At 64.4% G+C, this 57,671-nt stretch carries 56 protein-coding genes and 1 pseudogene (2 of these 57 running past the window's edge); 38 read left to right on the top strand and 19 right to left on the bottom strand.

Going from position 1 to position 57,671, the window contains the following annotated elements; all coding sequences use genetic code 11:
- Positions 1-1,050, bottom strand: the 5' portion of a protein-coding gene (locus CA951_RS03345) for a tyrosine-type recombinase/integrase (RefSeq protein ID WP_087555514.1). 12 nt of this gene lie to the left of the window's left edge; the window shows 1,050 of its 1,062 coding nt (coding positions 1-1,050); it begins with the start codon at positions 1,048-1,050; the stop codon falls past the left edge of the window.
- 140 nt (positions 1,051-1,190) lie between these two features.
- On the opposite strand from CA951_RS03345, the pseudogene CA951_RS03340 reads away from it, so the two are divergent.
- From CA951_RS03340 to CA951_RS03305, 7 genes and pseudogenes are all read left to right on the top strand, one after another.
- Positions 1,191-1,361 (top strand): annotated as a pseudogene (locus CA951_RS03340) (ATP-binding protein); the annotation flags it as partial.
- A gap of 777 nt (positions 1,362-2,138) precedes the next feature.
- Positions 2,139-2,927, top strand: a complete 789-nt coding sequence (locus tag CA951_RS03330) for a DUF6884 domain-containing protein (RefSeq protein WP_256973274.1) — start codon at positions 2,139-2,141, stop codon at positions 2,925-2,927.
- Positions 2,928-2,975: 48 nt separating this feature from the next.
- Positions 2,976-4,028, top strand: coding sequence for a DUF3560 domain-containing protein (locus tag CA951_RS03325; protein WP_087555511.1), 1,053 nt, complete (start codon positions 2,976-2,978; stop codon positions 4,026-4,028).
- Complete coding sequence (locus tag CA951_RS03320; protein WP_087555510.1) at positions 4,025-4,324, top strand: hypothetical protein; 300 nt, start codon at positions 4,025-4,027, stop codon at positions 4,322-4,324. The genes CA951_RS03325 and CA951_RS03320 overlap by 4 nt, the downstream gene beginning before the upstream one ends.
- 98 nt (positions 4,325-4,422) lie before the next feature.
- Positions 4,423-5,727, top strand: a complete 1,305-nt coding sequence (locus CA951_RS03315) for a WGR domain-containing protein (protein WP_087555509.1) — start codon at positions 4,423-4,425, stop codon at positions 5,725-5,727.
- Between the two features lie 313 nt (positions 5,728-6,040).
- On the top strand, positions 6,041-8,086 hold the full coding sequence (locus CA951_RS03310) for a DHH family phosphoesterase (RefSeq protein ID WP_087555508.1): 2,046 nt from the start codon (positions 6,041-6,043) through the stop codon (positions 8,084-8,086).
- Complete coding sequence (locus CA951_RS03305) at positions 8,083-8,910, top strand: CPBP family intramembrane glutamic endopeptidase (protein WP_087555507.1); 828 nt, start codon at positions 8,083-8,085, stop codon at positions 8,908-8,910. Before CA951_RS03310 ends, CA951_RS03305 begins: the two co-directional genes overlap by 4 nt.
- A 112-nt stretch (positions 8,911-9,022) precedes the next feature.
- Here CA951_RS03305 and CA951_RS03300 read toward each other — a convergent pair whose 3' ends face one another.
- Both CA951_RS03300 and CA951_RS03295 read right to left on the bottom strand, forming a co-directional pair.
- The gene (locus CA951_RS03300) at positions 9,023-9,988 is read right to left on the bottom strand and encodes a hypothetical protein (RefSeq protein ID WP_087555506.1); all 966 of its coding nucleotides are present in this window, start codon (positions 9,986-9,988) and stop codon (positions 9,023-9,025) included.
- 122 nt (positions 9,989-10,110) lie between these two features.
- The gene (locus CA951_RS03295; RefSeq protein ID WP_087555505.1) at positions 10,111-10,626 is read right to left on the bottom strand and encodes a hypothetical protein; all 516 of its coding nucleotides are present in this window, start codon (positions 10,624-10,626) and stop codon (positions 10,111-10,113) included.
- 314 nt (positions 10,627-10,940) lie between these two features.
- Here CA951_RS03295 and CA951_RS03290 point away from each other — a divergent pair, with 314 nt between their 5' ends.
- Positions 10,941-11,453: a hypothetical protein gene (locus CA951_RS03290; RefSeq protein WP_087555504.1), complete on the top strand. Its 513-nt coding sequence runs from the start codon at positions 10,941-10,943 to the stop codon at positions 11,451-11,453.
- A gap of 251 nt (positions 11,454-11,704) precedes the next feature.
- Here CA951_RS03290 and CA951_RS43290 read toward each other — a convergent pair whose 3' ends face one another.
- From CA951_RS43290 to CA951_RS03260, 7 genes are all read right to left on the bottom strand, one after another.
- Positions 11,705-11,881, bottom strand: coding sequence for a hypothetical protein (locus CA951_RS43290; protein ID WP_179220099.1), 177 nt, complete (start codon positions 11,879-11,881; stop codon positions 11,705-11,707).
- A gap of 85 nt (positions 11,882-11,966) precedes the next feature.
- A complete protein-coding gene (locus tag CA951_RS03285; protein ID WP_087555503.1) occupies positions 11,967-12,242 on the bottom strand; it encodes a hypothetical protein in 276 nt (91 codons plus the stop codon).
- The gene (locus tag CA951_RS03280; RefSeq protein ID WP_087555502.1) at positions 12,239-12,460 is read right to left on the bottom strand and encodes a hypothetical protein; all 222 of its coding nucleotides are present in this window, start codon (positions 12,458-12,460) and stop codon (positions 12,239-12,241) included. The genes CA951_RS03285 and CA951_RS03280 overlap by 4 nt, the downstream gene beginning before the upstream one ends.
- Positions 12,461-12,480: 20 nt before the next feature.
- Positions 12,481-12,762: a hypothetical protein gene (locus CA951_RS03275; RefSeq protein WP_087555501.1), complete on the bottom strand. Its 282-nt coding sequence runs from the start codon at positions 12,760-12,762 to the stop codon at positions 12,481-12,483.
- Positions 12,759-13,244, bottom strand: a complete 486-nt coding sequence (locus CA951_RS44000) for a hypothetical protein (protein WP_256973271.1) — start codon at positions 13,242-13,244, stop codon at positions 12,759-12,761. The genes CA951_RS03275 and CA951_RS44000 overlap by 4 nt, the downstream gene beginning before the upstream one ends.
- Complete coding sequence (locus CA951_RS03265) at positions 13,234-13,425, bottom strand: hypothetical protein (RefSeq protein ID WP_087555500.1); 192 nt, start codon at positions 13,423-13,425, stop codon at positions 13,234-13,236. The genes CA951_RS44000 and CA951_RS03265 overlap by 11 nt, the downstream gene beginning before the upstream one ends.
- A complete protein-coding gene (locus tag CA951_RS03260) occupies positions 13,422-13,994 on the bottom strand; it encodes a recombinase family protein (RefSeq protein ID WP_087555499.1) in 573 nt (190 codons plus the stop codon). The genes CA951_RS03265 and CA951_RS03260 overlap by 4 nt, the downstream gene beginning before the upstream one ends.
- Before the next feature lie 1,159 nt (positions 13,995-15,153).
- Here CA951_RS03260 and CA951_RS03255 point away from each other — a divergent pair.
- The 6 genes from CA951_RS03255 (at position 15,154) to CA951_RS03230 (ending at position 25,265) form a co-directional block, all read left to right on the top strand.
- Entirely contained in the window at positions 15,154-17,259 is a 2,106-nt protein-coding gene (locus CA951_RS03255) for a phage/plasmid primase, P4 family (protein ID WP_256973269.1), read from the top strand.
- Between the two features lie 56 nt (positions 17,260-17,315).
- Positions 17,316-21,224: a hypothetical protein gene (locus CA951_RS03250; protein WP_087555498.1), complete on the top strand. Its 3,909-nt coding sequence runs from the start codon at positions 17,316-17,318 to the stop codon at positions 21,222-21,224.
- A gap of 52 nt (positions 21,225-21,276) precedes the next feature.
- The gene (locus tag CA951_RS03245; RefSeq protein WP_087555497.1) at positions 21,277-21,981 is read left to right on the top strand and encodes a GNAT family N-acetyltransferase; all 705 of its coding nucleotides are present in this window, start codon (positions 21,277-21,279) and stop codon (positions 21,979-21,981) included.
- Complete coding sequence (locus CA951_RS03240) at positions 21,978-22,370, top strand: VRR-NUC domain-containing protein (protein WP_256973268.1); 393 nt, start codon at positions 21,978-21,980, stop codon at positions 22,368-22,370. Before CA951_RS03245 ends, CA951_RS03240 begins: the two co-directional genes overlap by 4 nt.
- A 63-nt stretch (positions 22,371-22,433) precedes the next feature.
- Positions 22,434-23,003 carry a glutaredoxin domain-containing protein gene (locus tag CA951_RS03235; RefSeq protein WP_087555496.1) on the top strand — a complete coding sequence of 190 codons (570 nt, stop codon included), beginning with the start codon at positions 22,434-22,436 and terminating at the stop codon, positions 23,001-23,003.
- Positions 23,004-23,030: 27 nt separating this feature from the next.
- Positions 23,031-25,265, top strand: a complete 2,235-nt coding sequence (locus tag CA951_RS03230; RefSeq protein ID WP_087555495.1) for an SNF2-related protein — start codon at positions 23,031-23,033, stop codon at positions 25,263-25,265.
- Positions 25,266-25,321: 56 nt separating this feature from the next.
- Here the strand turns inward: CA951_RS03230 and CA951_RS03225 are convergent, their stop codons facing one another.
- Complete coding sequence (locus CA951_RS03225; RefSeq protein ID WP_179220098.1) at positions 25,322-25,684, bottom strand: histone-like nucleoid-structuring protein Lsr2; 363 nt, start codon at positions 25,682-25,684, stop codon at positions 25,322-25,324.
- A gap of 690 nt (positions 25,685-26,374) precedes the next feature.
- Here CA951_RS03225 and CA951_RS03220 point away from each other — a divergent pair.
- From CA951_RS03220 to CA951_RS03175, 11 genes are all read left to right on the top strand, one after another.
- On the top strand, positions 26,375-27,367 hold the full coding sequence (locus tag CA951_RS03220) for a hypothetical protein (RefSeq protein WP_087555493.1): 993 nt from the start codon (positions 26,375-26,377) through the stop codon (positions 27,365-27,367).
- Positions 27,368-27,489: 122 nt separating this feature from the next.
- The gene (locus tag CA951_RS03215) at positions 27,490-28,584 is read left to right on the top strand and encodes a hypothetical protein (RefSeq protein WP_143542997.1); all 1,095 of its coding nucleotides are present in this window, start codon (positions 27,490-27,492) and stop codon (positions 28,582-28,584) included.
- Between the two features lie 186 nt (positions 28,585-28,770).
- The gene (locus CA951_RS03210; protein WP_087555491.1) at positions 28,771-30,069 is read left to right on the top strand and encodes an AAA family ATPase; all 1,299 of its coding nucleotides are present in this window, start codon (positions 28,771-28,773) and stop codon (positions 30,067-30,069) included.
- 120 nt (positions 30,070-30,189) lie between these two features.
- Positions 30,190-32,025, top strand: a complete 1,836-nt coding sequence (locus CA951_RS03205) for a hypothetical protein (RefSeq protein WP_143542996.1) — start codon at positions 30,190-30,192, stop codon at positions 32,023-32,025.
- 116 nt (positions 32,026-32,141) lie between these two features.
- Positions 32,142-34,118 (top strand): AAA family ATPase, encoded by a 1,977-nt coding sequence (locus CA951_RS03200; RefSeq protein ID WP_087555489.1) that lies wholly within the window; start codon positions 32,142-32,144, stop codon positions 34,116-34,118.
- A gap of 228 nt (positions 34,119-34,346) precedes the next feature.
- Positions 34,347-34,742: a hypothetical protein gene (locus CA951_RS03195; RefSeq protein ID WP_087555488.1), complete on the top strand. Its 396-nt coding sequence runs from the start codon at positions 34,347-34,349 to the stop codon at positions 34,740-34,742.
- 193 nt (positions 34,743-34,935) lie between these two features.
- Complete coding sequence (locus tag CA951_RS03190) at positions 34,936-38,106, top strand: ATP-dependent helicase (protein ID WP_087555487.1); 3,171 nt, start codon at positions 34,936-34,938, stop codon at positions 38,104-38,106.
- Positions 38,107-38,469: 363 nt separating this feature from the next.
- Positions 38,470-38,844: a type II toxin-antitoxin system Phd/YefM family antitoxin gene (locus tag CA951_RS03185; protein ID WP_087555486.1), complete on the top strand. Its 375-nt coding sequence runs from the start codon at positions 38,470-38,472 to the stop codon at positions 38,842-38,844.
- 5 nt (positions 38,845-38,849) lie between these two features.
- Positions 38,850-39,365 carry a hypothetical protein gene (locus CA951_RS03180; protein ID WP_087555485.1) on the top strand — a complete coding sequence of 172 codons (516 nt, stop codon included), beginning with the start codon at positions 38,850-38,852 and terminating at the stop codon, positions 39,363-39,365.
- Between the two features lie 64 nt (positions 39,366-39,429).
- On the top strand, positions 39,430-39,594 hold the full coding sequence (locus CA951_RS43285) for a hypothetical protein (RefSeq protein ID WP_179220097.1): 165 nt from the start codon (positions 39,430-39,432) through the stop codon (positions 39,592-39,594).
- A gap of 47 nt (positions 39,595-39,641) precedes the next feature.
- On the top strand, positions 39,642-40,079 hold the full coding sequence (locus CA951_RS03175; RefSeq protein WP_087555484.1) for a hypothetical protein: 438 nt from the start codon (positions 39,642-39,644) through the stop codon (positions 40,077-40,079).
- Between the two features lie 147 nt (positions 40,080-40,226).
- Here CA951_RS03175 and CA951_RS03170 read toward each other — a convergent pair whose 3' ends face one another.
- Positions 40,227-40,565, bottom strand: a complete 339-nt coding sequence (locus CA951_RS03170) for a hypothetical protein (protein WP_256973264.1) — start codon at positions 40,563-40,565, stop codon at positions 40,227-40,229.
- Positions 40,562-41,347, bottom strand: coding sequence for a hypothetical protein (locus CA951_RS03165; protein ID WP_256973263.1), 786 nt, complete (start codon positions 41,345-41,347; stop codon positions 40,562-40,564). The genes CA951_RS03170 and CA951_RS03165 overlap by 4 nt, the downstream gene beginning before the upstream one ends.
- A gap of 164 nt (positions 41,348-41,511) precedes the next feature.
- On the opposite strand from CA951_RS03165, the gene CA951_RS03160 reads away from it, so the two are divergent.
- The 4 genes from CA951_RS03160 (at position 41,512) to CA951_RS03145 (ending at position 43,527) form a co-directional block, all read left to right on the top strand.
- A complete protein-coding gene (locus CA951_RS03160; protein ID WP_087555483.1) occupies positions 41,512-41,727 on the top strand; it encodes a hypothetical protein in 216 nt (71 codons plus the stop codon).
- Positions 41,720-42,265, top strand: coding sequence for a DnaB-like helicase N-terminal domain-containing protein (locus CA951_RS03155; protein ID WP_143542995.1), 546 nt, complete (start codon positions 41,720-41,722; stop codon positions 42,263-42,265). Before CA951_RS03160 ends, CA951_RS03155 begins: the two co-directional genes overlap by 8 nt.
- Before the next feature lie 281 nt (positions 42,266-42,546).
- Entirely contained in the window at positions 42,547-42,891 is a 345-nt protein-coding gene (locus CA951_RS03150) for a hypothetical protein (RefSeq protein ID WP_087555481.1), read from the top strand.
- Between the two features lie 159 nt (positions 42,892-43,050).
- Positions 43,051-43,527: a hypothetical protein gene (locus CA951_RS03145; RefSeq protein ID WP_087555480.1), complete on the top strand. Its 477-nt coding sequence runs from the start codon at positions 43,051-43,053 to the stop codon at positions 43,525-43,527.
- 573 nt (positions 43,528-44,100) lie between these two features.
- Here CA951_RS03145 and CA951_RS03135 read toward each other — a convergent pair.
- Positions 44,101-45,048 (bottom strand): hypothetical protein, encoded by a 948-nt coding sequence (locus CA951_RS03135; RefSeq protein ID WP_179220096.1) that lies wholly within the window; start codon positions 45,046-45,048, stop codon positions 44,101-44,103.
- Between the two features lie 698 nt (positions 45,049-45,746).
- Here CA951_RS03135 and CA951_RS03130 point away from each other — a divergent pair.
- On the top strand, positions 45,747-46,157 hold the full coding sequence (locus CA951_RS03130) for a hypothetical protein (protein WP_087555477.1): 411 nt from the start codon (positions 45,747-45,749) through the stop codon (positions 46,155-46,157).
- A 229-nt stretch (positions 46,158-46,386) separates the two neighbouring features.
- Here CA951_RS03130 and CA951_RS03125 read toward each other — a convergent pair whose 3' ends face one another.
- Positions 46,387-46,941 (bottom strand): DUF1992 domain-containing protein, encoded by a 555-nt coding sequence (locus CA951_RS03125; RefSeq protein ID WP_087555476.1) that lies wholly within the window; start codon positions 46,939-46,941, stop codon positions 46,387-46,389.
- A gap of 75 nt (positions 46,942-47,016) precedes the next feature.
- Here CA951_RS03125 and CA951_RS03120 point away from each other — a divergent pair, with 75 nt between their 5' ends.
- Together CA951_RS03120 and CA951_RS03115 are read left to right on the top strand one after the other, a co-directional pair.
- The gene (locus CA951_RS03120; protein WP_087555574.1) at positions 47,017-47,619 is read left to right on the top strand and encodes a TetR/AcrR family transcriptional regulator; all 603 of its coding nucleotides are present in this window, start codon (positions 47,017-47,019) and stop codon (positions 47,617-47,619) included.
- A gap of 202 nt (positions 47,620-47,821) precedes the next feature.
- Positions 47,822-48,196, top strand: coding sequence for a YciI family protein (locus CA951_RS03115; protein ID WP_087555475.1), 375 nt, complete (start codon positions 47,822-47,824; stop codon positions 48,194-48,196).
- 358 nt (positions 48,197-48,554) lie between these two features.
- Here the strand turns inward: CA951_RS03115 and CA951_RS03110 are convergent, their stop codons facing one another.
- A complete protein-coding gene (locus tag CA951_RS03110; RefSeq protein ID WP_087555474.1) occupies positions 48,555-49,397 on the bottom strand; it encodes a MerR family transcriptional regulator in 843 nt (280 codons plus the stop codon).
- Positions 49,398-49,592: 195 nt separating this feature from the next.
- On the opposite strand from CA951_RS03110, the gene CA951_RS03105 reads away from it, so the two are divergent.
- From CA951_RS03105 to yidC, 3 genes are all read left to right on the top strand, one after another.
- On the top strand, positions 49,593-50,114 hold the full coding sequence (locus CA951_RS03105; RefSeq protein ID WP_179220095.1) for an AAA family ATPase: 522 nt from the start codon (positions 49,593-49,595) through the stop codon (positions 50,112-50,114).
- A 45-nt stretch (positions 50,115-50,159) separates the two neighbouring features.
- The gene (locus tag CA951_RS03100; RefSeq protein ID WP_087555472.1) at positions 50,160-50,483 is read left to right on the top strand and encodes a DUF6412 domain-containing protein; all 324 of its coding nucleotides are present in this window, start codon (positions 50,160-50,162) and stop codon (positions 50,481-50,483) included.
- A gap of 129 nt (positions 50,484-50,612) precedes the next feature.
- Positions 50,613-51,563, top strand: a complete 951-nt coding sequence (gene yidC, locus CA951_RS03095; protein WP_087555471.1) for a membrane protein insertase YidC — start codon at positions 50,613-50,615, stop codon at positions 51,561-51,563.
- Between the two features lie 256 nt (positions 51,564-51,819).
- Here the strand turns inward: yidC and CA951_RS03090 are convergent, their stop codons facing one another.
- The gene (locus tag CA951_RS03090; RefSeq protein WP_087555470.1) at positions 51,820-52,197 is read right to left on the bottom strand and encodes a hypothetical protein; all 378 of its coding nucleotides are present in this window, start codon (positions 52,195-52,197) and stop codon (positions 51,820-51,822) included.
- A gap of 1,637 nt (positions 52,198-53,834) precedes the next feature.
- Here CA951_RS03090 and CA951_RS03075 point away from each other — a divergent pair.
- Positions 53,835-54,851 carry a DUF4268 domain-containing protein gene (locus tag CA951_RS03075; RefSeq protein ID WP_087555468.1) on the top strand — a complete coding sequence of 339 codons (1,017 nt, stop codon included), beginning with the start codon at positions 53,835-53,837 and terminating at the stop codon, positions 54,849-54,851.
- 84 nt (positions 54,852-54,935) lie between these two features.
- Here the strand turns inward: CA951_RS03075 and CA951_RS03070 are convergent, their stop codons facing one another.
- A complete protein-coding gene (locus CA951_RS03070) occupies positions 54,936-55,835 on the bottom strand; it encodes a hypothetical protein (RefSeq protein ID WP_143542993.1) in 900 nt (299 codons plus the stop codon).
- A gap of 194 nt (positions 55,836-56,029) precedes the next feature.
- Between CA951_RS03070 and CA951_RS45035 the strand changes: the two genes are divergently transcribed.
- Both CA951_RS45035 and CA951_RS03060 read left to right on the top strand, forming a co-directional pair.
- Positions 56,030-56,347: a DUF2510 domain-containing protein gene (locus CA951_RS45035; protein WP_087555466.1), complete on the top strand. Its 318-nt coding sequence runs from the start codon at positions 56,030-56,032 to the stop codon at positions 56,345-56,347.
- Positions 56,348-56,409: 62 nt separating this feature from the next.
- A complete protein-coding gene (locus tag CA951_RS03060) occupies positions 56,410-56,958 on the top strand; it encodes a hypothetical protein (protein WP_143542992.1) in 549 nt (182 codons plus the stop codon).
- A gap of 141 nt (positions 56,959-57,099) precedes the next feature.
- On the opposite strand, the gene CA951_RS03055 is transcribed toward CA951_RS03060, so the two are convergent.
- A protein-coding gene (locus tag CA951_RS03055) for an SHOCT domain-containing protein (RefSeq protein WP_143542991.1) crosses the window boundary here: on the bottom strand, positions 57,100-57,671 show its 3' portion. The gene runs 547 nt beyond the window's last position; only the last 572 of its 1,119 coding nucleotides appear in the window; the start codon falls outside the window, past its right edge — the gene reads right to left on this strand; it ends in the stop codon at positions 57,100-57,102.

Below are 57,671 nucleotides of genomic sequence, written 5' to 3'. Positions count from 1 at the left end.
ATCATCTCCCTGCAGGAACGCGACAGTGTCGGACACCGCACTGCGGTAGGCGTCCTCGATGAACGTCTCCGACGGACGGACGTACCGCATCGTCGATCCCACCGTCCAGTGCCCTAACATCTGTTGTATCGCAACGAGATCCACGCCTCGTTCATAGTTGTGGGTGGCACATGCCCGGCGCAACGCGTGCGGGCTGAACCGGTCCGCCGGCGAGCAGTGCTCGAGATCCTGCAGATACCGCAGACGGTTGCGGATCGTGCCCCGGGCCATTGCACCACCACTCTGATCGCAGAACAACACCGCCGATTCCGGCAACTTCGGTCGGACATCCTCGAGATACCACCGCACCACCAGATCCAGGTGGTCAAGCATAGGAACCCACCGCGGCCGCGGCCCAGAGGTGCGGGCACCCTTGCCGAACCGCACATGCAACTTCCCGAACGGGCCGCGCCCGAAGTAGACGTCCGCGATCTCGAGTTTGGACGCCTCATCGGAGCGCAACCCGGCGTGATACAAGGTCCGGAACAGCGCATAATCCCGGGCCGCTGGCGCGTACTTGCGAGCCGAGCCGATCCGTTCCTTGAGGAAGTCGAAGAAGACGGCCACCCGACTCACGCTCGGAGGCGGAAGCAGCCTCGGTGAATCGTCACCGACATGACGGCTCGCATTGAACTCGTCGATCGGGTTCGTCAACCGCACCCCGAACAACGCCTCGATCTCCCCGGCACGCCGAGTGATCAGGAACCGGTGAAAACTGCTCAGCGCCTGCACATATCTGCGTCGAGTCGACGCCAGCAAGCCGTCCGCGGCCATCGCTCCGACCACCCGATCGACATCGTCGGCGGTGGCCTCCCACACCGGTTTGCCCAACGCCGCCAGCATCCGCTCGAGCTCACCCGTCTCGTTGTCGATGGTCACCGCACTGAAGCCTCGGACCACCCGCGAGGTCACGAACGCCTCGACGCATTCGAGTTGAAAGGTCAGCGGATCGGTCGACGCGTGGGCGACCTCGACCGTCCTGCCCTGCACCACACGAAATGTGTGACTCATACCACACAGGTTAAGGCCACCTTGCTCGTCAAGGTGGCACCGACACGAACGGAATTCCACCTCGAAAACCGTCGACTCCCCAAACCGGCGTGAATGGCCAGCTCGCAGGCAATTTCCGAGAGAATGAACCTATGCCACTTCCGGTTGAATGGCTGTCGATGACCACCGATGCCCTACTCGCCCAGTCGGCGATCGACCGGCTCACCTCCTCGGCACACACCCTCGTCATCGAGGGCCCGTCCTACCGGCAACGCACCCGTCCGGGACATGACGCGGTTGACAGCTCAGAAGGCGAGGTCGATGCTCGATGACACCTTCGGGTGGTCCCATGCTCGTGGCAACGAGGTGGTCCCATCACCCTGGCAAGCGACAGGTGTTCGCCGGCAGCGTTTCGGCTGGGCGGCGTGGGCTGTGGGCGTCCCTGGAATCGGGGTCGGTTGTGGGTGCAGTGGACACTCACGGAGTGAGCACCCGGAGGGTGCCGCGGGGCGAGCACGCCACCGCGTTGAGCCACCCCCTTCGACCCCGGGAGCCGAGTGTGAAGAATTGCGTCAACTGTGGATTTCAGATCGTGTACAGGGAGCGGGACTTCCGTTGGGTGCACACCGGCACCTCCAACCAGACATCCGGTCACCTCTGCTGGCCTGGTGTGAGCGAGGACGTCGCCACCGCCGAGTCGGACGAGTGATCCGAGCCTGCAAGGGGGCTCGACGCGGCAGTCCGCGATCTTCGGATGCCGGCCTGAACCCGTCCGTCGCATCCCGGTGCCCTGGAGACACCCTGCGCGTTACTTCGACGCAATTTCCGACCTCGGTAGGCGTCGGATTATTGAATGCTTTTTCTTTTCCTGTCGCCATTGTTTACCGCGTGACTCCAATTTTTCTTCGTACGGAATATGGGAGGCGGCGCAGGCGCTCGGAATTCCAATTCCCAGTGCATCGGTAACCCCCTATTCGGGCCTACGCCAGCCGCGAATACGAATTTCCTCTGGAAACTCTGAACCTCTCGATCGGCCGCTGGTACGCGGCCCGGGTGGAGTGCTGATCTCGGCTCACTCGCCGATGCTCTGCCCGTCGAAAGGAACGGCCATGCCGCCGATCTACACCCCCACTTACCGCTACGACGACGCGACGTTGACTCCCCCGGCGCCCGGCCGGGAGTTGATCATGAAGATCGGGCTTGTTCAGTCGCTGCCCGGTATCGGCCCGAAGATCGGCGGCCGGTACATCGGCGTCCCCCGCGCGATCGGTCCCCTGAACACCCGGCTGTGGCGCCCCGACGACGGAGTCGAGATGACACTGCCGAACGAACAGGTCATGCCGTGGACGAGTTCCTTCGGAACGTTCGCGATCACCGCACGCGGAATCCACCCGCTGTCGGCTGAGCCCGGCTGGGAATGGCTGAACTGGACCGTTGCCGACCACCTCGCCCACGATGCTGCTACGGCTGGCGCCTGCAACCCGCTGGTCGTCGTGCCGTGTGGGGCTGCCAAGGAGAGAACGCCAGCTCCTGCGGCGCGGCTCTACCGGAGCACGTACTTCCGGCTCGGTCTGAACGCCGCCAACGCGCTCACCGGCCCCGAGTCCGTTCGCATTTTGTCGGCCCGTCACGGGCTGCTGCCCTTGCACACCGTCATCGAGCCGTACAACCTGCGGCTGGGCCAGCCTGGGTCGGTCACAGCGGGTCAACTCCGGGTGCAGGCAGCTGGACAAGGTTTGCTCGATCGCCGCGACGTCGTCCTTTTCGGCGGTCGCGACTACGTCGATCTCGCGCGGCAGATCTGGCCGCACGCTCTCACCCCGCTCACCGGCTCCGCCGGCATCGGCGAGCAGCAGCAGCGCCTGGCCGCCATCGCTGCCGCCGGCCACCTGAACTGACCACCCACGCGCCTTGGGGTCACGCGCCCATCCGAAAGGACCACACCTGTGTCCGCATTGACAATCACGCATACCCACGCCGCCGGCAGTCTGATCGACGGCACGAGCCGCGGCGATGGCTCCGGAGAGATCCTGAAGGACCAGCGCTGGCGCTGGTCCCGGAACCTGCAGTCCTGGTACGTCCCGCAGTCGCGGGACCGCCGCGCGAAGCTCGCCCACATCAACGCCACCGCCGCCGCGCTGCGCGCCGCCGGTTTCACCGTCGAGATCGAGATCGACGACACCTACCGTCAGGTCGCCGACGTCGAGGCCGACAAAATCACGCGCCAGGAGGATCGGGTCGATGCGCTCAATGCGAAGGCCGACCGCAAGGCCAGCGACGCCGATGACGCATGGGACGCCGAGCGTGCCGCATACGCCGCGCTGCCTGAAGGTGGGGAGCCGATCAAGATCGGCCATCACAGCGAGAGGCGGCATCGCGCTGCGATCGACAAGGCGTGGAACACGCTCGGCAAGGCCGTGCACGCCGAGCGCGACGCCGCCACCGCGCGCGGCCGCGCGGACGCCGCCGCGAGGACGACCGACCACCGCTACGCCCCGCAGACCGTCGCTCGCCGCATCGACAAGCTCGCCGCCGAGCTGCGCGGCCTCGAGCGCAACCGCGACGGCTACTCCCGGACCCTGCACACCAACAAGCAGACCGGCGAGAAGTACACCGAGGACCACGCCCCGGCCAGTGGCGCGGACCGCGAGCGGGCCTTGGACGAGATCGAGCACACCTCCGAGAAGCTGGCCTACTGGCAGGGCGTACGCGCCCAGCAGATCGCCGACGGCACAGTCACCCTCTACAGCCGCGACGTCATCGCCAAGGGCGACCACGTGTTCTACGTCGGCCAGTGGAACGAGGTCGTGAAGGTCAACGCGAAGACCGTCACCATCCGCTCGATCGTCGGAGGCGGCTGGAACGACCGGATCGCCTACTCCGAGATCCGCAACCTGCGAGACGCCGAGGCCCGCCCGATTCGCATCGCCGACGGCCAGCGGGTCACCGCGCCCGTCGGCGAAACCACTACCGATCACCCCGCCGGGGTTGCGCGGTGACCGAGATCTACATCGGCGAACCCGACACCCACGAACCGAAAAGAGCGCACCTCATGCTGATCACCATCGAAATCCAGGACAGCTACGCCAACGGCGACGACTTCACTCGCACAGAGACGGTCACCGTCACCCCTCCCCTCGTCGGCGCCGACCTCGACGACTGGGCCACCAACTCCCTGTTCCCGTTCACCGGACAGGGCGAGCGTTACGCGGACGTCGACAGCATCCACGAGGTGACGGTTCTCGGCTGCGTCTCCCGGCCCGAGCTCGTCGGCGCGGCCTTCAATTTCGGCTGATCCCCCGACTCCGCCCTACCTCGACCGCATCCTCCACCTCGAATCTCGGCATCAGCCCACACCGAAGGCCGAGATTCGTCTCAAACGGAAATCAGGGAATGACCGAAATTCACATCGCTGAAGCGCAATACGTCGACCCGCGCGCGGGCAACGACAAGTTCTATCGAACCTTCGTCATCGGATCGTCCTGGGTCACCCAGTACGGCCGCAACGGCACCATCGGCACGTTCACCAAGCTGGTCGAGACCGCGTCGGAAATGGCTGCGGTCGAGGCCGCCGCTGCCAAGTTCACCTCGAAGGTGAAGAAGGGATACGCCCCCTCTCAGGCCGGGTCGCTGATTCTCGACCGGGTCGTCGACTTAGGCAGTCTCGATGTGCTCGACGAGCTGGCCGACAGGCTTCCCGCGTCCAGCGGCGCTGCCGCGTCCGCCGTGATGCACGAGCCTGCTGCGACGGTGGACCTGGGGCCCGAGGTGTTGCCCGACTGCACCAGACCCCTGAACTCGGCCTTGCTCGCCGCGGGCGTGGTGCCGACGATCAACTTCTTCACTACATCGTCGCTGCCCCCGCGACCCATGCTTGCCGCCGTTTTGCCGGCTGACGATGTCAGCGGTGTCCTGGAGTCCGAGGACTGGGTCACCCAGTTCAAGTACGACGGAGATCGGGTGCTTGTGGAGGTCGACGCCGGCCGTATCCGCGTCCTCAACCGGCAAGGTGAAGTCAAGACCCGCAACGTCGGTCGCGCCCAGCTGCTCCCCTTCACTGCGCTGCACGTCGGCAGGTGGGTGTTCGACGGTGAGGTCGTCGGCCGCACGCTGGTGTTGTTCGACCTGGTGTCCGCCTCCTCCGAAGCGTTGGCCTGGGTCACCGACGGCGACTCCTTCACCACGCGCTACATGGCCCTGTGCGTCATCGCTGAGTCACTGGGTGTTCCGACGGCAGAGCAGGACACATCGGCTCCGGTCGTGGTCGCACCCGTGGCCTTCGGTCCGGGGTCCAAGGCGCGGATGCTCACCGACGCGGTCATGGATCAGCGCGAAGGCGTCATCGCGCGCCGCCGTGCCGGGGTCTACGAGCAGGGTCGCCGGTCGATGGACCTGCTCAAGCACAAGTTGATCAAGGACGTCGACGTCGTGGTCACCGGCCTGCATGCCACCAAGGAGTCCGCGACCCTCTCGGTGCACAACGAATACGGGAACCTCGTCGAGGTCGGCTCTGTCTCGACCATCGGCAAGGGACCTGTGTCCGTGGGCGGTGTCTGGGTGGTGACCTTTCTCTACGTCACCGATCCGAATCATCCGCGCCTGGTCCAGCCTCGTCTGGTTCGCCGTCGCACGGACAAGACCCCGACGCAGTGTCTGCTCGATCAGTTCGCCGATGCCGGCACGAAGCGGATCGTCTGACCGGACCTGATCTTGACCGGGACCTCGAGGTGCGAGGGGTCATCTCGGGGTTCCGGTCATCCCCCGACGGTGGACGAGACGACAGCCGCACCGACCAACAGGATCGTCTGACAGCGTCCACGGCCCCGGAAGGTGAATCGCCTTCCGGGGTCTCAACTTCTTCGAAGACTATCCGATGAATATCGGAGATTGTGAGATATTCCCAGTTAAGAAGGCTAAAAGAGTATCTCATCAATAAATGATAATATAAGTTATATACAACCGACTTCCGTGCGACAATGCCCGCCGGATCGAGAGAACGGACCAACGAGCCATGTCCACTCCGGCTGAACAATCACACGTACTGGACAGTGTCATCTCTGTCGCGCTGGACTTGTCCACCCGGCGACCCTTCGACATCATTCGCGAGCGCAGGGGGTGGGACACAACCACCATCGATCAGCTCGAGGCCTCCACTGACGAAGCCCTCCCCGATCTCACCTGCGCCGTCGAACTCCTTCACACCGCGATCTCCGGGGGCCGCACCATCACCGTGCTCACCGACTACGACATGGACGGAGTCGCTGCCGGCATCCTCACCTACGCCGGCCTGGCCGAGATGGGTGCGAACGTCGAGTTGGTCGTCCCGCATTACGTAGGCCCCCGAGACGTGACTGCGGACAAGATCGACCAGGCCCTCACTCAGTACCCGACGACCTCGCTGATCATCACCTGTGACGTGGGGATCAACTCCAACGACGGGATCGACCGCGCCCACCAGCTCGGTATGCAGGTCATCGTGGCCGACCATCACATCCAGGACGTGGAGGTGTGCCGAGCCGACGCGGTGGTCAACCCGAACCGCACCGGCTCCACCTACCCGGAGCCGGACATCTGCGGATCTCAGGTCGCGCTGCACGTCCTCAGCGCCTACGCCCGGACCAACTGCCCGGACAAGTCCGGTGCGATCGCGATGCTCTCGGTCTTCGGTGGTATCGGGGGTCTCGCCGATGTGATGCCGCTGCGTGGGCAGACTCGCACGTTGGTGCGCCGGGCGATTGGCTTGCTGGTGCTGGCGCTCCCCGAGGTGCCGCTGTACACCAAGCAGGACACCCTGCGGGAAGAGGACCCGATCAAGCGGTATCAGATCGGGCAGTGGAACGTCGAAGACCCGGATCGCATCGACCCCGACACCTCGACCCTTATGAGGATCGTCAACGGGCAGTCGCACGATCGCCGATACCGGGAGGCTCTGCGTGGGCTCTCGATTCTGCTGTCCCGGCTGGTGGCCGGCGGTAAGGTTCGCTCCGTCGACGATCTCGACGTCTCGTTTCTCGGATTCACGCTGACGCCGATGTTCAATGCGACCCGCAGGGTCGAGGCCGATATGGCGGACTCGTTCATGGTGTTCGTTCCGGAGGCCGTTCACGCCTCCCGGCGTGACTACATGCCCGACGTGTTCGCCACGGCTGCGCATATCGCGCAGGCTCGTCGCGTGGCCGCGGACACGTTGGTGACCAACAACGAGACGCGCAAGGAGATCACCAAGGCGGCGATGGAAGAGCTCCGGGCGGCGGAGCAGCCCTATGCCCCCTACCTGTGGTTCTCCGAGGCCAAGCCGGGTGTCCTCGGTTTGCTCGCGTCCAACCTCCTCACCGAAACGGGGGTGCCGACGATGGTTGTCAGCCCGCACACCCTCGCCGGATCCGCGCGCACCCCGGCGTGGTTCGACATGCTCGGATTCGTCGCCGAGATGAACGATCCCCGGCTCCGGGCGGCTGGCCACCATCAGGCCTGCGGTGTCGGTGCCAGCGATCTCGATGCCGTGGCGAGGATCGTCTCGGCCATCGACGAGTACGTTCGCTCGTTGCCTGAGCCCGACCCCGAGGACTTGCGCGCTGACCTGCACATGATGGACATCGAGTCGCTCGCCGGACTAGGCCCGTCAGCAGCCGCCACGCTGGTGCATCTGCAACCCGACATTCCGCTGCCCCTGGCGCCACAGCTGGTGGGCCTTGCGCAGTCCTTGAGCGAGCTCGGGCCCTTCGGGCAGGGCTTCCCGTTCCCAGATATCCGGGTCACGTTCCAGCCGACGCACGCTGTGGTGCACCCGTTGAGCCGAAAGGAGGACGCCGGTGAGCTCGAAAAGGGAACGTGGCCGGATCCCGCCGATTACAAGCACCTGAAGATCACGACCGCGCACGGACTCGACCTGCTGTGGTGGAACAGCACCGACCATCACCAGGCCCTGACCGAGGCATCGCTGGTCACCGCAACGATCGATCTGTCGACCAACCAGTTCATGGGCAACGTGCGTCCGCAGGCGATCGTCTCGTCCCTGGTCATCCACGAGGAAGAGCAGGCTCGGGTCGACGGATGAGTACCCAGCGTGAGAACAACACCCGGACCAGCGCATTCGTCCGGGGGTTGTCGCCGTGGTGCGTGGTGGTCGGCGGGGTTGTCGTTGTCGGACTGTCGCTGGTCCTGCCCGCCCTGCTTCGCAGCGTCGGCATGGGGCCGGTGACCGCCACCTCCGTCTGCATGATCGTTCTCACCCTTCTCATCGGGCGCTACGCGCCTGTTCTCGGTCTCTATCCGACCCGGATGCCCGTGTCGGTGGGTGCGCCTGACGCGATGCTCGTATCCGCTGCGGTACTCGGCGGCGCATTCCTGTGGTGGGCCGGCGCCATCGTTGCCCGGCTCCTGGTGAGCGACGAACGCAACGCCACTCAGCCCGAGTCAACCGACCCCTACCTGCTCACACTGCTGTTCATCCTGGTCATCGCCCCGGTGACCGAGGAGATCCTCTATCGAGGTCTCCTTCAGGGTGCGCTGAACGGGATCTTCCCCGTAGTCATCTCGCTGACCCTGACGACCGTGATCTTCGCGGCCGTCCACCCACGGCCTCGAGACATGATCCTGGCCGGAGCCATCGGTCTGCTGGCCGGGGTGCTGCGTGAAGTGTCCGGGACGATGATGATGCCGATCCTGGTTCACATCGCCATGAACACCGCCTCATGGCTCATCCCTGCGGCCGTCGTGTCCCATCTGGCCCACAGCCCCGCCGCATTCCCTGTTCTGATCCTGCTGGGGGGAGCGGTGGTGATCGCCGCTGTCGTGCTCGCCTTGCGCGCCCCCACGTTGTCCAGGCGTCTGCGGTCGCCGGACCGGCCAGCCGGATCCGATGCTCAACGGGGAGAGTAGGGGTGGGAACGCGCATGGGATTGTTCGACGGCCCGACGTGGCGCGAGCGGATGCTCGCAGAGAACCACGCGCAAATCGACACCCAGCGCAAGCAGGCGAAGACCCCGAACGCCTACAGCAACTCGTCGGCCAAGCCCAGAGATGGCACTAAGGTCGCGATGTCGATGATCTCGATATGTGCTGCCGGTCCGCTGGTGAACTCGGCGATGGTGAATTGTGCTGCGGGTCCGAACTTCTCTTCGAATCGGCGCCGAGTGTGGGGAGAGGAGCGACCCAAGGCCCACTCGGCGGTTGCTTGCGAGGCCACCAAGAACTTCTTCGGAAGCGACCCGACGACGAACATCTGCGCACGCCGTTCCGTCGGGTCCAACGCCAGGTGAACCAGATCAGCAAACACACCTCGCTTGCGCATGGTGTCAGCACCCTTCCACTGCGAAACCTTGAACTCGGCGATGCGACGATCGGTCTCGACATCAAACGGCCTGCTGGGGTCGTTGCCGGCACCGAGTGATGGCCTGACCGTGACGGTTTCACCAGGTTCGAGGATCAGTGGCAGGCAACGCGCAATGACGGTGGCATGAATGACGTCGTTGAGCCGCCCGACGTGCTGACGAACGGCCAGGGCTGCGTCGAGGAGATCCTCGCTGAAGTGAAAGCGCTCGACGGTATCAGCGCATCCCGTCGTTCCCGAGCCGGCGAACGCCGACTCCGCGGCGGACAGGTGCTCGGTGAGTTCATTGGTGGTGAGAAACTCCAACAGAGTCGAGAACGACGCCGACAGGTGCGTGTAGTCCCCCCTCGGAGCCCCGGGATTAGCGTCTGTTTCGGTCTGCTTCTCGCCGATCCTGGTCTGGTAGACACTGGTGGTGAAGCCGATTCCGCGGAGACGCGCCAGAGCGGTGTGTGAGGTGAAGCTCGACCGCGGGAGGTTGCTTATCAGCTGGTATGCCTGCTTCGGGGGATAGCGTACGCCGCCGATTTCGGCCCAGTGTTCTCGAATCGGTTCGGGTTCAGCCTGACTGACAACCTTGATCGCAGCCTCGAGGTCCGTTGAACTCTCAGGCTTCCGCGTTTCCATCACAGTGATGAGTCAAGCAGGCCAAGGTGTACCGGTTGCGGAGCGGGGCGAAACCAACAAGACTGCAGCCCCGCGCACCATCTCGGTGCGCGGGGCTGTCCGGTCTACTGACCCGGTTCGCGTCAGTCGACCACTCGCACCGGGTTGACTCCGATCAGCGTTCCGTCGGGGGCCGCGGCGGGATGGACCAGGTACAGGCCCTCTCCGTATGTGCGCTGCAGTTCTCCCAACCAGCTCGACCCGAGGTCCTCGTCGCCGAGGACCAGCGACATGCCGCACAGGTCGGGGTGCAGCAGGTAGCCCACTGCCGGATCACCGGCCACTGCATGCCGGCGATCGTGGGCCATGTACTCCCGGCCCTCGGCCGGAAGCTTGGACAGGCCCGCTGCGCACAGTTCGCACGGTGTCACCACGGCGCAGGGCCGCATCGCCGTTCCGACTCCCAGCTTTCCCTCACGGTCGTCGGCGCTGAGCCAGAAGCACTGCACCGCCCACTGTGAGCTGTCCCCGCGCACGTCGACCAGGTGCGCGGTGGCGGGGTCCAGCTCCTCGGGTAGGGCCCCCTGGCTCTGCGTTGCGCTCCACCGTTCGACTGCGGCGCTTGCCGGTGTCCCGACGCTTCCTGTGGTCGCGGTCATCGTTTCTCCCCCAATCTGACCCTCGCCCACGCGCGGTCTTGGTTTATTGGCCATCGGTCGTCCAAGGCTGTGAGCTGCAAGAATGATGGCCAATCGTTGAATAACTATTCTCGGTAGATATACTACGGGCGCACTCGCCAAAGGCAAGTGCGCCTGACGTGTCCCCTGGGTCCATTCGGTCCCGGGGACGACGCCTTCCCGGGTACCGGCGGAGCCTGTACCTGGGGGTAGATCGGGAGGTTGTCGCACCCTGGTCTCGACCGGGCGCCGTCGTGCCCACGAAGCAATTCACCGAGACAAGAAGGAACGCAATCATGAAGGTCGCAACGGCGTTCTACGACGAGAACAATCTCCTCGTTCCGCCCACCAAGTTGTGGACGGGCGATCACCCGACAATGAGTCAGCTCACCCTGCAGGGTGGTTACTGGCACATCTGCACCAAGTACTTCGAATCGCCGACTGTGCGTGACGTCATCGCCGAAGCCGCTCTTCAGGCCATCATCGATCACAACGGAACTGTCATCTACGACCAGATCGACGAATACCCCGTTGTCGACGAGGTGACGAAGGAATTCATTGGGTGGCGCTACTACGTCCAGTACGTCATCGAGGAACCGGACCACAAGCCGTTTCCGAGCTACGCGGCCACCGCGGACCGTATCGGGATCTCGCCGAACTACGTACAGCCTTACGACGGAGTGGCCGAACAGGGGCCGGATTACCGAACGCCGCGGTCACAGCAGCTGTCGGCGCTGGAGGCCCTGCGGGAGGCCCGGCCGATTCACAATCCTCGCAGCGAGGGTCGGTCCTACGAACCGACCTACTGACAACACCCGGTCACAGAAAATGCCCCGCTGGAACTGAAGGATGAAACAGTCCAGCGGGGCATTAACCTTTGACCCACGGTAGGAGAATAACACGGCCGATGAAGAGCCGATCATGCTCGCAGTGAGCGACTTTCGAACATTTTCCCATCACCGCCGCGAACCTTGATGCGCACAAGGAATGCGGCGTTTGTCGTTTTGGGACACGCAACCGACAGCCTCGAACAAGGCGGGCCCGGCCGCCCCTCGAGCGGCTACAGGGCGGCGACGATGCCGAGAAACCGCAGGTCGTCGGCGACCCGGCCGTCGTTGACGTATCCGTCGGGGTTGACGAGAACCCGGCCAAGGTTGCAGGCGACGACGTCGAGCACACCGGACTGCAGAGTCGACAGCTCGGACACGTGCAACGGGGAGATGATGGGGGTGGCCATCGGTGGTTACGCCTCTCAGTCGGTGGTCGGGGCGGTCGCAAGCACCGGCCGCCCGCCTGCGCTCGTGCGCAGGTCTGGTGTCGGCCTAGTGGACGACGCCGGGGATGGCCCGCAATCGGGCGGGCAGCTCGGGGACGTCGCCGGCGTACCGGGCACCGGGGATTACCGCGAGGGCGGCGAGGTACAAGGTGAGCTCGTCGACGATGCCAGCCTGCCACGGCCCGCACGGGACCAGCGGAAACCCGAACCCCGGGGCGGTGAGCGTCGCGGTTGTCTCGGGGTCGGCCACCCAATCGAGCGGGTCGCGGTGGTTGAGCCACCGGTCGCGGGTATGTTCGCCGTAGACCGTCCAGTCGCTCATGATCGGCCCCCGGGGAGCTCGACGCCGAGCTCGACATGGCGCTTGTGCATATCAACGAGCAGTTCGGACCGGCGGGCGGCGGCGCGCAGGTGGTTCGCTGCGATGTCGTGCTTACCTTCCCCGCTCGCATCTCGGGCGAGGATGACGAGGTTGTCGCGCTGGCGGGTGGTCTCGTCGATGTCGGCGAGGATCACCGCCGCGGTGTCGGGATTGACCATGCCGGGCCTCCTTTCGGTGCTCATGAGCGGCTACGGAGTCGTGAGCCGAGCTGGAACGCCCCGTCGAGGACGTCGTAGACGTCGTTCAGTGCTCGCTGCGTGTCGGCGAGGCGGTCGATGGTCTCGGCGACCGCGACGGCGCCGTTCATCGCCGGGCCGAGCTCGTCGACGTCGACCTCCTCGGGATCGAGGTCGCCGTACTTCTCGGTCAGCTCCCGCACGCGGCGCACCAGTAGGCGCAGGTCGTCGCGGACATTCCCGACCTCGACGTTCAGGTCGGCAGGTGCGTTCAGATCGGTCATGCGATCACCTCCCCGAGCTCGGCGGCGGCGTCATTGAGATGCACACGCACGTCAGCCAGGGCATCGACGATGTCGGGGCGGTCCTGCTCGTCGGCGGCCTCGGTTACCGCGTTCACCTCGCGGGCAAGGGCGCTGAGCTGCTCGCGCAGATCTGCCACCTGGACCGCGAGGTCGGCCGGTGGCAGATACACGGCGGCGAGGCGGGCTTGTTTGTACGCGGGGAGGTCGGCGTAGTCCTGGTGCTCGTCGACGAGGCGCAGCGCAGCGAGGGCGAAGGGCGTGGGCTCGGTGCGGATCACCTCGTCGGTGTTGATGTCCGTATTGGCGAGCGAGAGTCCCTGCTCGCGCAGACTTTCCAGGGTCGCACCCTTACGGCGCATCAGCTCACCCGCGAGAGCGGCCTCGTCGCTGCGCCAACGTTCCCGGGTGTCGAGACCGGCGGCGTCGTGCAGGGCGCGCAGGGCGATTCGTTCAGTGGTCATGCGCGGTTACCTCATCGTCGAATTGGAAGGATTCGGGCATGTCGTGGACGCGGCCCTTGTTCCAGCACTGGGCCAGGATCATGCGCTTGGTGTTCGGCTCGGCGGGCAACCAGGGGTTACGTGCGCCGAGGTTGCGGGACTGCGCGACGCCGAGCTCGTAGGCCGCCTGGTAGGCGTTCACGCCGTCACCTGCGCATCGTCGGCGAGGTAGCGGTAGACGGTGGCCCGGGAAACCTTGAGTTTCTTGCCGATCTCGGCGGCGGTGAGCCCCTTCGCTTTGTAGTCACGGGCGAGGTCGGCGGCATCGGCGCCGAGCTTCTTGGGGCGGCCGGTGTACTTGCCCCGGGCTGCAGCGGCCTCACGAGCGGCGGCGGCACGCTCGGCCTTGAGGCCGACCTCGAACTCGGCGAACATCGAGAACATCGAGATCATGAGGCGGCCGGTGGCGGTGGACGGATCGAGGCGGCCCTGCTGTTTCGCGTGCACGATGATGCCGTCGTCGGCGAGCTCCTTGACGGTACCGATCACCTCGAGGGTGGATCGACCGAGGCGGTCGAGGTTCTCGACGGCCAGTGTGTCACCGCGGCGTAGGTGCGAACGGCAGTCCTCCCAGCCTGGGCGGGCCATGGGGCGGCCTGTGACCTTGTCGGTGAATACACGGGTGACGCCCATGCCGGCGAGCGCGTCGAGCTGGCGGTCGAGGTTCTGGCGAGTAGTCGATACTCGGGCATAGCCGATGATATCGCTCATGCCGCTACCGTCTCATAAGTCGGCACACTCCGCAATACCTGAGACGAATGCTTGCGACTGCCCGGGTGAATCTAAGTGCTTTCCGGTGAATCGTCTTAACCCGCGCTCCGCGATCGGAGCGAGGGTTGCGTCGCCGGCCGCTCCTCGTGGCGACACCTGTACCGCTTTCGTGTACCACTTCTGTCGCGCCTGTGTTCTTCTGACCTGCGGCGATGCAGAGCCGCGAGAAAACGGTACGTCTCGGATACCGAAACGGTACAGCGGCACAGGTCGCTGACCTGCGACTTCTGCGCTGTCGCCCGGATCTGTACCGTTCTTCAACTTTTCGCGATCCGAGAAAACTCTATGGCTCGCCACAAACTGATCTATGCCCGTCGACACAGGCTCGAAGCGGCGCTGAGAACTTTCCTCGGAAAAAGTGTTACATCGGCCGATCGGTGGTACATGCTTAGCGTAAGGCCAGTTCAGGAAGCTATCACTTGTACCCTTTTCTATTTCAACTATCCGTAGAAGTCGACAGGGTAAATGCAACCGATTACGGCTTTGGCCTGCGACGATAGGCGCCAGCGGGGCTGTAACCATTCTGATCCAACAAAAGTGGGACATCGTCCGCGAAAGTGGTACGCCTCGCCACCAACCCGTTCCGCCCCTCTGCGGCCATCCCTGTCGATCTTCACGAGTTCGGGTCACTGCATTGCAATTCCGGGCGATCGACCAGTGCAGCTGGCCTCGGCAGGCTTGCGGCCTGACGGAAACTGGCGCTCCGCTGTGGCAAGTGACGTCACCGCGAAACTTACTCAAACATTTACGTGTAGACGCCGCATACATAATCATTATAGAAACTAGATATCGACCCACCTGGCCGCATTGAACTGCAGTTATAGTAACTCGCAACTATCAGATGAATTTTCTCAGCGACTTTGTGCACAAGTTTCTTGGCTGCTGTTGCAACTGTCGCGTATCGTCACGATCAAGCCTTGACCCACAACCAAGGCACCCACACCTTCGGTACAAGCGGCACCCTCTCCCGGAGACGCTCGAGCCACACCCGACCAACGGTGCTGATTGCCCCTGCTCCCGCATGTGCCCGATGGCTGCTCAGGTCGCCGCCGGCACTTCTTCGGGCCACTGGGCGCCGCTAGATGAACAAAGGATGAATATGAGTTCCGGCACTGACCTCGGCATCACGTATCTCATAGACGACGACATCGACTTCACCCCCGAGATTGCTGCCCGATACGCCCCCAGCCCGAATTTCAAGCACGCCAGCGATGGCAAGCCCTTCGCTGAATCCGTGGCAGTCATCAGCAAGCGGTGCGCGGACTCCTACCTCACACCCGATCGCCTCCCCACTCTCAAGAGGCTCGCCCCAGCGACGGTGCACGACGGGCTGCTCAACGAGATCAACAAGCAAATCCTCGTTCAGAACGAGCGCGTCAAGAGCCTGGAGATCCACGGAACCAAGCGAATCCCCTTGACCCAGCTAGGATTCGCCGAGATCGCGCGGCTGATCCTGGCCCTCTACTCGATCGTCTCGATCTCGCCCTCGAGCAGGAACTCGGACCCCGACCTCAACGTCCTGGCCGCGTACGACGACAACCCGAACAGCCCCACGTACGGGACCTACCGCTCGTCGCAGGGGCACATCCGATCCATCGCCCGGCGGTACTGCCCGAACCTGACGACCAGGGACTTCACCGAAATTATTGCGGCGCTGAGCGATTCCGCACCCAAGCGCACCCGGGGCGACAACCGGGATCTGATCGCGGTGAACAACGGCATCATCGACTACAACGCCGGCAACCCCCGATTCATCGAGTTCTCCCCCGAGTTCATCTTCCTGGCCAAGCTGGATGTCGCGTGGAATCCCGACGCCCACAACGTCGTCATCCACAACGAAGACGACGGCACCGACTGGGACGTCGAATCGTGGATGGCGAGCCTGTCCGACGACCCAGAGGTCGTCGAACTGCTCTGGGAGATCATCGGCGCCACAGTGCGCCCGTACGTGAGCTGGAACAAGAGTGCGTTCTTCTACTCCGAGCAGGGCAACAACGGCAAGGGCACGCTGCTCTCGCTCATGCGCAACATGATCGGTGTACAGAGCTACGCGAGCATCCCACTCGCGGACTTCGGCAAGGACTTCCTCCTCGAACCCCTCACCCGAGCCAGCGCCATCCTGGTCGACGAGAACGACGTCGGCACCTTCATCGAGAAGGCCGCCAACTTCAAGGCCATCGTGACCAACGACGTGATCACGATCAACCGCAAGTACAAGTCGCCCATCGCCCACCAGCACTTCGGCTTCATGGTCCAGTGCCTCAACGACAAGCCGACGATCAAGGACAAGTCGGAGTCGATCTACCGCCGCCAGCTGTTCGTGCCGTTCACCAAGTGCTTCACCGGAGCCGAGCGCCGGTACATCAAGGACGACTACCTCACTCGTCCCGAAGTGCTCGAATACGTGCTCAAGCGGGCGCTGACCATGAACTACTACACGCTCAGCGAGCCCGAGGCCGTGAAGCGGGCGCTCGAGGACTTCAAGGAGAGCAACGACCCGATCCGCGCGTTCTGGAGTGAGGTCAAGGGTGAGTTCTCCTGGGACCTGATCCCCTTCCCCTTCGCCTACGACCTCTACAAGTCGTGGATGGCTCGCAACATGCCCAACTCGAAGCCGTTGGGTCGCAACAGGTTCATCGACTCTCTCGTGGCGCTTGTGCGTTCGGATCCGTATTCGATGTGGCTATGCGAGGACCACCGGACCCAGTACCGGCCGGGCGACCGGATGACCGTTCCCGAGGAACTGATCTACGAATACACCCTGGTCGAGTGGGCCAATGTCGCCGCACCGAAGAACAGCCCGAAGCAGTATTCGACGCTGCCGGCGGAGCGGCAGAAGAACAGCTACCGAGGCCTGATCCGCCGCGAACCCGACGAGGAGACCACCACGGCCGCCGAAGCGCAGCAGGACCTCGAGCAGGAATCCGATCAGGCGCTCACGGCACCTACCGGCATCGCCTTGGAGTCCGACCTGCCGCACAGGGCCGCGGAAGCGGCCCCGGAGGTGCATTGCGAGCCGGGCGGCACTCACGAGCCCGGTGCGAACGCCTCGTTCGCGGCAGAGACCACCTCCGCCGCGAACGAAGTCGCGCGAGAGCCCGGGGCGTACCCGGATGTCGTCGACCCGTTCGCCGTGGATCCCGGTGTCAGTCCGGTCGACCACACCTCCCCCGGCCGACCGGAGACCCCGCCGGCCACCACCTGACCCACATCCGCCGCACCCAGGCCCTCTGGCCGATCACCCCCAAGGAGACGTCGACCATGACCCCGACCCCATACACCAGCAAGGCCCCGGCCACCGCCGCGGACTCGGCGTTTCTGTTCTACGACATCGAGTCGCTGCACAACGCCTTCACGGTCGCGCTGTATCGCACCTCCGAGGCCGCCGCCGTCGTCTACTACTTGATCGACGAGGACCCCGGCATCGGCCTCACGTCCGAGGCGCTCACCGCGGCGATCGTCGACCCCGGCGGTGCCCTGATGACCACGCTGTACCGGGCCAACCCGGCGTTGCTCGCGCGTCAACACGAGAACCCGCAGGCCGTGCCGGGGCGCAACATTCTGTTCCTCGATCTCGCCGACGACCGCAACGCCAGGTCACTGGCCAAACTGTTGGGCGGAGTCGTCGACAAGGGTGATGTGCACACATGGCGGCGCTGCCCGATCAGCGGGACGGCGATCGTGTGCGACACCGACCCCGACTACGACCATCGACTGCCCGAGCACGCCTTCGTCACCGGGTACAACTCCAACCAATACGACACCACGATGCTCGCGCTGTACTTCTCGCTTCGCTTCGACGAGCAGTACCGGCCGCGGCCGGTCACCGCTGCACAGATGCGCGAGCACAGCAACGAGATGTTCGCGCTGTCCAAGAGCCAGGATCGCCCGTCGATGTCCCGGTACCTGTCCCACATCGGCAACCGCCGGGCAGGGCTGATCCGTAGCAGCTGGTTGTCGTCGGGGCGGCACCTCGATATCGCACGGCTCAACGAGCTGCAGCAGAAGGTCGCGCTCAAGCGGCTGCTCGGGATGCTCGGGCACCAGATCCTCGAATCCGAGCGGCTCTCCGGGCCCAATGCCCGGCTCGACTCCCTCGAGGACTTCTTCGATCTGGTGGCCTACAACATCTCCGACACCGTCGGTACCGCGCTGCTGTTCAGCGACAACACCTACTCGGGCAGCTTCGACCTGCGGTCGGGTCTGCTGCGGACCTTCCCCGAGACGGTGTTCGACCACGACGGTGACTTCCGGACCCCGGTCCTCGATACCGAGAAGGTGCTCAGGTGGCCGCGGCCGCGTTTGACGACGGACACCTCGTCCGCGCAGTTCGCCGGGCGCATCCTCGCGCCCTACCGTGATCTGCGGGCCATCCCCGGACACATCGCGGACCTGCCGGTCGTCTCGTTCCGGTACCCGGACCCGCTGGGGCACAACGGTTCGACCATCGGGTCTGCCACCAACGTCCTCACCGCGACCCGGGACTTCTTCTTCGAGACCGTGCCGACCGACACCGCGACCGGGCTCGCAGCGCACGAGGCGTTCGAGAAGGTCTACCGGTACTACCGGCGCATCGAAGGGCTCAATTTCGATCACGTCCAGCACAAAGACTTCGCTCCGGTGGTCATCAGCGGCCGGATCTCGGCGCAGCTGCGCGCTGCGGTCGCGCGTGAGACCTCGGCGGAGACCGATCCCCCCGCCGGCCCCGGTGCTCGGCGGGCCGCGCAGCTGGCGAAGCGATTTCTCGGGCTGTTCGGCGGTGCACCCTCGGAGACCGACGAGCATCCACGTCGGTTCACTCTCGGGGATTTCGCCACGCTCAGTGCGGCGCTCATCGAGTGGGTCAACGCCGACACGTCGTTGACACTGATTCGGCACAAGGAGCTGATCGCGGACATCGACCGGCTCAAGATCATCATCTTGGCCAGGGCCGATGCCGCACAGCCCTACTGGCCCGCCGATCGTCCTGCATCGTTCGGGGAGACCGTCATCGAATGGCACACCGATCGCAATCACGCGACGAACTCGTCCTACGAGCTCGCCTCGATCGCCAAGCTGCCGTGCAATATTCCGTACTTCGACAGTCAGGGTGAGCCGACGAGCTGCTTCGCCACCTTCTCCACCGGTGGCATTCATGGAGCCGAGGCCGACCTGGATGCGTTCGCTGTCGAGCAGGGCGCTTCGCGGGGACGATGGGCGCTCTTCCACGCCGCCATCGCCACCGCGGTCGATCAGTTCCGGCAGGCCGTGCAGGTCATCGAGGACGGCGCCGGTGTGCTCACCCCTCTCGACGCCAAAACCGACAAGATCGTCCGGGAGGGGATCGAGTGGGTCGCCGAGAACGCTGCGGCGATGCCCACCGTGACCGACGCCGAGGGGCGGCCGTACGCGGGGGAGGAACTGGCCACGGCTGCCTGGTGGATCCGGAAGAAGATCCGCATCGACGTGCTGGACGCCTCGACCGGCGAGCTCGTCACCGTCGAACACGCTGACATGATCAAGTCCGGATCAAAGGCGAACAACCCGATCCTGCGCGATCGCCCGAAGAACGACCGGGGTGTCGAGCTGTTCACCGCGCGCGAGATCAAAGAGGTACCGCTGTATCCCGCTGGGTCTGTCCACGAGGACAACAAGCTCGACCCGAAGTACCGCTTCACCTCGGTGGCCGATGTCATCCACGAGGACTTCACCAGCTACTACCCGCTGATGCTGGTCAATCTCGCGGCCTTCACCAACCCTGACCTGGCCGAGCCGGGGCAGCGGGCCCCGGACAAGTACAGCCAGATCTTCGGGGACAAGGAGCGGTACGGCAAGCTCCGCAAGGATCGATCCCTCAGTGCGGCCGAGCGTGAGAAGTTCAGCGTCCTGCGGGAAGGCACCAAGCTGATCCTCAACGCGGCATCCGGCGCCGCTGATGCCCGGCACGAGACTCCGATTCTGATGAACAACATGATCATCACCATGCGGATCGTCGGGCAGCTCTTCAGTTGGCGGATCGGGCAGGCGCAGACCTTCGCCGGCGGCCGGATCGTGTCGACGAACACCGATGGTCTGTACTCGACGCTCGACGCCGAGACCAACCAGAGGGTGCTCGATCAGCACACCGGCGCCATCGGTGTCGAGATCGAACCGGAAGAGCTGACCCTGGTGTCGAAGGACTCGAACAACCGGGTGGAGTTCCTGACCGCCGAGGAGTCCTTCGAGATCCTCACCGACGACAGCCGGGGAGAGCAGCAGTACCGGCCCGAGGAGATCGCCGGCAAGCCCTGGTACCGCATTGTCGCCTCCGCCGGTGGCGGGACGCTCGCGTGCTGGGCCGGGCCGAGTCCGCGCAAGGCGTTGGCTCACCCGGCGATGGTCGATCGGCTGCTGCTCGAGTACTTCAAGCTCGTCGCCGGAGGGTACGTCCCTGCCCAAGAGCCGGTCCCGTACGCATTGGCGACGCCGGTGTCGATCTCCGAGCCCATGGACGTCGCCGCCATGCGCGAGGTACTGGCCGATCTGCATCGCCAGCTCGGGGTTCGCGATCTGCTCAAGCTCTACCAGAACCTCCTGGCGTCCTCACCCTCCGCGGGCAGCTACCTCTATGCGGCGTCCTACCGGATCGACCCGGTGTCCGGGGCCGTCATCGAGGCCATCGACACCGCGCAGCTCACCTTCCCGGGCGATCCGCGCAACGTCACCGACGACGCTGCGCTGCTGGGTGAGGGCGGCACCCTGAATCGGCACCCGAAGGCTGCTCCGGTGCAGCTGCTGGGTCACTTCACCCGAGTCTTCCTCGTCCGCCCGGACAAGGTCGACCGGGACCTGTTCGGGGATCCCTTGGTGATCGCCGCAGCGAAGGCTCGGGTGGTGGCCGCGAGCGTGTGGGCATCCAGAGAAGGCAAGGGCCTGCGGCCGACCAACCCAAACGGCGTCGATCCGATCGCGGAGCACTTGCTCGAACTCGCTGGAGAGGATTCGGCCTACCGAGGACGGACCCGTGATCTGATCCTGGCCCGCCACAGCGGAGTCGATCCGTCGACACCGATGCTGGTGTTCAACCGGACCATCGCCGATCACCCGGACACGACTCTGCTCGAGGGCCTGCTCGACGCCATCGACACCGAGGCGTACATCCAGATGGCCGCGAACTCCTACGAAGAGAATTGGCGCAACGCCGCGCGGTGATCACGCCTTACCGGCATCTCGACTACTCGATCGCCCACACGAAAGGAATCCGATGACGAACCGAGTTCGTGTCCCCGAGGTCGGGCCTGTACTCACCGTGTCCGGCCACGTTCGCCTGCGCGAGCCCTCTCCCCTGGACGGGCGCGCGTGGTCGAGGCTGCGGTTGGACGACGCCAATCGTCTGGCCGCACGCAACGAGGGCTTGGTCCCGGTCGACAGCCTCGAACGCTGGGCGCAACAGAACCGGCCTGCGAACTGGATGCAGGTGCATCGCACCGCCATGCACCGCATCGAGCGCGACCTCGGGTTCTCCTGGGTCATCGACCTCGACGGCCAGTTCGCCGGCCAGATGGAACTGACCGGCCTGACCCGGGCCCCGCATCACGCCGCGCGCGTCGGGGCCTGGGTCGGTCGCCGGTTCGCCGGCGGCGGGGTCGGCGCGGCGGCCTTGGCTCTCGCGCTCGATCACGCCTTCGGACCCGCGGACATCGCGGTCGTCGAGGCGTTCGTCGATAACGACAACGAACCCTCCCGACGCGGACTGCTCTCGATGGGGTTCCGCCGAGTGGGTCCGCAGCAACAGCTTCGGTCCACCTGGGAATCGCACTTCCCGCCCGACCCCGCTGCGGAGCTGTTCGAGATCACTCGCGCTGACCTTCCGGCCGGCAGCTCCTCGTTCGTCGAGCACACACTCAGCGACCGTCTCCCTCGACCGCATCGCGCCAGCGATATTGACAAGAAAGGGAATTCACCGTGACCCGTACAGGTGTCCCCATCGAACGCGTCATCGAGGACCATCTCGTATCCGCCTGCACACAGCATCACCTACTCTGCCTGAAGATGACCTCCCCGGGTCGGCGTGCCGTCCCCGATCGGCTCGTCATCGGCCACGATGACCGGTCCGATCCGGTTCTCCTGTTCATCGAGCTCAAGCGCCCCGGCGGCATCCCTCGCCCCGATCAACGGGCCATGTTCGCCCAGATGCGCGCCCACGGGGCGCACGTCGTGGTGGCCGACTCCACCGCGGCCATCGATCAGTTGCTCGACGACTACTTCCTGCGCACTCCGCGACCGATCTCGCTACGCGATCCGCGTGATGCTCCGCTCCCCGGAAAACAGGCCGCCGTGCTGGTCCTGGGGAACTGATCCCGCCCTTCCGAGCCGCACCCCGCATCGACAAACCACCACTGCCCGAAAGAGAGCACACCCATGACGACCTCGATCGACAATATTTCCGCGCCCAGCTCCGCCGGCGACGGTCTCGATCTCGGTGGACTGGCGCCGCTGCACCCGCGGCTGCCCCACATCGTGATGTACACGCGGCCGGTCTGCCCGATCTGCGATCGACTCAAGATCCTGTTCAAGGCCGCGAAGCTCCCCGTCGTCGCCGTACCGATCAGCGACAACGACGAGGCGTACCGGCTCTTCAGCGAAGAACTGCACGTGACGCGGTCTCCCATCGTCCTAGTGCACAACACCTTCCAGAAACCGACCTACTTCAGTGGATTCGACTCCGAACGGGCTCGGATCGTCATCAACTCCATGTTCGATCGCCTCGAGATCCTCTCGCGCTCCGTCGGCTCGCTCTCGGTCGAGCGCTACATCGAGGGCCTGGCCGCGAGCATCGAACCGGGGGAAGGCACCCCATTCATCCGGCCGGAGACCTTCGCGTCGATGGCGGCGAACCACCTCGGCCACGAGGATGCGTCGGCGGCGCACCGCAGGTCACCAACGCTGCTGTCGAACTCCCGCTCCCAGGTCCCTCCCCTGCTCCACTGACCCGGCACTGAACATCTGGAGGTGACGATGACCGCCGCATTGACCACCATGGCCGGGACACCGGCCCCACCCCAGCCGGCGCTGCCGGCCTGGATGCAGATCATCGAAGACAAGCTCAAACCGTTCCAGAAGAGAGTGCGCGACTTCATCCTCACCCGACCGGCCTCGGCCGTATGGATGGGCATGGCGAGCGGCAAGACTCTGGTCACCCTCTCCGCGCTGTCCTACCTGCGCGAACCCGGCCACATCCTGGTAGTCGCACCCCGCAACATCGCGGTGAGCACCTGGCCCGAAGAGGTCTTCGATTGGGAGATCCCGCTTCGGGTGACCTCGCTGAACATCACCCCTCCGGGGATGCGTGGCAAGAACGGTCGCCTCAGCAAGGGACAACGCAATCTGAGACCGGATGAGTTCAAAGCTCTCGTCGACAACACGGCGCTCGACAGACCCGGCATCTACACCGTCGGATCAGATCGCTTCACCGATCTCGTCAAACGCATCATCTATGCCGGCGAGCCTCGGGTGCGACCGGTCGGCCACGGGCGCGACGACGGTGTTGTCGATCTGGACGTTCTGCGGGACTCCTTCGGCAAGATCGAACAGGGTTTCGCCGAACTGTGTCGTGACCGTCGCGATCACGCCCCGGAGAGTGACCGCGGGGCTCTGGAGGACGAGCACCGAGAGATCGGGTCTGCGTTCGCCGAAGCCCGGCTGGTCAAGCTCAAACCGGGCACCGCGTCAGGGGCGGCTCCGACGGTGGTCGTGGCCCACCGAGACCCGAAGAAGGCGAAGCTGCTTCGCTGCGATCAGGTGCGCACCGACCTGGCGACCGTGATCACCGCGGTCACCGGTCAGGTGTTCAGGGTCGCGGTCAACGTCGCCAAGGCCGACTACTCTCGATGGCCGTTCCCCACGGTCATCATCGACGAGGCCCAGGGGTTCAAGAACCCACAGTCCCATCGCTGGAAGGCGATGGCAGCGGTGCGGCCGTATGTCCGGCGCGTCATCGAGCTCTCCGGCACTCCGACTCCGGAAGGCGCCCACGAAATCTGGCCCCAGATATTCCTTCTCGACCAGGGATCGACCCTCGGCACCAGTTACACCGATCATCTGACGACGTGGTTCATTCCTGACCAGACGGTTCTGAATCAGGTCACGCGGTGGGAAATCAGTCCGCAGAACGAAGCTCAGTTGCATCGAGCAATCTCGCATCTCGCGGTCTCTGCCGAGAATTCGGAGCTCAACCTCATCGGTTTCGCGTCGCCGATCACGCACCTCGCGCCGATGACCGACGATCTGTCGAGGGCGTACGAAGCATTCGGACGGGACGCCTTGCTGTCCGTCCTGCTGACCGGGCTCTCCGACCTCCGTCGACGAGCGTTCGACGACACCATGGTGGCCACCGCCGACATGCGCGCGGTCATCGAGGCCGAGAACGCCGCCCGGGAGCAGGCGAGGGGGGCCGGCTTGGACAAAACGGAGACGGAGGAGATGGTGGCCGAGGCGCGGCGGCAAGCTGTCGAGTCCACCGGGGATCGCACTCGCGCGCAGACCGCGTACGACGCCGTCACCCTCGATGACGCCTCCGCGCATCAGATCGAAGCCGCCAACGGCGGCGTGCTGCGCAACAAACTGCTCCAGTTCGCGGCCGGCGCGGTCTATCTGGACCTCGACAAGGACGACGATGGTTACGCCGCGGCGACCGTGATGACCACCCGGCCGGTTCTGATTCTGCATTCCGGCAAATTCGACAAGGTGGTCGACATTTGCCATCAGCATTTCGCCAGCGGCGGCGAAGGGTCGATCCTGATCGCGTATAGGTTCGATTTCGAGAAGACGATTCTGCTGCACCGTCTGCGTCAGGCCGGTTATCCCGGCGCTCGTGAGTACAACGGGATGCCGGACACAAAGAAGGCGTGGAATCGGGGTGAGATTCCGATCATGCTCGTCCACCCGGCCAGCGCAGGTCACGGGCTGAATCTGCAGTTCGGCGGTCACACTCTGATCTGGACGACCCTGCCCGATTCGAACGAACACTTCGGGCAGACCCCGGCCCGGCTCAATCGGCTCGGGCAGACCCGACCTGTTGTCGTGCACACGATTCTGACCGAGGGCACCATCGACATGTACATGCCCGGAGCTCTCGCGGACAAACAGGCCAGTCAACAGCGTCTGATGCAGGCCACCCGGTCCGAGCTCAAACCGGTCATCGCCTCAGCTGTCGCCGAGGTCAACTGCGCCGGCGCGAGCCTGTACGTATGAACGAAGCCCCGCACCGGATCCCGGTGCGGGGCTTGTCTGTAAAAGGGACGTCTCGATCACCGTGTGGTGTCGAGCAGGCTGACTGGGCCGATGCCCTTGGCTTCGTGGTACTTCGCGAGTATCTCCTTGCTGACCATTCCTCGATCCCCCACATCGATACCGTTGGCCTTGGCCCACAATCGCGCTTCGTGGTGCATCACTGCGTTCAATGAGCCGTGCGTGTTGCGGCCGACCTTCTTGACCTTGCGACCGCGCTTGACCACGTCGAAGACGGAGATCGCTTTCAGTTCTTCCTCAAGCTTGTCTCGATCGACGTCAACCACCCAGATCGCGTTGTCGAACACCACACCGACCCGATACGAGTTCTCCACCTCCTCGCCCGTCACGTCGCTGTAGACCGTCGTCGATTGCTTGATCACCATCTGTGTGCTCCGCCTGGTCTCGTCGGCACCGCCCCATGCCTGGTTTCTCACTTAATTGGGAATAATACACAGAGGTTGCGAGCGCGAGCCTCTTTGTACAGGTCAGGACGGTTGCGAGTCCGAAAACTGTTTCTCCACCGAGAACTGATTTCGTTATCTGATCATATTCGAGCGTGACTGGGTCATGCTGTCGATCGTCTTTATCGGACCGTCGGAACAGCGACCGCGGGTGAGTACAGGTGACCGTCGAGGTCATCGGATGCCACTGCGGGCGCCGGAGGTGCCCGCAGGAAGGGTTGCGGTGTGTCTGTGAAAGCGGAGACCAGCGAGCCCCGATGGGGCGCAAAACTCTCCGGTGGGTGGTGTCACCCTGGCGTGGGACTGATGAGAAATCAGGACTGCGCCAGGGTGACTCACACGCGATGAAACACACACCGTCCCGATGGTTCTCGAAGAACTTCAGTCGCTGATGCTCGACAGCATCAACACAGGAAACGTCCTGTAACGAGCGGCTTGTCGCCGCATTTGGCGCCCTATTGCAGAAATTCCCTGCCGTACCTCTCGGCGCCGGTCGGCACCTGTTCCGCCACAGCGCGACAGACCTACCGGTGACGAGGACCTCGGGTTCGTACCCCCAATCGGCCCGAGACACCTACCCACACCCACACCCAACACGAAAGAGTCGACATGACCACACCGACCGTCCCCACCGCGGAAAACATTCGCCCGGACCAGATCATCGTCGTTCAGGGCACCATCGAGTACGCGCGTACCGCGAGCCTGATCGATGGCCCAGAGCTCGAGCGCCGAGTCAAGAACTCGCTGAGCGCGTACCCGACCGAGTCCCCGCACACTCTCATCAATCTGTCGCAGCCCCAGATCGTGCCCTCCGACCCGGCGCAATTCAGCTGGGAGGAGGCGTACGTCCAGAGCCTGTTCTTCACGCACAAGAAGAATCCGGAGAAGGGCGTCGGTTACGAGGCCAAGAACGTCACCCGCAACCTCCCGACGCTGCTCGCGTTGGATCCCGAGGTCCCGGGCGCCCACCGCCAGATCGTCGAGCCCGAGGGCGAGATCGCCAAGGGGACCGTAGTGCGGATCGTGGTCAAGACCTTCCAGTCCAAGGACGCCAAGACCGGCCGGCCTCACCGCAAGCTCGGTCTCGGCCTCGAAGCCATCATCCTCTCGACCGCCGAGGTTCCGTATGCGCCGCGAGCTGGTGCCCGCAATCTCGATCTCAGCTCCTTCGGCATCACGGTCAGTGAGCCGCTCGTCGCCACCAAGGGTATCGAGAACGAGCCGCAGAACGAGATCGTCGGTACGGACGAGTCGGGTCTGCCGGCCGCGCCGGTGCAGCCCGCTGCACAGCAGGCTGTAGCACCGACTCAGCCGGTCGCTCCGGTGCAGCAGGCTGTAGCACCCGCTCAGCCGGTCGCTCCGGCGCAACCCGCTGCGCACCAGGCTGTGGCTCCGGCGGTGCAGCAGGCTGTAGCACCCGCTGCTGCGGCGCAGCCGATCGTTCCGGTCGCACCGGCCTACCAGGTCGCAGCTCCCGTGGCACCTGGAGCTGCGGCCCAGGGTGTCGCCGCTCCCGCTCAGGTGGCGGGTAACCCCGACGACCCGTTCGCCGGCGCTCCGGCCCCGAACTGGGGTGGCGCCGGCATCCAGCCGCCGGCATGACATCCGGTCGGACATAGGTCGACGACCTGATCGGAACAGGGCCGCGAGCTCCTCGAAAGAGGGCCCGCGGCCCTGTTCTTTTCGTTCACAGTCACCACCGAGTAGAAGGATCGGCTTCGCACATGAGCGCACACCAGCACCCACACCCTGCTTCGGTGTTCCCCGAGTTCTACACCAACGCCCACATCCGCTCCAGTCTTGCCCCGCACCGGCTCTGGACCGTATCCGACTTCGACAAGGTGCCGGTCGACATCGTCTCGGCCCTCGACACCTCGCCGGTGTGCCCCCGTTGCTGGCGACCGGAATGCAACGAAGTCCACGGCGCGCGAGTCGCGGATGCGGACACTCAGTTGCTGACCCTCGACGAGCTGACCGCCGCAGTCCCCGACGCTCGCAACGTCGCCACCCACCTGGACTGGCGCTCGTCCGGGTTGATGGTTCTCGACATCGAACCGCACTGTCCCCCCGAGGTCACCGATCAGCTGTTGCGTCTTGCGACCGGCAACACCGCCTCCCCCCGACCGAGAGCGGTGTACTCGGAGCTGTCGAGTTCGGGCCACGGGTACCATCTGCTGCTTCCGCTGCCGGAGAATCTCGCGTACTTCCCGAGAGCGTCGAACGCGACGAAGCTGCAGCACCCGAAACTCTGGTACGAGGTTCTTCTCTATCACTGGATCACTTTTTCGCGCAATCAGATCCCGCCGCAGCGTCTGGCCGCAGCCGCCGCCGAACCCAACGGTGCGATGTTGACCTGGGAGGGAGTGTTCGGGCAACTGGTCGAGATCGCACCAGGTGGCACAGCCACCGGCGACCAGGCACCGGGGCATTTCGACCAGGCGCTCGCGCTCTCGGGCGACGAACTCGATCTGACCAGCATGGAAGCCGAGGTCGCTCGCACAGTTGTCGACTACCTCGATCATGAGGACAGCAAGGACCTGATCGGCGACTTCCACGGGGACACTTCCCGGTGGGAGATGTCCCGGCTGATCCGTATCGCCGCGGTGGCCCAATCCAAACTTCACGTCCGGACCACGATCAACCGGATCACCAGCGCCGCGACACAGACCCGCGAACAGGACGAACAGCAGTTGCTACGCGTGGTTCACCACGTGGCCCGCGAAACGCTGCCGCCTCGAACCAAGCACGACGAACGCCGATCAGGCGTGTCCTACCTGCTCAAACGGTGCGCCGAAGCACTGGACCATCTGCACACCTAGAGCGAAGGAGCGGGTGGTTGGTCACGCGTTCGCGGCCAGTCGCTCGACCGAGTGGGGACGACGGGCGCACCGGAGGTGCACCCGGAGCGTGTCTGAGCGCGGTGTCCGCCACGAGACCAACGACACCTCTGCTGCTGCAGACAGAACCCACCGCACCACCACACCGACCCGGAAGAGACCACAGACATGACCTTTCTCCTGAACGACGACTTCATCCTGCGTCACCTGCGTCCGGACCTGCGCAACGCGCGGGTCGCGCCCTGCCTGCTCGGGCCTCCGGCGATCGGCAAGACCATGGCCGTCAACGCGCTGGCCCAGAACGGTGACTTCGCCGTGTTCTCCATCGACGTCAACACCCTCTCCGACGCCGCCGATCTCACGGGCGTGCGCACGGTGCCGGACCCGGCGAACCCGAACCGGTTCATTCAGGTCTTCTTCCCGCACCACACCATCCAGGAAGCCAACGATCACGCCCTGGGGAATCCCGACACCCTGGTCGTCATCCTGCTCGACGAGATCAACCGCACCAGCTCGGATGTGACCTCAGCGGCACTGACGCTGCTGACGTCGCGTCGCTGCGGCAACCTCAAGCTCGCCGACAACATCCGGTTCATCGTCACCGGCAACGACAAGGGCAACATCTCGATGCTCGACACAGCGTCGCTGACTCGTTTCGCCCTGTACCCGGTGCGCCCCGATGCCAAGGTGCTCCTGGACCTGCTCGGAGAGGATCTGCAGCCGGCCATTCGAGAGGTGCTCACCGAGCACCCCGACTGGGTGCTGCAGAACCCGACACCGACCGGGATGCTCGTCGTTTCCGCCGAGGACGACGACGACCACAGCAGCGCCGCGGTCTCCGATCGCGAGATGGCCGAGTTCGCGAGCCAGATGGACGACAGCCAGGACATGAGCCAGTACACCGCCCCGCGGACCATCGAGGGTCTCAATCTCTGGATGAACGAACTGGGCATCGCTCTGATGGCCGAGCTGGCGATGGATGAGGCGGTCAGCCCCGACGGGCAGACCACGACCGAGCTGATGCTCGGCATGCTGGCCCACACCGGCAACACCGCGTTCACCGCGGAGGTCCACGCCAAGGTGCTTGCCTCGCTGCTCGCGCCGGCGGCGATGTCCGGCGCAGGTGCGGTCACCATCTCCCGCCCCGCGGCCTGGGACGGGCTGCGCGCGGCGACGACCCGGAGCCAGATCGAATCGATCATCGCGTCGCTGGATCCCGACAAGCAGGCCGACGTGCTCATCTTCGCCCTGACCACCAAGGACGAGAACAAGCTCACCAAGCAGGTTCTCGATCTCATCATCGACCACGGCACTCTCGTCGCCCTGAAGAAAGACCAGCGCAGCGTGCTGCTCAACCGGGGTACCTCCGGAACGCTCAACCCGGCCTCGGTCAGCTACTTCCTGGACAAGACCACCTCACCGCTGGTCGTCTCGCTGACCCCAATCCACGAGTTCCTCGCGGCCTGACACCGCCTGACTCGGCGCTCGAGCCCCGGATCGCGATGTGCGATCCGGGGATTCGGTGTCTCCCCAGGTGACCCGACGCCCCACCTGGACCGCTTCTCGCACACCAAGAAAGGGCCATTCATGGCAATCATCATCTCGGGGCAAACGCCTCATCGCCTCAGTGCGCACGACTTCCCGCCGCCCTTGGTTGCCGACCCGGACGAACCCGGCGCCGAGTACGACCCGTCTACGGTGCTCACGGCGTTCGCGCGCGAGAACCTGCTCCGGCCGTTGGTCCCCGGCATGCCGGCGCACGCCATCGATTCGGTGACCTCCGCCCCGCTCGAGGCCGCCGATCTCGGACGAGTGCTGGCCACTCCGATTCTCGTCGACCCCGCCAGCCACAGCACCCCCGGGGACACCCCCGAGAACAACGCGGCCGCCTTGGATCTGCTGGCACAGACCACGCCGGCGATCTCGCGTGCTTCTCACCTGTACATCCGCCAGGTGTTCCTCAACCAGGGTCTCGGCCAGTTGAGTCTGCCGGCCCCCGCACCCGGGAGGGTGATCTATTCCGCGGAGAACGCCGTGTCACCGTCGGCGAAGGAGCTGCTCAATCTGATCGGCTCCGGCGCCTCCCCGACCGCCTACGACGAGGGAGAGACCGCCTGGACTCAGTTCTTCGTCTCCCTGGCTGCTGCGTTCCGGCCGTCGACCCTCGGTGTCGCCATGCTCGGTCCGGATACCTTCACCCGCTTCGGCGAACACCTCATGTCGGTGGCCCTGGCGCTGCACGCCGGCGGCAAGATCTCCGACGGCGTCCTCGACAAGTGCCGCCAGTGCGCCGCTCTCGAGCTCGACGATCTCACCGAAGCGTTGCGTCTGCGACCACATTCGGGCGTTCCGACGGAGGACTACTCCTTCGCTCGTCTGGTGGTCCACTCGCTGTTCTCCTTCGTCAAGGGTGAGCAGACCAGCGCCGAACTCGCCGCCGTCCCGGCGCAGGCCGCGCTGCTGCCATTCGATCTCAGTGAAGTGATCTGCCCGGAAACGATCGTCTTCGTCAACCTCGATGCGCACGCCCGCCGCGTGCCCGCCGACGTCAAGAAGCAGTGGATGTGGGTCGCCAACCAGCTCGCCGGCGGCCTGAAGATCATGTCGATGAAGTCGATCACCCGTCTCGGTGCCGCCAGCAACCGGCTGCGCAACGCTGAACGCAAGGCCGTCAACTCGCGCGACCAGCTCGAGGAGAGGACCAAGCGCGAGGCCGAGATCGGCGACTTCTCCGATGTCGCCCCTCCGCCGAATCAGATCCTGACCGATCTGCGGGCCAAGCTCAACCGTATGGCCAGGGTCAACAGGTCGGAGAACGTCAGGCTGTACAAGCAGAAGACTTTCTCCCGGGCCAACCGTCGCCGGCCGGACAATTCCGACGTTCCGGGGACGACCTTGCGCCGGGAGTTCATGCCCGACATCCACTACTACCCGGATACGTCCGGATCGATGAGCCTCCAGGACTACATGGACGGTGCGCTGTTCCTGATGATGATGGCGAAGAAGTTCGATATGAACTTCTATTTCAGCTCGCACAGCCACCTTCTGGCGCCGCAGATCCTGCTGCCGGTCAAGGGCAAGTCCCTCAGCCAGATGAGGAAGCTGATCGAGTCGGTACCCAAGGTCGGCGGCGGCAACAACTTTGCCCTGATCTACGACTTCGTCCAGGCCAGTGCCGATCGTCGTCGCCGGCTGAACGTCGTCGCCACCGACTTCGGGTGGATGGCGAACTCCTCCCACATGTTCACCCACCCGGACAACATCGTCTACGTCCCGGCGTTCGACCGTTCCGATCCTGACAACTGGACCTCGGTGAAGCGCAACTGCACGCACTTCATCAATTCCATGCGCCCGCTCGACCCGAACATCGACGCCAAGATCCTCGGCATGGGTTACGCGGGGGCGTCGTTCGACACCAAATGACCAGGTAGCGGAGGCGGGGACCCGACACCGTCTCCCGCCTCCGCGATCTGTCAAGCCCACTTTCACCACCTCGGCTCTCCGCGCCGGACGCCCTACCTCCGAGAGGACACCTCCCCATGACACACCGGACCACCGCCCAGCTCGGCGCAGCGCAGGTTGTCGCCAAGGACATGCACGACTTTTCCGACAACGACAAGAACGGTTCCGGCCCCGACCCCGGTGCCGGTCACGGTCCCGGCTCCGGTGCGGGGCCGGCGGGCTCACCGGGTTCGATGAGTCCGCTCGGTGCGATCATGGGCGGCTTGCTGCCGGGCGTGTCCGATCCGGACGACCCCAGCGAGGTCGCCAAGGAGATGCTCACCGACTACAACGACAAGTTCGCGACGGCGCTGCCCGCCGAATTTCGCGACGAGGTGATCGACCGCACGGCCGCCGCGCTGATCAGCAAGAACAAGCCCAGCGCGATCCTGCTCGGTCCGGCCGGTGTCGGCAAGACCCGTGTCGTCGAGGAGCTGGCCCGTCGGATCGCGACCGGTGATCCGACCGTGCCGCCGCGCCTGCGCGACAAGACGATCTACGAGCTGAACCTGTCTTCGCTGGTCGCCGGGACGATGTACCGCGGCATGATGGAGCAGAAGATCGAGGCACTGATCGCTTTCGCCAAGGAGGCGAAGAACGGGGTCATCCTGTTCATCGACGAGATCCATCAGCTCGTGCCCACCGACGGTCACGGCTCGAGTGCCCACGAAGAGCTCGCGCAGTCACTCAAGCCCGCTCTCGCGCGCGGTGACCTGCGTGTCATCGGAGCCACCACCGACCAGGAAGGTCGCCGGCTGGCCTCTGATCCGGCGTTCTCCCGTCGATTCACCCGGATCGGGGTCTCCGAACTCAACCAGGACCAGACGCGGCAGGTTCTGAGCAGGGTCCTTCCCAGCCTCCTGGCGCACTACAAGAAGGCCGTGTCGGTTGACGAGGCGATGCTCGATCACGTCATCACCCTCGCGGACGAGCATCTGGTCACTTTGCATCGTCCGGACAGCGCGTTGACCCTGCTGGATCGATCGCTGGCCAAGCTCACCATCAAACGGCACAAGCCGGACATCGCTGCGTTGATGGCGCCGGGCGACGCGTTGCCGCTGACCCGCGCGGTGATCAAGGAGACCGCGGAGAGCATGCACGGCTCGGACGCGGTCCCCCGCGGTTTCGATCAGCAGGCACTGACCGAGGCGCTCTCGCGAATCGAAGGCCAGGATCCGGTGTGCGAGCGTGCGATCACCCTGCTGCGCAGGGATGCTCGGGGTATCTTCCCGCGACGTCGGCCGATGGGATGGATGTTCGCCGGCGCTTCCGGTGTCGGCAAGACCGAGATCGCCCGCCAGATCGCTCACTCGATCATGGGTACCGAGCCGATCATTCTCAACATGGCCGAGTTCTCCGAGCCGATCTCGATCACTCGGTTGCTCGGGTCTCCCGCCGGCTACGCCGGGTCGGACTCGAACAAGGAGATGCCCTTCGATCCCCTCGATGCCAACCCGCGTCAGGTCATCGTGCTCGACGAGTTCGAGAAGGCTCACCGCGATGTGCAGCGCATCTTCCTGTCCGCGCTACAGGAAGGCTCCGTGCGGATGGCATCGGGGAAAACGGTCGACTTCAGCAAGGCCCTCATCATCGCCACCACCAACGCCGGTCGCGACAACATCTCCAAAGGTGGGCTCTCCCTCGGCTTCACCTCGTCCTCCCCCGCCGCGACCGGGGCTCACACCATGAGCCGCGAGCAGCTCACCAAGGCGCTGACCACCACGCACGGCGGCACGGGCTTCGAGCCCGAACTCCTGGGTCGATTCGCCTGGATCGTCGCCTTCGACGTCATCTCGCGCGAGGTCTACGGCAGAGTGCTTGCCGCCACGTTCGTGCGCCTGCGCGGCGAACTCGAACGCACCAATCCGTTCCTGGCGGCGTCATTGCCCGACGAGCTCACCAATGAACAGATCGCCGAGTTCATCGACAACAGCTATGTGCCCGCCCAGGGGGCGCGTCCGGCCGAGACGACCATCCGCAACTGGATCGAGGACGTGCTCGACCCCGTCGCATGACCGAACCACACAACAGGGGCCTCTGCGATTCGCGAGGCCCCTGTTGCGCATTCGGGACACCTTCTCTCCACGCACTATCCGCGCAACTGCCACAAATCGTCCGTCAGCGGATCGCTCACCGTCCGTAGGCGATTTGAATACCACCCAGCATCCGTGCTCTAGCCGCACAACCACCATTTGACGTCCGCCACCACCGGACCGCGCAGAGCGCATCTGAAAGGAAACATCATGGTCTTCCAGCAACTGGTCGCGAGCAACTACGCCAAGGACCTCACCGAAGCCGCCGCAACCACCCTCGTCTCCTGCGAGAGCGTCCACCGCGACAAAGGCGAATCCGCCATGGCGGCACTCGTCGACGCAATCGACACCGGCGGCCTGTTCGACTTCGAACAGGCCCTGACCCTTCTCGTCGGCCAGGCCGTGAACATCCACGAAGATCAGCGCGATCACCCTTCGTTCGAGGATCCGGCTTCACTGGCCGACTGGCTGCCCACCGGACAGGACGAAGAGGACCGACTTCTGTCCCTGTTCGATCCCGAGCCCCGTGCGCTCGCCGACTGGCTGCCCACCGGACAGGACGAAGGGGACCGCATCTTGTCGCTGATCTCCTCTGAACCGTTCTGACACTTCTGCCGTCGAGACCGTCGGCTTTCTCGCGTCGAGCGGAGAGCGCAGTGAGCGCGCCCATGGGGCGCACCGGAGGGGACCAGACACAGCTCACCAGCCGGGCAAAGTGCCGGCCGGATCGTGCGGCCGGCAGCCGAGCTGGAAACCACCACAGACACCACCACTGACCACGTGAAAGAGGAGACCGGCCATGCCGATCGAGCCGCTGATCATCGACGACGACCTTCTGGATGTCGACTCCACCGAACCGAAGTACACCGCCAAGGACTTTCATCGCGAGATCACCGGCACCGGCGGGCACCGCGGTCGCATCGACGTCAGCGTGCACCCGGCGAACCCCGATCTCAGCTACGACCCGATCCCGAAGGTGGACGCCCCGACGAAGGAGCAGATCGACGGAGAGACCTCCGTCCGGACGCTCGTCACCCAGCCGTTGCTCGAGCAGCACTTCGAGAACTCCCTCGTGCAGGTCTACATGACCGATGTCGAGCGAGCCCGCGCCGGGCAGACCGCCACCGAGCTCGAGGCCTCCCCGTACCTCTACCGGTTCGGTGTGCCCTCGATCGCGCACTTCGAGGAGGTCAAGAAGGCCAAGAAGGTCGACGTCCGTCTCGTGCACGACATGTTCGACGTCAGCGCGTCCCTCGGTGGCGGTGTGCCCGGCTACCGGTTGTGGCTCAACCTGGAGCCGCAGCTCGTGGTGCTGCGTGATCGCGGTGTCATGGACGCCAGCACTGGCAAGAACGTCTGGACCAAGACCACGCACATCCGCTACCGCATGGAGCTCTACGCGATCGCCGACGAGCAACACACCGACGAGCTCTACGACGCCGACGGCGTCACGGTGTTGCTCGATGCCGCCGGCGCTGCGGTCACGGCCCCGTCGATCACCGAGATCGCCGCGGTCACCGATGTCGTGCGCTTCGACCCGCTGAAGTTCGACGGTGTCGATTCGTTCGTCCAGATCAACTACTCGTTCAACGTGCCCGAGACCCTGGCCGAAATGATCGAGTCCACCGTGATCTACCTGCGTGGTAACCGTTCCGGTGCGATGCCGGTGTTCGACAACAAAGCGTTCCTGGCGTGGTCGCTCGACCACTACTCGGTATACGACCGACTGTGCCACGCGGCCGAGGTTTTCCAGACCGAGCTCGTCGTCGAACCCACCCTGACCTACATCCACCGGCTCTACGCTGCGGTGCACTGGACGGCGACCGCCCGTGGCACTGCGGTCGAGGCCGTCGACATGGATTCTGCCGGCCGACAGCTGGCGTTCCTGGACAACTTCCCCACCCCGCTCGAGGCCTACACCGCGATCTACAACGGTCTGCTCGCGCTGGACAACTCCGGGCCGATCGCGACCGCGCTGATCGCACGAAATATGCAGCTCAAGCAGAACGCCGAGCTGCAGCGACTCAACGCAGTCAAGCATCTGCTGCCCGTACCCGGACCTGTCGATCCGGCCCGGTACACCATCCCGGACTACGCCTCGATCCAGCAGCGTGCGGCCGTGGAGACGACCGAACCGCTGGTGATGGTCGTGGCCGGCGCAGGTGCCGGCAAGACCTGGACGATCACCGAGCGCATCAAGATGCTGACCCTGGGCTGCTCCGTCCCGCCCAGCTCGATCCTGACGCTCTCGTTCACCAACGCCGCGGCCGACGAGATCCGCGATCGCAATCCGGGTATCGAGTCCAAGACCATCGCCCGGATGATCCACGAGATCTACACGACCAACTTCCCCAACCAGGAGCTCTCCACCATGGAGACGATCCAGAACTCGCTGGGAATCTACTTCGGGGCCAAGGTGCACACCGACCCCGTCCTCAGCGAGTTCCATCGGTTGGTCGGCAACTCGATCGTCAAGGAGACCAACGCGGACATCATCGCGATGAGCGCGTTCATCGAGCGGTACACCAGCGAGGTCGTGACCATTCTCGACGCCATCGGTCAGACCACCCTGGAACTCGAGATCATCCTCTCCTACCTGCTGATCGACAGGCTGGTCGAGCCGTGCACCAGCCCGGCCTACCTGATCATCGACGAAGTGCAGGACAACAGCGCATTCCAGTTCGTCTACGCCATGCGGTACGCGGCCAAGCACCAGTGCGCGCTGTACATGGTCGGTGACGCCAGCCAGACTCTTTACGAGTTCCGGGCAGCCAATCCGAAGGCGCTCTCTGCGCTCGAGGCGTCCGGTGTCTTCACGGTCTGCAAGTTGTCCACGAACTACCGGTCGGCACAGGAGATCCTTGACTTCGCCAACATCCATTTGCGCGAGATCGAGGCCAACCGGTTCACCCAGATCCAGTTGCAGGCGAACGCCGTCGATGCGTCCACCGTGGACAGTTTCACCAACTCGGTGCGTCTGATCAGCAAGTCCTGTGGAACGCAACGGGCGTTCGATCAGAACCTCAAGCAGTATCTGAAGGGCGAGCCGCTCAAGGAATACTTCACCACCAACCTCGCAGCTCGCGAGACCACGGTGGTGCTCTGCCAGACTCGGCGTCACGCCAAGATGGCGCAGGAGGCTCTGACCGAGATGTTCCCCGGGGACGCGGTGCACAATCTCGTCAGCGACCGTGCCTACAGCATGAAGACGTTCTCCACCTTCATCGCACGGCATTGGGACCAGATCACGTGCGTGGAACCCTCGGTCGCACCGTTCACGTTCCACCAGCAGATCCGCAACCAGATCGGCTCCCTGGAGCCGCGCAACACCGAGGTGGCCGAGAAGGTTCTCCTCGACGCCCTGGTCGATTGGTGGAAGCAGACGAACAGCCAGTGCCAGAGCTGGTTGCACATGGTCGCCTCCGGGATGATGACCGATGCAGATTTCTTCCTGCATCTGCGCAAATCCATCCTGGATTGCGAGATCCGCAACAACGCCATCCGCAACTCGCTCACCGGTCAGAAGAACGCGATCCGCAAGGAGGAAATGGCTGCTCGAGATCCCAAGCTCCTGGTCTCGACGGTCCACGGCGTCAAGGGCATGGAGTTCGACCACGTCGTGGTCGTGCTCTCCCCCGAGACGTCGAACTCCCGCAAGGACGAGTCCTACAAGCGGCTGCTCTATGTCGCTCTGACCCGGGCCAAGATGGACGAGGTCATTCTCGCAGGTGTCGGCTCCGCCAAGCCTCGCATCGAGACCGACCACGAGGCTGTCGTCGAAGCTCTGCGCCGCAGGGAAATCGAGGACGCACCTCCGGCCCCGGACGAGCACTCGGTCCAGATCATCGAGGTCGCCGAAGGCGATGTGGTGGATCAGATCAATGCTCTCGGTGCCGAGGTGGGGATCGACGTCCGCGTCCCCGCCGCGGTCGGGTCTGTTGCCGGCGGCGAGCAGGACACCCCGTTCTGAATCCGCTCCGGTGCACTCCGGGGGCGATCATCGCGATCGCCCCCGGAGGTGTGCCCATCGCACAACACCGTCCGCCCACCAACAGAGAGTGACTGCGATGCCCGAAATCGATTTCCGCAGCATTGCTGGGTTGGTCCTGGTCTACCGGTCGGAAGGGACCGGCAGACTCTACGACCAGTCCGCCTCAGACCTGGTCGCTTCAGGAACCCTCATCGACCCGGAAGGCCCGAGGGCCGGTGACGACATGGAATTGGTCGGATACCGCTTGGTCTAATCTTCCAATCAGCTGATATCCGAGGAAGGCGTTCATTCGACTCACGACTTCAGCAACAGGTTGCGACACAACACCGAAAGAGACCCGCCATGCCCGACACAAACAACATCGACAGACCCGACGAGAGCGTCGACAAACCTTTCGACCTCATCCCGCTGGATCGAGCTCCTGGCCTGGTCTTGCCGATGATCGCCCGTTTCGCCAAGGGGTTGCCCGAACCGATGATCATCGGCGCACACGACAGGCCGGTGGCGGCGCTGGTCACGATCGAGGATCTCCAGCGACTGCGCGAGTACGACCAGCGCGCGCTCGACTCCGAGGACTCCTTCTACTCCGAGCTCAATGACCGAGTGCAGAGTGCAGACACCACGGAGGTCGTCACCGATCTCAATGCCTTCGCGCGCACTCTAGGGCCGCTCGGAGAGCAGTGGGCCAACAGGCGTTCTCAGGGCGATCGGGGCTGACGACAATGACCGGTGCGCCGTACCAGCTCGCTTTGCATCCAGCGTTCGAACGTGACCTGCAGGACCTGGCGGCCGAGGCCGGTCGCAACCCCGCCGGGGAAGCGCGCCGGCTGCTGATGGTCACGCTCAGTGCGCTCGAGGCCGTCCGGGACGGCACGATCCCCGTGCGTCCGCTGGACCAGATGAGCTCCTACCCGGACCTGTCCGATTGCAACAAGGTCTATATACAGACCGATCCGAACGCCAAACCGAAGTATCGGCTCGTGTGGCGTGAGCGGGCGTCGGATACGCCCGGTGAGCCCCCGGTGCGCCAGGTGATCCAGCTCGGTGAACGTGAACTCGGCTCGGTGTACCACCTGGCCGGCCAACGGCTCGGCCGTCCCGCCGGTGTGTCCATGGACGAGCTCATGGAGCCACAACGCACCGACATCGCGGCAAAACTCTCCAGCCTGTCACAGCCACAGCCACAGCCACAGCCACAGCCACAGCAGCGCACCAGCAGTCTGAACATGGACTACTGAAGAACGTCGCCGCGGAGCGATCGCGCCCCGGTGACGTGAGCGTGACCGTGCCCATATTGTGGTAATGCTCACGAACCCAATGCGTTTCGACCTCCTGGCCTCGTCGCTCGACTACGTGAAGGCAGACAGTATCGGGACGGTCGCGGAGTGCCGTCTCGTCGCCCGTGAAGCACCCGCCATCGCTTGGGACGAGAGGCACCGCTTCGCCCGGATTCGAGGCGGAGCCTGACGACAACCCGTACCGCAACTTGTCCTTGTTCTCAAACGAAAGAAGCCATGACACTCGACTCGAACGAATTTGTATCCATCGCCCGCCCGAAGAGCAGCCGCGCGCAGATCGTGACCGCGTGGATCGCCGCCTCCCTCGCCGTGCTTCTGGCCTTGTTCGCGGCGGTGACCTGGTTCATCCTCTCCGCCTTCGGTAACAGTCTCGACAACGCGTTCGACGACTTCGAAGAGTCGTCCGCTCCCAGCGCCGTGACGCAGTGGCTGTGTCTGCCGTACACCCAGTTCGTCCTCGAACAGCACCGCGCCGGCCTCACTCCCGAGCAGATCATGGCTGTCCTCGAGGTGTCCGAGTACAAGCGCGGCGGCCAGCTTGGCGTCACCCCGTCGGTCGCTGAGATCAACGAACCTCGTCTCGACTCGCCGGAAGCCTGCGGGCTCCCCTTCGAGATCATCAACGCTGCGGACAATGCGGGCCCGACTCCCTAGCGATACAACAGAAATCTGAGACTGAACTGACGATCAGCACGAGACAGAAATACGCCCGCTCCGAGACTATCTCGGAGCGGGCGTGTCTTTTCAGCCACTCCCGACAGGCTAGCTCGCACCCACGCCATCGACCCCACCCTCACAACGTCACGTCGAGCGGGGAGCGAGATTCTCGGCGTCGACCCACAACCACAAATCCATGCCGCTACTGCGGTTCGCCGAGCGGACCGGCACGCAGACCTGCCCGAGCCAGCGGCCGTCAGCGACCCGGAGCCAACAGTGCAGGTGCCCGAGCATCCGCGATTCGAGCTGCACTCCCCCGGCACGGACCCTGAGCGGCAGAGTGTCGGCGCGCGTGAATCCCGAGCTGCCGGGCAGTACGCGGGAGACATCGACGAACACCGGTGCGGGACTGTCCAGGTGGCGGACGGTCGGGGTATCAGGAAAGGGTTCCACCCAGTCGTCGAGTCCCGGTGGCAGGTTCACCGCGCCATCCTCAGTGGTGCTATAGCCCCGCTGTCGTCGGTGGCCTGGATCCAGTCGACGTGGCCGCCGCGGCCGCTGAGGGTGACGGTCCGGTGGCGCGGGTGGCCGCCGCGCGTGGTGACCTGGACATCGAGGTCGATGCCGGTGATGCGGCCGTAGCCCGGCTCGAGGCCGCGGTAGCCGGCGACCCGTGCGTCGAGATGGACGTCTGTTGCCGGCCAGCGACCCCCGGTGAAGGCGAGGACGGCGCCGTTACGGCGAGCGCGAGCGGTCACCGCTCGAGCACGGCTGGGTGGCACGTCCGCGCCTGCGAGCGACACGAGGATCAGGTCGATGCCGTCGACGAGCACCGCGGCGACGGCGACTGGGTCGGGACCGGGCTCTTCGATCACCGCGCACCGGCTTAAGTCGGCGCCCATCTCCGCCGCTGCCAGCAGGCCCAGGTCCGGCGATCCGACGACGGCCGCCCAGCCACCGGCAGCGGTCACCGTCGCGATCAGGCCCGCGCGCAACGAGGCGACCCCGTCCACGCGAATTGTCGAACCGCGGGCCAGGCCCCGATGCGGGAGCAGGTCCGCGATCGGCGGTGGAACGGGCAGTGCCCGGATCGGCGACGGCTCCACGCGCTTCAGCGCATCCAGCTCGACCTCGCCGGATTCTGATTGCGCGTCGGTGCAGGTCAGAGCGGCAAGCGAGGGTCGAACGGGGCCAGCAGATCGTGCCGGGATCTCGGCCATGCGCTGACGCAGGCGCTCGATCGTCGCCGCCGTCGACTCCGCCACGGCGGACCTCCCTTCGCACACCCCTCCCGATAGTCTAGAACACCAGTTCGAACGTTTCGGTTCCGAGATCGAGGTGCTTCGGCAGTGCGGCTACAGAGACGGCCTCGTCGGGCACGCCCAGCTCGGTCAGGCAAACTGGGACACTCGAACAACAAGGGGGGTGCATGGGTGCCGTGGTGAACATCGAGGTCCACCTGGATCAGTCCGATGAGGTCGAACTGAGGTGTGACGGCGCAATAGCGAATCGGATTCGGCGCGACTGCAGCGGCTCGGTGCCCGACCCGAATCGAGAGCTCCGATGGGTGGTGCCGCTCATTGCCATGGCTGCTGTGCTGGTGTGCCTCCCCTTCCTTCTGCTTCACGGTGGCGTCGATGGTTGACAACCCGGCCATCCCCCTGGCGGAACCCGAAGACGAGCCGGGTTCGGACTGGATCGACCCGGACCTCGACCCCGAGGCTCACATGTTGTGCGCGGCAATGTGGTCTCGCGACGTCGACGAACTCCGGTTCGTGACCAGCCTGGTACGTGAAGACGACTTCGCCGATCCCTTCCGCCGGCCGATCTATGCCGCCATCCGCGACGCCGTGGCCGGCGGCCGGCCACATGACCCGGTCAGCATCAGTGCCGAACTCGCGCGAGCAGGCACTGATCGCGTCCCGCAAGCCATCCACCGCACCCACCGCAACGTCCTCACGCTCGGCAGTTCCGCCGGCGCCGTCCGGCACTACGCTGCCACCGTCGTCGCCGCCGCCTATCGGCGCAGCTTTCATGAGCTCGCCGGAACGATGCGACACGCCGCCGAAGCCGCGGCCGAGGACGAGCTCTTTCCGATCCTGGTCGAACTCGGCACCAGGCAGCGCGCCGAGCTGCGTCGCCTCACCACACTCCGCGGTGGCAACGTAGATCTGCAGAACTGAGGACTGCCGAGGCGCGCTGATTCGTTCCGTCACTTTCCCGCCATGGGGCTGGATCGAACGCGTCGTCCACGGCCGCGAGCGCCCGATCCACCCCGACCAGACCAGCCCGCGCCCGAGACAACACCGCGGCCGACGACAACGGATCGCCCAGATCGTCGACACCACCGACATGCCTGTGACGGTGTCCGAGGACACCGTCATACTGAAACCGACGCCGATCTTCCACAGAACATCCGTTCAAGAAGGCGTCGCAGGAAGACATCTCGGGGAGGACACGTTCAATGCAGAAGCCCAGACGCCTGATCGCCACCGGAGCCTTCGCTCTGGCAGCCACCGGCGCCGCTGTTGTCGGTACCGTCGTCGCCGCGCCCGCGGCCTCGGCTGCCGTAGCCCCCGGCAACTACACCTTCACCACCTTCAACTTCGGCATCCCGTCGAGCACGCCAGCCAGCATCCACGACGGTGTCCTGACCTTGCATTCACCGATCGGACCCGCCAACTACCGGATCATCGACGTTCCCGGGGGCGGATACATCGACTCCGGGCAGGGACAGCGATACTTCCTCGGCGGTGAGAGCTTCTTCGGTCCTTTCGTGATCGGTCACAACACGCTGACCCCGCGCTGAACGAACCCTGTCAGCGCATAGCTACACAGAACGCCGTCTCGTGCTCCACGAGGCGGCGTTCTCCGTTCTACACAACTGGCCGAGCGCCCGGCCGCAGCTATAGAAAATCCGCCACCACCCGACTGGCTACCCACAACCTGAGAGAAACAGGATGGACCAATGAACTCCGAACCCGAACAGACAGAACACATCCCGACGCCATATGGCCGTCTCGGCGTGGATCACTTCGATCGGGCAACCGTAACGGTGAAGATCTGCGGAACCCGTGCCGACGCAAAGTTATACGTCAACACACCATTGTCCCGGCACCGGAGGCCTGATTGGACTGAACAGCACCGACACCACACAGTTGAGGGCGGATTTGCCGCCGCGTGGGACTTCATTGTGGGAGCGGGTTATCGGGCGTCCGGTGGGGTCGACCTCGTGCGGAGCGACAACGGAGCGGTGAGTTACGCAATAATCGACTTCGACGCGGCCGGGAGCCCACAGCAGCCGGTGCCTCTCGCGATCTTCATCGAGGCCTTGAACCTGCTGACCGGCGATCCGAAGTGGGTTGCCGAGAGAGTTGCCGACGACCCCTTCACGCACTTCCTCTCCACGGAAAATCACGGCTGGACCTGCTATCTCGATGCCTGAACAACGGGCCTCGGCGGGTCGAATATCCTGATGACCGGGTGTTCTGGCCATCGCTCGGTCCAGCTGTCGGCGTTCATCACAGCGCAGCTCGCAAGGAGGCAGGAGTCCAACGACGCACACGGCGCATAGATCCGAAGCGACTCCGGCTCGGTGATCTGGCGCACGGTCCCCGAGATCCAGACAACCGGTCAGGCGGGGGACTCGATGCGCAGGTCCACATCGTCCCAGTGCCTCTCGGTCGCCCGCAGGACAGCGCCCGTCGACCGGGCCCTCGCCACCACCGCTCTCGCCTTCGACGGCGTCATGGCCGCGCCAGATAGCCCGAGAACGATATTCCGACCGTTTGACGCCCCCGTTCGGGATTCTTCACCGGACCACCTCTACGGGACTTCGCAGGTCAGCAAGTTCCAGTCATGGGACGGCAATCGGAATGAGCCCGGGTAGGGTTCGTCATATGGAATCCCGAAAGTCGTTCGTCCTGCATGGAACGGTGTGGCATCGTCAGCTCTGCTCTAGAGTGGCTGGGTTAACAAACATCGGCAGGTAACAATTTCGCTTTTCCTAGCCGACGCATCAGAACATCGACTTATATCCGTGCTCGATATTCCACAACCTCTTTGCGATCTGCTTCTCGTGTTGCTGTGAAGCATTTAATGATCGCTCCAGGTTGCTGTGATGCTCGCTCTGCATGGCGGACTGACGATTAATAGACGCAATCATCGAGTGTGACTGGTTATCGATCGAGCCAGCGATGCCGTCGATGCTCGAAGAAAGCGCGGAGATCTGAGAGGAAATCTGTGCACCTACCTGCCGCACTGCCGTTTGCAGATTGGCGAAACCGCGTTCCATAATCGCGTTACCTCGCCACATTTCGAAAATCTGCGCGAAGTCACGATCGCCTTGGGCGCGCCGGGTGTACTTAGCCATGGCGTCCGAGATTGCGGCGTAAGATTGAAGCGACTCCAGCGATATCGAGGATACCGCGAATGGGGGGACCTGGCCGTTGTAGTCCCTAGCGGCATCCTTGTAGCGGTCCGCGCAGGAGTCTATCTCTTGAACTGCTTTCTTATACGCATCTAAGTGGCAAGCACATTCTTCGACAGAGTTCCAGAATGGGTTATAAACACGCTCTTTCCAGTCGACGTCTGCTCGCTCCAACGCCGCGACGGCGTTGGCAAGGTCGTCAGGCAGACTGTTAAGCATCCTCAACGCGGTCGCGTTGGCATTCTCTATCGAGTTCTTGAGCTGCTGCTGCCTACTAGCATCCTGCTCACGAGCGGCACGCTCCTGGCGCTCTTTTTCATCTCGCTGCCTCTGCTCCGCGTCGGCCGCATCTTCTACCTTCTTGGATACCGACTCCATCACGTAGAAGATTAAGGCAAGCACGGCAAGAATTGCAGCTGCCTTCATCCAGCCGTATCCCGTGAATAGAAGCCAAGTACCTTCCTTCTCGGGGTGCCGCTCTTTGTCGAAGTCGGTTGGACTCGTGAAGAAATAGAAGATCGAGGCAAAGACAACCATGAAGGCTGAGCCAATGGCGCCGAGCCACGCTGCAGCGCAAAGATTCCCAAGAAGTTTAGACGCCCTCACTGCTGGCCCCCTCCATCTAACCTGCGCTCCCGATGTGGTCAGCTGGTCGACCGGCGCAAGGTGTCCGTGACAGGCAAAGCATATAGTCCCGTGCTCGGGTTTGCGCAATTACTCGCGTCAACGATTCGCGATGATAGTTACTGGCAGTAACTATCACTCCGCTTTGCCCCTTTCCCTAGCACAGCGTGCCGCAAATGTATGTCCTCCGTTCGTTCTACCTTCGATGCTTCGATCGCTTTCGTCCCGCTATAGCGCCATCTCGCGAAACGAACAGCCGCCCAAGAGTGGGCGGCCATCCGGAGTCAGACAACAGGTCTACTTGGTCGCCTTAGACGAACTGCGGACATTCTCGGCTCGGGGAACCTGCTGACCCGGCACGGTCGACTCACCGCGGTGATCGATTTCGGCGGGCTGGGGCTCGGGGACCCTGCCCACCGAATCCGAGTGAAGTTGACTGATGGCCAACCTATTTCCCTGAGTTCGGCTCAGCTTAAGGATCGAGAGCCTCACGGTACGCCGAACCTGCACCGGGGACGAAGTGGTGTTCGAGCGCGGGCCGGCGGGGAGTCGGCACTCGTTCCGTATGCGGATCCTGTACCGGTGAGTGCGTCGCGCGTACCGTCATTCGTGTGAGCGATACGTGGCTGACCATCGAGATTCTCGACGGGGAGTTCCCGGCGACGGCGTGGTGGCGCGGGCACGGCGAGGCGCTCATCGAGGCGGCGTTGACGAATCGCGCCCGCAACTGGAATCAGCATGAACACCGGTGGGGCGTGGTGGTGGAGGTCGAGTTCGCCGATGAGGAGACCGCCGATGCGTTCCGCGCGTTGCCTGCGGTGGTCGCGGTGCTCGACGCGGTACCCGACAGGCGGGCAGGGTTGCTGGTGTACCGCGGACATGGCGGCGGTGCGGCTACGCGGGTACCGCGTATCCCGAGGCCGACGCGGGGGTCCGACGCGGCAGCGCTGCCACTGCCCGAACCGGAGCCGATCACCACGGAGTGCTCTTCCAGCGAACCTGCGTCCCCTCTTCATGTGTGAGCTGAGAAGCCTGACTGTTGAGTCCGTCGGATTCCGACGATGCGCGTGACCAACCAGGGGGTTACCGAGGCACGTCCGGTCGTCGCACTACAGCTTCGCCCCGGCAGCGTCTCGCATGAGGAACCCGCACCGGGACGAGGTCGGTGCCTGCGCGTACCGACGGCCGCTGGCGTTTCGTCCCGCAAGCGGATCCGCTTACGGGACAGGTCGGGGACCGCGAAGCTGAACGTTAGTCAGATCTCGCGCTGTGCCGCGATTGTCGGCGGCCTCGAGTGCGCAGGCGCGGTCGGCGAGAACGCTCTTGCGCCTCGGCTTCTCCACGCGCCTTGGTGCCTGCTTTCTCGGTTCGCACCGCCTTGCGATCGGCCCACGCGGCGACTGTGGCTTCGGTGTCATGCGGCACGGTGATCAGCGGCGGTCCCGATGGCAGTTGGTACCGAGCGTGCATCACCCGCTCGTTGAACTGGGCTATCTCGTGTCGAACCGCCTTTTCGTTCGGTAACTGATCGAGTTGCTCGTCCAGGGCGGCGTCATCCTTGCGCAACTGAATGGAGGGCGGCAGGAAGGCAAGCCCTTCACGTTTCATGAACCTCTTGAGCCACCAATCCGGGTCATGGGCGTCGGACAGATCGAGTGGCTTACCGCTGCCGGGAAGGTCGTCGAAATCGCCCCGTTCGATCGCCTTCCGAATGTGCATGTCGGCGAGCAGCGCAATCGCTGTCTCGGCGTCGAAGGCGAAAGCGGAGGGGTTGCAAAACGTGAGGGGCAGCTCGTGCTCAGGCATCGTCGGAACTCCACTTCTCACAACGTTTTGGGTCACGTGTATTATGTCATGTGTATTGCCAAAAGGGAGGAACCGGTGCCGAAGCAGGTTGATCACCACGAGCGGCGTGAGTTGATCGCTCATGCGCTCTGGCGAGTCGTCGATCAGCACGGCTGGGCGCGGGCGTCCATGCGCGAAGTCGCCCGCGAGGCGGGAGTCTCACTGGGTCAGTTGCAGCACTACTTTTCCTCACGCGCCGAGATGTTGGCCTTCGCCATGGAGTTTGCTTCCGAACAGACATCACGCCGAGTCGCACGAAGCCTGGGGTCGCTCGACCAACCTCCGCATCCTCGCGACGTGCTGCGAGTAGTCCTCACGGAGATGCTTCCTCTTCGAGCCGACTCCCGTGCTACCAGTCGTATGAACGCGGCTTACGTGCTCGAAGCGATGCACGACTCATCGCTGCGCCAACAGGTTGGCCTCGGGCTGCGGGATGGACGCGCGATGGTCGAAAGTCTCATCCGGGAGGCGATAAGCCAGGGGCATATCCGTCGCGATTGCGATCCGGTTATCGAAACGGACCTCGTACTCGCGTTGACCGGCTTCGCTACCCTTCTCGACCTCAACGTCATCGAACCGCAGGCGGCGCTCACAGCAATTGACCAGCATCTCGATCGACTCTTCGGACCCGCGTCATGACCGGCGCAGTTTCCCGTTGTCCATCGGGTTCGGCGGCAAACCTATCCGCGCTCAGCGCTTCGTCGCCAAAGGGGGTCTGATCTTCATGACGAGCCATGAACGCGCGGTGCCACGGTCGGGATCAGCTCTTGGCGATGAGTTTCCATCCGTGCACGGTCAACCCGAATCACAGAACACCAACCCGAAATGAAGGAGAGCTCCAATGCCGCAATACTTTTTGACCCTGCCCCATGACACCGCCGATGGGCCGACGATGGACTCGATGCAGGACATGGACCCCGCCGAACTCGAGAAGGTGATGGCTGCGGTAGAAAAGTTCAACAACGATCTCGTTGCTGCTGATGCCTTTGTCACCGCGGGCGGACTGCATCCACCCTCCACCGCGATCACCGTCGACGCGACCGGCGACGTTCCCACCCATATCCCGGCACCGTTCGTCGAGGCGACCGAATATGTCGGCGGATTCTGGATCATCAATGCAGACGACGAAACCGCCGCCCTCACCTGGGCCGAACAAGCCTCCGCCGCACTGGGATCACGCATCGAAGTCCGCGCCCTCCAAGAAGAACCCCAATAGCGTCGCGTCAGGTGTAAGCGGTCCATCTCGGCACTAGAGCGCACGTTCGCCGAGTCGGTGCAGTCGAAGAAGGTGACCCGTCGCCCCGATGGCGTGGCTGATCGAGAGTTCCCGCGATCCCTCCCCGGCAACGCGCGAGAGAGCGAGTGTGGCCCGTGGGGCCGCCGTTCACTGCAGGTTCTCGAAGTAGGCGCGTTCTGTCCTGTTGCTGACGTGGTTGCAGTTCGGCCGCGGGCATCGCGGCGCTTGCCGTCTCGGAGGCCTGCTCATCTGCACTCGATTGACGGTCGGTGTCCGTGTCCCGCCGGTGCATCGTTGAGCGGGCCACGTATAGGCCCATCCAGCGTGTCGGTCTGCCTTACGCGGGGTGCCCGTTCTCCAGATAGAGAGTTGTGTCGTCGACCCTAGCCTGCAGTGCCTTCCGGGTCCGTCTGAGCATGTGTTCCGGTAGGCGGTGTTCTAGTTCGTCGTCGGTGCACCACGCCCAGCTGCGGAGTTCGGCTTGTGGCAACACGATCGCGGCCGACTGGTCCGACGTCAGGACGCCGGCGTCGTATATGAACAGTAGCCCCTCGATCCGGTTGGGGCTGGGCGCGACCCAGTCGGTCACGAGCAGCCGACCGGGTTGAACCGGAAGGCCGAGTTCGTAGCGGATGGCGCGTGCGGTGGCGGCGAGCGGCGACTCGTCGGCCTTGACCACCCCGCCCGGCAGCTGCCAATACGGTTTGTAAGTGGGCTCGACCAACAGGGTGCGGCCGCGGTCGTCGGTGAACAAGGCTCCCGCCGCGATCCGCTTCTTGGGCAGTCCACCGAGGTATTCGGCGCGCTCGGGTGTCATTGACTCGAACATGGTCTCGGCGGGCATGTCGGTTCCCTCTTCCAGGTTTCTGATGGTGATGTCCACGGTGGCGGCCAGCCGGTCCAGGCGGGTCCGTTCGTCGAGCAGCCGGCGGTGATGGCCGCGGAGCGCGTCGACCGGATCGTGCTGGGCGTCGACCACGCCGCCGATCGTCGCCAGATCCAGCCCCAGTTCCCGCAGCAGCAGGATTTGCTGGAGCCGCAGCAATTGCTCCTGTTCGTAGTAGCGGTAGCCGTTGGCACCCACGTCGGCCGGACTGAGCAGGCCGATCTCGTCGTAGTACCGCAACGTTCGTGCCGTCACCCCGGACACTCGGGCCACCTGCTGAATCGACCAACTCATCGGCGCTGAACCTATCTCTACGTGTCGGATTCACACGGTAGAAGCTGCCGCAGCGGCAAGGTCAAACACCTGACTCGGGAAACGGCCGACGGTTTGTTGACAGAGGCGGGAGCGGAGACAGCGTCAAGGCCGGCCGGGATGCTCCCGACTCGAAGTGGGCGGCGCCGGAGTGCCCGCTGTAGGACGATCCAAGCTGTGAGCAACCCCGTCGTCGTGTTTACCGGCCTCTCCGGCACCGGCAAGTCCACCCTCGCAGACCTCCTTGCCCGCAAGCTCGGTGTACCCGCCTTCTCAGGCGATTGGCTTCTCGGGTCACTCGCACCGGCACACGCCGTGCTGGCGAGATTGGACCGTCCGCGGTACCTGGCGATGTATCACAGCATGCTCGAGTCGCTGATCACGCGGCAGCTGATCCTCGACCAGGGTGCAGTGGTCGACTGCCGGATCGACGACACCGTTGCGGCGAGATGGCAAGGGGTGGCCGACCAGTACAGCGCACATTTTCACGTGATCGAATGTGTCTGCAGCGACGAGACCGAGCACCGCCGCCGAGTCGAAGGACGACAGCGGAACATCCCGGGCTGGCATGAGGTCGACTGGGCCCACGTCCAACGATCGCGTGCGGAATCGCCCCCGCTGACTGTGCCGCACCTGACCGTGGACTCGATGGAGCCGATCGAAGCGAACCTCGAGCGCATCCGCAGCCAGGTGACGTAGTTCGCCGACCATGGCCTCGCGGTCGCCATCGGTATGCTTTCTCCCATGGCACGGATCTGGTCCGCTTTCACTCAGGGGTTGAATCTCATTCAGCTCACTTGGGTGGCCGTGCTGACCTTGGTGATTGCGGCAACGCTCGCGATCGATGCACCGGCCGTGGTGGTGGGTGCCGCGGTGGCGGTTCTGCTGCTTCTCGAGGTGGCCGGCCACGGCTCACGATCCCCGCTACACCTGATCACGGAACCGGAATCCGGCCCACCCCGCGAGGAACAACGTCTGCGTGGCGCATTCCGCCGGCAGAGCGCCCCGGACACCCCCGGTCGTCCTCGCCGCCCACGAGCACCCGGACAGGTCCTGCAGGCCGCGTAGCGCTCTGACGCGCCGCGTCGGCCTTCCCAGTCGACCTAGTCCATTCGCACGCCGCCCTCCACACGGGGGTGGGCGTGACCTTCCCGCACGATGCCGCGTCAAACGCGCCGTGCAGTAACGAGGTGCTCCATGCTCGATGTCATCTACTACCCGGTGTCCGCCATTCTGTGGTTCTGGCACAAAGTCTTCGGCTCGGTGCTGGGACCGGACAATGGGTTCGCCTGGGCGCTGGCCGTGGTGTTCTTGGTCTTCACCCTCCGGACCTTGCTGCTCAAACCCGCGATCCGGCAGGTCCGCACGACCCGCCAGATGCAGGAACTGGGGCCGCAGATCAAGGCTCTACAGCGCAAGTACGCCGGCGACCGCCAGAAGCAGGCGGCCGAGATGCAGAAACTGCAGAAGGAACACGGCTTCAACCCGCTGATGGGATGCCTGCCCGCTTTGGTGCAGGCACCGGTCTTTATCGGTCTCTACCACGTCCTGCGCTCGTTCAACCGGACAGGAACCGGGCTGGGGCAACTCGGGATGTCGCCGGAGGCCAACGCGAACACCCCGAACTACATCTTCAGCACCGCGGATGTGCAGTCGTTCCTCAGCGCCCGGCTGTTCGGGGCGCCGATCTCCGTGGCCATCACCAGCCCGCAGAGCACCCTGGCCTCATTCGCCCCCTATGGCGGGATTCCGACGGTGGCCACGATCGCGGCGGTGGCGATCCCATTGATGGTGATCGCGAGCCTCGCCACGCACTTCAACGCCCGGGCATCGTTGGCACGGCAGAGCCCCGAGGTGGCCGCGAACCCGCAGTCGGCCATCATGAACAAGCTGATGCTCTGGGTGTTCCCGCTCGGTGTCCTCGTTGGCGGACCGTTCCTGATGATCGCGATCCTGCTGTACTGGGTGGCCAACAATCTCTGGACCTACGGCCAGCAGCATCTGGTGTTCGCCCGGATCGATCGGGAAGAGGCCGCGAAGCACGCGGCGGAAGCCGCCCGGCGGACAGTCGCCGCACCGAAACCCGGCACCCGTCCGGCGACCCGCAAGAAGCCCGCTAGCAGGAACAGCCGGAAACGCCGACAATGACACGCACGTCCTCGAGGTGGGGTAGTCCCGATTGTTCGACGCGGGATGCGGCGAGAGGCCTCCGGGCGCAATCGCCGTATATGCCGACAGAGCGATCGGCGGGGGATCGACAAACAGGACACCCGCGGAGGTGTCTCATCGGGTCTCACCCGGGGAAGATCCGGTATCGGGCGCCCCTTTTGCCGCGACCCCAGGCACGGGTGTCAGACGGTCACGGTACGTACCAGGCGCCTGCGCCTGGCACGAGGGCGAGTACTCAAGTTCCCGTCTGGTCGGGCACCGTGACCGCGGCAACCACCGTCCCGGAACCGGTCCGGACCTGCGTGCCGCCGGGGTTGTCGAGGTACGTGATGCCGCCCTCGCCGGTCGAGATGTTCCGCCAGTGGACGAAGACGCCGGTGTAGGGCCCCACGCGGGTGACTCCCGGCGTGTCCGGGTCCGTGGTGGCGGTCATGTAGATGTGGTTCGCGCTGATGAGTCCGGTCGCGCCGACTCCGATCCCGGCGACCGGAATGGGAAGGACGGTTTCGGTCGGCCCCGCGGTGGCCGGTGGCGCCCCCAACAGCAGCGCGCCCGCGACTCCGACCGCGGCGCCGGCGACGAGTGAGGTGCTGCGGAGTCGGTGGTGTCGCATCGACGGACCTCCCGGGTCTGGGCTTTGCAGTCTAACTTTCGGTGCGCCGCTATCGGGTGTGCACGGCAGTTCCGGCCCCGAAACCCAGCCCACCGCACAATGCTATGGAGGGTAGGGACGTAGGTACCTCCGGTCCCCACGCGCGATACGTCTGATAGGGCCATCCGCCGAGGGGGAGACATCCCATTTCCACCTGATGTGTGTTCACCGTCCCGGGGTCGCACGTCGACATGGCGCCGACGAGGAAGCTCTGCATTGCGCACCCGCTCGGAACGGTCGGGGCGGCATATGCGGGCGCTGCGGTCAGGGACAGGGCGGCGGCCACCGTGGACGCAACAAAGGCGAGGCGCAGAAACCGAGACATGGGATCCTCCGGTGGTGCGGGCCCGACCCACCGTCCATTCTCTCAGGTCACGTGTCGTTGCCGCGGTCTGTCCGACGAATCCGCTCGCGGCGTGCGTGTTTGGCCTGTAGGCGCTTCCGGTTGTTCTGGGCGCACCGCGACGCGCACCAAACGCGGACCTCAACCGAGTGCCGTGTCGTTCTGCGAGTCGCTCGATGTCGCGACGGACGGATGGGCGGCGCAACACCTTGAACTTCTCGTCGAGCCCGGCTGCGGCGGCCTCACTGATCAGGTTCTGCCGGTAGTGCCCGGTGGCGCCGAGGAAGCGATGCACAGCGACCACGAGCAGGTCCCACGATGTCGCGGCCGAGGAGTGGGGTGCCGGCGGCGTCGGGGTTCGAGGTCACCGTGCTCGTGCACATCGTCGACGCCGCAACGGGCCTACCGCGGGACTTCCCAATGTTCGCTACAAACCCTTGCGGTGGCCCTAGCCATTACCCGGCAACCGCCGCACTAGCCGACCAAATATGCTAGCCCTCGCTGCTATTCGAACTCACTCGGTGGCCTCCAGACGGGACAACTATATGCTGAGCAAGCGGGCGATAATCGCCACTACAACCGGGGTTTTTGTCGTTGCCGGGGCGGCCGCCACCACGCTAGGTGCAGAAGTACAACGAGCATGAAGCTCGCCTCGATGACCTGCGCTCTACCGCGGTCGCGTTCTACGCCGACGTTCGAGACAACGGCGCAAAAGCAATCAATGGCGTCCCCTGGCTATGTCGACCAACGAGTGACTCCGACAACGACCCATCGCTTTACAGCTGGATAACGAGCGCAAGCTTTCCCACCGAGAGAGCACATGAGGCTCGGGGGCTGCTCCAGGAGGGTAACTACACGCTGAGTATCGATATGGACGGGGATTTCGCGACTGTGCTTGGACCAGGCACCGACTCGGTTGTTACACCCTCGTGGTGGTACTTACACGACAACGGCTGGAAGCTTGGCTGCAACGCCAGCGAAAGCGGCTAGCGCTACGCTCGCACGCGTATCCATGCCTTGGCTTTCGGGTCGATGTGCCACCCGGCCTGATGGTTGAAGATCGTCTGGGCAACGGTTGGTAGTACTCGGTGGCGGTGTTGAAGTTGAGTGGAGCTGCAGTATCACCGAACGCAAGTCCGGCGAGACCGCGAGCCAATGCACGCACTTCAACTGTGTCGCCGGTGGGATGCGGTGGCTGCTTCCCCTGACGATCAGTTAGCGCGTCAACAACCTGCAACGAAATGAGGAGAGACGGGTGGACGAACTCGACAGCAAGAATCTAGGCCGGCTGCGTCGGATCGCGGACGCCCGATCGGTGTGGACCTCGGAATCCGGGGACTTCACGCCCTGGCTTGCCGAGAACATCGACGTGCTCGCCGAGGCCCTCGGAATGTCGCTGGCGGTGGTGTCCACCGAGGTGTGGGTCGGCGACTTTCGCCTCGACATTCACGCCAAGGACGACAATGACCGCTCCGTCGTCATCGAAAACCAGCTCGAACGCACCGACCACGGGCACCTCGGGCAATGCCTGGTCTACGCCTCAGGTCTCGGTGCTTCCACCGTCGTCTGGGTCGCTCCGAAATTTCGGGAAGAGTTCCGGAGCGCGCTCGACTGGCTCAACGAGCACACCACCAATGAGATCGGCTTCTTCGGTGTAGAGGTCGGCATTGTGCAGATCGGAAGCGGGCCACCGGCGCCGGTGTTCGACATCGTCTCCCGGCCCAACGACTGGCAGAAGACCGTCAAGACGGCAGGCAACGCGGCCGAAGCCCGGCCGGTCACCCCGAAGAACGCCGCACGTCAAAGGTTGTTCGCCGAGATCCTGACGGCCGCGAACACCCGGCAGCCCGCCCTGTCCGTTCCGACCCCGCAGCGGGGAAACTGGATCTCCTTCGCGAAAGGACCATTCGGCTATTGGTGCCTGAGCGTCATCAGCGACGGCCGCCTGCGGGTGGAGGCATACATCGACACCTACGAGAAGGAACGCAACAAGGCCCTATTCGACGAGTTCGCCGCCGACGCAGAAGGCTGGAAGGTGAAGACGGGATTGGAGTTGTCGTTTGAACGGCTCGACGACAGGATTGCGTCCCGAATCGCCGTCTACAAACCTGTCGACCTCGACGACCCGGCCGATCGGGAAGCAGCCCGGCGGTGGGGCGTCGACGCGTTGATCGCCATGTACGACGCCATGAACGTGCACCTGCGGGCGTCAGCGAAGGCCCACCACGAAGGATTCGTCGATTCCGCCCGCCCGACCGATCCGCGGACCTGAACTCGCAACGGTTCTGGCGCGGGACATTCGGCTGTTGCCAGCGTGACTGCCCACGGTCACGCCGACGGCGACCGTGGGAGTGCTTCAGAAGGTCACTGACATCTCCGGAGACACAGAGAAGCCATGTCCGTCTCTACCCGTACAGGTCACCGCCCCTGAGCTGTCGGCTGAGCAGAGGTAGTTCCCCACAGTCAGAGTGTGTCCTGCTCTCAAAACGGGGGCATCTTGGCTGTCGTAGCGGTAGATCTCCGCTTCCGTGAATCCTGCGTCTTGTGAACGTACATACACCGTGTTGGGCCGGCATGTGGCGCCGCCGGACGTGCATTGAACGGTCGGCTCGAACGTGCCGTGGCAACCTGCGCCCTCGGCGACACCGCTGTCGTTGATTCCGCACCGGAACCGCCCGTCCTCGGTCCGGAAGCGGTACCCATACGGCGGCGATGCCTGAAAGTACGTCTGGGGATCGACCGCTGGTTCGGCGGTCGGCGCGGGCGCGGCCGCGATCGGGCTGAGCGCCTCATCGGGGCAATAGCGCTTGTGCAGGAACTCCACCGATCGGGCCTCGCTGCGCACCGCGTCGCCGAGTATTGTCGGGTCCTGTTCCATCTGCGCCTCCACGTTCCTGGTGAACTCGGGGGCTATTGCCAACGCAATCGCATCCTCCCGGGATCCCATCCTCATCATCATGACGATGAACGAGGGCTCGGCGTCGGTGTCTTGCTCGGCGTTCCACGTGCGGATCTCCGAGCAGGCCAGCTCTCCGGTTGCGTCGATATCCGCGTCCGAATGCTGGCTGAGCACCAACTCCGCCGTTGACACATCCTCGCGGTACTGCTGTGCTCGCGACACGGTGTCCTTCGCCACCGTATAGGCGAGTACTACTCCTGCCGCGACCACCACCACTGCCCATCCGGTGACCGCGAACACGATCCACCGTCGGCCGTCGGTTCCCTGACCACGTCCGGCTGAGAAGGCCGCCGTCACCGGGCCGTTTTCCTTCGTCATCACGCCTCCACTTCCTGATCCGACGGAAATGATGACGCTGGCGCGCCAATCCGGTTGTGCTACCACGGACACGAGAAGACCGAAGCCGTCCGGGGGACGATTCCCGTGCTTCCGAACCCTGCCATGCGGAATCGCCCTGTGCGCTCGAATAGGAACGCCTACGCTGATCACGTATGAGTCCGACCGATGACGTCCGACCACCCCGTCCCGTTCCGCCGGGCTGGTACCGGGACCCGCACGTCCGGCAGATGCGCTGGTGGGACGGCCAAAAGTGGACAACAACGACGGCACCGATTGCCCCACAACCGCACGACGTGCCACCGCGGTTCCATTCTGATCCCGCTGTGCACGGGCCCGCACCACAGGCCCCAGTGCACAGTGCATTGCCCGCACACCACTCCCGCCTGCGCAGATACCGACCCCGGCAGGTCGCACAGGTAAACGCCTGGTCGCCGATCTCGCTGCCGCCGGTTTGTTGGTGTTGTTTCTGACGATGACCATGGTTGGGATCGCACGGGTCGTCTCCGGCACCGCGGACCGGCCGATCTACTTCGTGGACCTCCTCCTCGGCCCGCTTCTTGCGGCAGCGGCTGGCTACTTCCTGTATGTGCGCTCGCGCACCTACGCGCGCAACCATCCGCGAGGACACGCATACGGGTTGGAGCGGCACCAAAAGACGATGATCTTCGGTGCTCTCGCGGTCACTGCCCTGGCACTGGTGCTCACGATCAACGGCTTACAGTCCGACAACTCCTCCGCATCGGCGAGTTCGGACTCGACATCGGATTCCCTGGATGGAAGCTTCGAAGACTGGATGGCCGCGTTGTGCGCACCGGGGACGTTTCACAACGGAACCAGCTGGCAGGGCGCGACCGGGGGTGGCTCATGTCAAACCACCACCGGCCAAGTCGTGTTCATCGGCGAGTACGAGTCGAATTTTCTGCGTGACAACGACCTCGCCGCGTACCGGATGACCTACTTTGCCTCCAGCATCGACGACATCGGCCAGATCGTCGTGTTCTCGGTCAACACGAGATCGGCACAGACACTCAACCCCCTGACCAGCTTCGGGTTCGACATCTATCCCGTCACCTCCCGATAGACCCGAGAACCACCGACCCTCTCGGATTCCATTTCGTCCCCACCCGAGCCGACCTGATACCACCGCCGACTGGCCGGACTCGAATCTGGCTCGGTGCGGAAGGCGAAAGCCCTGGTATAGGAACGCGGCTAGCCGTTCGCCCTAACTGTGACGTGCGATTGCAGCCTGTTTCGCCGCCGTGAACTCGGCGTCGTCCAGCAACCCCTGGGCACGCAGCGCAGCCAGACGCTCGATCTCATCAACCAGACCGCCAGTCGATGCCGGCGCCGCCGACGGCTGTACGTGTTCGACGGTCACCTGCGTCTGATGGGACTCGATGATCTTCTGGTGCAGCTCGTTCAATCTGGGAAGAGCCGCGGTGTAGGTCGATTTCAACAGCGGGAGACAGTTCGACAACGTGCGCGGATCATCCGACGCGCTGTTGCGTCCCCGATTGGAGCCGCGCCAGTAGTCATGATTCCCGGACCCTTGGTAGCTCGGAGTCAGTACTTCGAGGACACCATTCATCCAACCGCTGTTGAACTCGATGTTGGTGATCTGCGAGTACGGAAACGTGGTCACCCGCCCACCACCGAGAGCACCGGCCATGTATCCGGCGATGACACCCGTCTTGGCGATGATCAGGCGATCCTCGAAGGCGGCGAGCAGTCCGTTAGCGCCGGTGGTGATGACGAACCACGGTGTCTCGCCCTCTCGGCAGTACTGCTCGATGA

Origin of the sequence: Rhodococcus sp. NCIMB 12038 (assembly GCF_002165735.1) — a bacterium.
Lineage (GTDB): Bacteria > Actinomycetota > Actinomycetes > Mycobacteriales > Mycobacteriaceae > Rhodococcus_F.
Note: the sequence above shows the minus strand (reverse complement) of the source record. Positions and strands in the feature narration are given on the sequence as shown.

Coding starts and splice junctions, on each gene's coding strand:
- CA951_RS03330 (WP_256973274.1), top strand. CDS start 2,139: ATGCCGCCGATCTACACCCCCACTTACCGCTACGACGACGCGACGTTG.
- CA951_RS03315 (WP_087555509.1), top strand. CDS start 4,423: ATGACCGAAATTCACATCGCTGAAGCGCAATACGTCGACCCGCGCGCG.
- CA951_RS03310 (WP_087555508.1), top strand. CDS start 6,041: ATGTCCACTCCGGCTGAACAATCACACGTACTGGACAGTGTCATCTCT.
- CA951_RS03305 (WP_087555507.1), top strand. CDS start 8,083: ATGAGTACCCAGCGTGAGAACAACACCCGGACCAGCGCATTCGTCCGG.
- CA951_RS03300 (WP_087555506.1), bottom strand. CDS start 9,988: ATGGAAACGCGGAAGCCTGAGAGTTCAACGGACCTCGAGGCTGCGATC.
- CA951_RS03295 (WP_087555505.1), bottom strand. CDS start 10,626: ATGACCGCGACCACAGGAAGCGTCGGGACACCGGCAAGCGCCGCAGTC.
- CA951_RS03290 (WP_087555504.1), top strand. CDS start 10,941: ATGAAGGTCGCAACGGCGTTCTACGACGAGAACAATCTCCTCGTTCCG.
- CA951_RS43290 (WP_179220099.1), bottom strand. CDS start 11,881: ATGGCCACCCCCATCATCTCCCCGTTGCACGTGTCCGAGCTGTCGACT.
- CA951_RS03285 (WP_087555503.1), bottom strand. CDS start 12,242: ATGAGCGACTGGACGGTCTACGGCGAACATACCCGCGACCGGTGGCTC.
- CA951_RS03280 (WP_087555502.1), bottom strand. CDS start 12,460: ATGGTCAATCCCGACACCGCGGCGGTGATCCTCGCCGACATCGACGAG.
- CA951_RS03275 (WP_087555501.1), bottom strand. CDS start 12,762: ATGACCGATCTGAACGCACCTGCCGACCTGAACGTCGAGGTCGGGAAT.
- CA951_RS44000 (WP_256973271.1), bottom strand. CDS start 13,244: ATGACCACTGAACGAATCGCCCTGCGCGCCCTGCACGACGCCGCCGGT.
- CA951_RS03260 (WP_087555499.1), bottom strand. CDS start 13,994: ATGAGCGATATCATCGGCTATGCCCGAGTATCGACTACTCGCCAGAAC.
- CA951_RS03255 (WP_256973269.1), top strand. CDS start 15,154: ATGAGTTCCGGCACTGACCTCGGCATCACGTATCTCATAGACGACGAC.
- CA951_RS03250 (WP_087555498.1), top strand. CDS start 17,316: ATGACCCCGACCCCATACACCAGCAAGGCCCCGGCCACCGCCGCGGAC.
- CA951_RS03245 (WP_087555497.1), top strand. CDS start 21,277: ATGACGAACCGAGTTCGTGTCCCCGAGGTCGGGCCTGTACTCACCGTG.
- CA951_RS03235 (WP_087555496.1), top strand. CDS start 22,434: ATGACGACCTCGATCGACAATATTTCCGCGCCCAGCTCCGCCGGCGAC.
- CA951_RS03230 (WP_087555495.1), top strand. CDS start 23,031: ATGACCGCCGCATTGACCACCATGGCCGGGACACCGGCCCCACCCCAG.
- CA951_RS03220 (WP_087555493.1), top strand. CDS start 26,375: ATGACCACACCGACCGTCCCCACCGCGGAAAACATTCGCCCGGACCAG.
- CA951_RS03215 (WP_143542997.1), top strand. CDS start 27,490: ATGAGCGCACACCAGCACCCACACCCTGCTTCGGTGTTCCCCGAGTTC.
- CA951_RS03210 (WP_087555491.1), top strand. CDS start 28,771: ATGACCTTTCTCCTGAACGACGACTTCATCCTGCGTCACCTGCGTCCG.
- CA951_RS03205 (WP_143542996.1), top strand. CDS start 30,190: ATGGCAATCATCATCTCGGGGCAAACGCCTCATCGCCTCAGTGCGCAC.
- CA951_RS03200 (WP_087555489.1), top strand. CDS start 32,142: ATGACACACCGGACCACCGCCCAGCTCGGCGCAGCGCAGGTTGTCGCC.
- CA951_RS03195 (WP_087555488.1), top strand. CDS start 34,347: ATGGTCTTCCAGCAACTGGTCGCGAGCAACTACGCCAAGGACCTCACC.
- CA951_RS03190 (WP_087555487.1), top strand. CDS start 34,936: ATGCCGATCGAGCCGCTGATCATCGACGACGACCTTCTGGATGTCGAC.
- CA951_RS03185 (WP_087555486.1), top strand. CDS start 38,470: ATGCCCGACACAAACAACATCGACAGACCCGACGAGAGCGTCGACAAA.
- CA951_RS03180 (WP_087555485.1), top strand. CDS start 38,850: ATGACCGGTGCGCCGTACCAGCTCGCTTTGCATCCAGCGTTCGAACGT.
- CA951_RS43285 (WP_179220097.1), top strand. CDS start 39,430: ATGCTCACGAACCCAATGCGTTTCGACCTCCTGGCCTCGTCGCTCGAC.
- CA951_RS03175 (WP_087555484.1), top strand. CDS start 39,642: ATGACACTCGACTCGAACGAATTTGTATCCATCGCCCGCCCGAAGAGC.
- CA951_RS03160 (WP_087555483.1), top strand. CDS start 41,512: ATGGGTGCCGTGGTGAACATCGAGGTCCACCTGGATCAGTCCGATGAG.
- CA951_RS03155 (WP_143542995.1), top strand. CDS start 41,720: ATGGTTGACAACCCGGCCATCCCCCTGGCGGAACCCGAAGACGAGCCG.
- CA951_RS03150 (WP_087555481.1), top strand. CDS start 42,547: ATGCAGAAGCCCAGACGCCTGATCGCCACCGGAGCCTTCGCTCTGGCA.
- CA951_RS03145 (WP_087555480.1), top strand. CDS start 43,051: ATGAACTCCGAACCCGAACAGACAGAACACATCCCGACGCCATATGGC.
- CA951_RS03135 (WP_179220096.1), bottom strand. CDS start 45,048: ATGGTTGTCTTTGCCTCGATCTTCTATTTCTTCACGAGTCCAACCGAC.
- CA951_RS03125 (WP_087555476.1), bottom strand. CDS start 46,941: ATGCCTGAGCACGAGCTGCCCCTCACGTTTTGCAACCCCTCCGCTTTC.
- CA951_RS03115 (WP_087555475.1), top strand. CDS start 47,822: ATGCCGCAATACTTTTTGACCCTGCCCCATGACACCGCCGATGGGCCG.
- CA951_RS03110 (WP_087555474.1), bottom strand. CDS start 49,397: ATGAGTTGGTCGATTCAGCAGGTGGCCCGAGTGTCCGGGGTGACGGCA.
- CA951_RS03100 (WP_087555472.1), top strand. CDS start 50,160: ATGGCACGGATCTGGTCCGCTTTCACTCAGGGGTTGAATCTCATTCAG.
- yidC (WP_087555471.1), top strand. CDS start 50,613: ATGCTCGATGTCATCTACTACCCGGTGTCCGCCATTCTGTGGTTCTGG.
- CA951_RS03090 (WP_087555470.1), bottom strand. CDS start 52,197: ATGCGACACCACCGACTCCGCAGCACCTCACTCGTCGCCGGCGCCGCG.
- CA951_RS45035 (WP_087555466.1), top strand. CDS start 56,030: ATGAGTCCGACCGATGACGTCCGACCACCCCGTCCCGTTCCGCCGGGC.